Raw genomic sequence first — 54982 nt, 5'->3', positions numbered from 1 at the left:
CCGGTTCGGTCAGTGACGCCGAGCTGGGCAGCGCGCTCCTCGAGGTCGCCGCCATCTCCCGTGCCGTGGGCGGCCGTCGTGACCTGATCACCGTGGTGCCGTGCGACGCGGCGGCCCGCATCGTGCACCCGCTCTGCCAGGGCGAGGGAATCCCGCTGATGGGCGGCGGGGGGACGGATCTGCGCTCGGGCTTCGCCAAGGCGCTCCGGGCGCAGTCCCGGCCGGACGTCATCGTGGTCCTGACCGACGGGCAGACACCCTGGCCGAGCTCACGGCCGCCGTGCCGGACGGTAGTGGGTCTGTTCCCCCGGCAGCGTTCAGCCCGGTCCTGGGCCCGGCAGGACGATCCCGACTATGTACCGGGCTCTCCGCCCGACTGGGCACGCGTGGTGAACATCGGGTCCGCGTGACGTCCCGGTGAGCCCCGCCGCGCTCAGCTTCTGCCCGCCGCCTCCGCGCAGGCGGCGTGACCCCAGCCGCCCGCCACCTTGGCGATCAACTCGCCCTTGGCGTAGGAGCCGGAGCAGTGGCACCGTCCGGGGTACCTCGCCTCGATCGTGCCGGACGAGGCCTTGCCGGTCCGCGGCTTCGACGCGGCGGCCTTGCGACCGGAGCGAGCGCCGTCCGGGGCCTGGGTCACGGCATCCGGCACGGGGAGTTCGGCGCCGGTTCCGCTGCTCGGCTGCTGGCTGATCGCGGCGTCGCTGGCGGCTTTGTCGGCGATCGCGTTGAGCGGATCACCGTTCACCTGGTGCGCGGGAACGTACACGAATTCGACGTCGCGGCCGGCCAGCAGGGCGTCGATGCGCTGAATGATCTCCCGGTTCGCCACCGGCTTCCCGGCGGCCGTCTTCCAGCCGTTCTTCTTCCAGGCGACCAGCCACTTGGTTGCGGCGTCACGGGTATAGGTGGAGTCCAGCCGGACCTCCAGGGGCACGGCCGGATCCGTCGCGGTCAGCAGCTGCTCCAGTGCCGTCAGCTCACCGACGTTGTTCGTCGAGTGTCCCAGCGGCCCCGCCTGCCAGCGCTGCGGCCGTCCCTGGGCGTCCGCGACCACGAAGGCCCACGCCGCCGGGCCCGGGTTCCCCTTGGCGGCTCCGTCACATGCTCCAATAACGCGTTCCATCCCCTGATGATGTCAGGTGTTCCGCCACCCGCTGAGCACGGCGCATACGGCCGGCCGGCCGGGGCCCTCCCCGCCAGGGCCCCGCCGACCCGGCCCGTCCCGGAGGGACGACACGGCGTTCCGGATCCTCCCGCCCGTAGCCGGCTACTCGGTGCGCAGCGCCGTCGCGGTGCGGGTCCCGGCCGCCCATCCGGCGGGGAGAAGTGCGCCCGCGGTCGCGATGACCAGTCCGCCCAGGAGGAGCGGGACCAGCACGGGAAGGTGGTAGACCGCGAGGTCCTGCGCCGGGAACCTCGTACCGGCGGCGTCACCCATCACCGGCAGCACGTAGTCGTGCAGCGCGATGCCGATCGGGACCCCGGCCACACCGGCGACGAGTCCGATCCCGGCGACCGAGGTGATGACCATCGTGATCGTCTGCCTCGGCGACATGCCGAGCGCCTTGAACACCCCGAAGTCATGGACGCGTTCGCGGGTGTCGAGGACGACCGTGTTCAGTACGCCCAAGCCCGCCACCGCGACCAGCATCAGGGTGAGCATCGCGGCCAGCGTGTCCATGGCGATCACCGTGCTGCTCGTCTGTGTGGAGTTGCGTACGGCGGTGATGCCCAGCGGCTTCAGGGCGGTGTTGAGCGATCGCAGATAGCCCTGCGGGTCGGTACCCGGCGCGAGGTCGATGTGGAACTCGACCGACTCCGGGGCGACGACGGCGCCGAGTCCGGCCAGGGACGCGTTGTCGGTCAGGATGCTCATCCCTTCGTCCCGCAGGTCGAGGGCCTCGCCGACGATCCGTACCGGGGCGTTGCGGCCCTTGTCGGTCAGGGTGATGGTGTCCCCGACGTGGGTCCCGGTGGCGTTGAGGAAGCCGGACGGGACGACCGCCTGGCCGCGGCCGTCGAACCAGGATCCGGAGATCATCCGGTACGAGCCCCAGGACGAGGCGCCCTGGTACGAGATCACGGTCGTCCGGCCGGCGAGCCCCGCGACGCCGACCTTGGTCTCACCGGTGCTGAAATATCGCCGGGTCCCCGATTGCGCGCCGATCTTCGCGGCGATCGCGGCGGGATCGGCCAGGGCCGGAGGCCCGTTCCCGGCCCTGTTCGGTCCCGCGTCCCCTCCGGCGTCGTCGGGGGGCGCACCCATGGTCCGGACGAGGACGTCGCCGGCCGTTCGCTGGTTGAGGCCGCTCTCGATGCCGTTGAGCGACAGGGCGAGCCCGACGCCGAAAGTGACTCCGACCGTTCCGAAGATCACGGCCGCGGCCATCGTGCCCGACCGCCCGGGACGGGCGAAGGGGTTGGCCAGGCCCAGGCTCACCGGACGCGGCAGCGGCAGCCGGCCGAGCAGCTGCCGGACCACCCGCCCGCGCCCGGCCCGCGGGGCCCGGCCGACGGCGATCGCCTCGACCGTACGCAGCCGCCCGGCACGCTGGGCGGGGGCCAGCGCGGTGGCGACGACCGCGGCGAGGGCGACGGCGGGCACGGCGATGTCGATCCACGGGGCGACCGTCATGGTCCCGGTGCCGTAGGCGCTGCCCTCGATGCTCATGACCGGGATCGCCAGCAGATTGCCGAGGACGACGCCCAGCGCGGCACCGACCGTCGTGGGGATCAGTGCCTGGCCGATATAGGCACGCACGACCTGGCCCGGAGTGAAGCCCAGGGACTTCAGGATGCCGATCCGCCGGGTGGCGGCGCCGACCGCGCCGCTGACCACGATCCCGATGATCAGGACCGACATGAACAGACCGAGCACACCGAAGGCGACCACGAACGGCACGAACGTCGCCGACGTCCTGTCCGCGGCCAGTTTGATCGTCAGATACGACGCCGCCGCGGTCATCGATCCCGGTGGCACCGCGGCGGCGACCGCGGCACGATCGGCGCTGATCTGGGCGTCCGTGGCGGCCTTCGTGAAGCGGTAGAGCATCTGGTATTCGAGCCGGGCTCCGAGTGCGGTCAGCTGCGTGAGCTGCGCCGGCGACACCCACGCCTCGGCGCTGTCGCCCACCGAGGTGGCCAGCCCGACCACGGTCAGCGTCGGACTGCCCGGCAGCTCGGGGAAGGTCATCCGGTCGCCCACGCCGAACGGCGAGTCGAGGGTGCGCAGCACGGTCTCCCCCAGCCCGGTCGCCCATCTGCCGTCGACGAGGTCGAGGTCGTCGACCGCCCCGCCGGCGTCCGCACGACCGACGAACGTCAGCTCCGGCATCCGGCCGCCCGGCGGCATCCCGGAACCGTTCTCGCCGATGTGCGGGCGCAGCGAGAGGACGGGATACGGGCCGCCGGCGGCCGTCACGCCGGCGACGTGCGCGGTGGCCGTGACCTGTGCTGCGGTGGCCTTCGCCGCGTCGAACTGCGCGGTCAGGTGTGCGCCGTTCTGGCGGGCGAAGGCATGGTCGAACGGCGCCTGCGACGCTACGAGCAGCCCGCCGGCCAGTACCGACGCGGTGACCGCCATCATCGTGGTCAGCATCATCACCAGGGTCTGGACCCGGCGCCGTCCGACGCCGGCGCGCACCACCTTGCCCAGTGCGCTCATCGGACGGCCCCCGCGCCGCTGTTCCGGTCGAGGGCGACATGCCCGTCGACCAGATGGACGGTCCGGCCCGCGCACGATTCGGCGAGATCGAGGTCGTGGGTGACCAGCACGATGGTCTGCCCGCCCCGGTGCAGATCGATCAGCAGTTCACGGACGTCGCGCCCGGACGCCATGTCCAGCGCACCCGTCGGTTCGTCGGCGAGCAGCAGCGCCGGGCGGTTGATCAGCGCCCGCGCGACCGCGACGCGCTGGCGTTCGCCTCCGGACAGCCGGCCCGGGTAGGCCCGGGCGTGCTGGTCGATGCCGAGGGTCTCCAACAGTTCGTGCGCGCGGGTCGCCGCCTTGCCCCGGGCCGTACCCGCCAGTTGGGCCGGCAGCACGATGTTGTCCAGGACGGTGAGGTCGTCCAGCAGATTGAAGAACTGGAACACGATCCCGATGCGCTCGCGGCGGAAGCGCGCCAGCCCGCCCTCCCCGAGGTTGTCTATCCGTGTGCCGCCGACGGTCACGGTGCCCTCCGTCGGCTTGTCCAGCCCGGCCACCAGGTTCAGCAGCGTGGACTTGCCGCTGCCCGACGGCCCGGTGACGGCGACGGCCTCACCCTCTTCGACGGTGAGCGTCAGCGGGCCGAGCGCGGGCCCGTCCGCGTTGTCGTAGCGTTTGACGGCGCCACGCAGTTCGATCACGTTCCCCATGGGGGTGTCGGTCCTTCCGGTCGCAACGGCCGCGTCCTCGGGGGGGACTCCCCCGGGCGGCCCGCTGGCAGGACCGAAGCTAGGTGCGCCCGCTGCGGAGGCGCGTCGGCCGGTGCACCGACATCGGGTCGCCCACGAGGAGGACCCGGCCGCGGCGTCATCCTTGCGAAGTACTCCGCACGGCCGGAGCCCTGATCGCTGAGGCCGATGTGCCCAGGGCGGGCGGCGCCGACAATGTGCTGGTGGAAACGGATGAACGACAGGGATGGCGCCGGCAGGTGCGCGACGCGCTGCGCCCGGACGGCCAGGCTCCCCGGTTATCGAGGCGGGCTGTCGTCACCGATGCCGCGCTCGCGCTGGCCCTCACGGCGCTGGTGCTGTTCGCGGTGTCCAGGCTGCACTTCGACGCCGGCTGGCCGGCAGGGCCCGATCCGGCGCTGGACCCCGGCTCCCTGCCCGGCCGGCCCCTCCCGCCCGAACGGCCGCCCTTCCCACCCGGTGCTCCCGTGCCGGGCACCGAGTTCCACCCGGCGATACAGGCCTACGTCCTCGGGGCGCTGACAGCGCTGCCGCTGGCGGCGCGCCGGCGGTTTCCGCTCGCCGTCTTCTGGGTGGTGATGTGCGCGACGCTGGCCGGTCCTGACTACACGACCAGGTTCACCCTCGTGGTGTGCCTCATCGCCGCCTGCAGTGCCCTCGTCCACAGCCGCAACCTGACGTCCACGATGGGCAGTTTCGCGCTCGCGGCGGTGCTCGCCGCCACCTTCGACCGGACCACCGACCCCGCACTGCCGTTCTGGTCGGGCCGGCTCTTCGTCCTGCTGGTCGTCGCGCTGATCGCGAGCGTGGTCCGTTACTGGCAGCTGCGGCTCAGAGCCACCCAGCTGCGGTTCGCCGAACTGCAGGTGGCACAGGAGAAGGCGATGCGCGAGGCCATCGACGAGGAGCGCTCCCGGATCGCCCGCGAACTGCACGATGTGGTGACCCACAACGTCAGCGTGATGGTGATCCAGGCCGGGGCGGCGCGCAAGGTCATGGACACGGCGCCCGAGCAGTCGAAGGAGGCCCTGCTCGCGGTCGAGGCGAGCGGCCGGGCCGCGATGAGTGAACTGCGCCATGTCATGGGCCTCATCGCGGCCTCGGGCACCGGACACTCGGAAAGCACCGGCGACGCGCTCGAACCCCAGCCGGGACTCGACCAGTTGGACGACCTCGTCCGACGTGTCCGCGCCGCCGGGCTGCCGGTGACCGTCGCCCTGTCTCCCCCGCCGGAGCCGCTGCCACCCGGCGTCGATCTGACCGCCTACCGCGTCGTCCAGGAGGCGCTGACCAACACCATGAAGCACGCCGCCGGCTCGACGGCGTCCGTCACCATAGGCCACGACGACGCGTGGCTGGAGATCGAGGTCACCGACACCGGCGGCACGCAGGGGACGTACGCGCAGGGCGGCAACGGGCGCGGGCTGATCGGTCTGCGGGAGCGGCTCGCGGTCTATGGCGGAACGCTCGTGGCAGGGCGCAGAATCGGCGGCGGATACAAGATCGAGGCCCGAGTCCCGTGGAGAGCCGTATGAGCGCGTGGAGAGCCCTATGAGCCAGCAGCCCCTGCGTGCCGTCATCGCCGACGACCAGGCACTGGTGCGCACCGGGTTCCGGATGATCCTCGCCGCCGACGGCATCGAGGTGGTGGCCGAGGCGGCCAACGGCGCCGAAGCGATCTCGGCCGTCCGGCGCACCCGGCCCGACGTCGTGCTGATGGACATCCGGATGCCGCAGATGGACGGCCTCGAAGCCACCCGGCAGATCCTGGGCGACGGCGCGGCCGGCACCCGCATCCTCATCCTGACCACGTACGACCTCGACCACTACGTCTACGCCGCGCTCACCGCGGGCGCCAGCGGCTTCCTGCTCAAGGACGTGTCTCCCGAGCATCTGGTGGCCTCGGTACGCCTGGTGCAGTCCGGCGACGCGCTGCTCGCACCGACGATCACCCGCCGGCTGATCGAGCGTTTCGCCCACCGCGACGAGGTCAGGTCCGCCGTCCACCGCGACCTGTCAGGGCTCACACCACGCGAGCTCGAAGTGCTGCGCCTGCTCGCCACCGGCCTGAGCAACGCCGAGCTCGCCGAGCGGCTGACCCTCAGCGCGACCACGGTCAAGACGCATGTCGCGCGCATCCTGTCGAAACTCGGGCTGCGCGACCGGGTCCAGGCCGTCGTCCTCGCCTACGAGACCGGCCTGATCTCCCCGGGCGCGGCAACCCCATGAGGTTGCGTCCTGCGGAGTGATGACGGCGCGGCCGGCCTCCGCTGCAACGGAGCCCGGCAGTTCCCCTGTTGACGAGTGGCAACGGCCGGGGTCAGCCATGAAAACGACCGCTATCGGCCTTCGGCACCGACTCGGGTGCCGCACAAGGCTTTGATCCGGTGGACCCGGATTCAGCGCGGTCTCATCAACAATGTCAGCAGATCATTTTGCTTCGCGCAAGCCCTTAACCCCATGGATGCCGCGGTCGAGCAGGTCGGCCGATATGCGACACGAATGCCCATCACCCCCTGCGACCAGCCCTGTTGACGATTCGATCTACGAACCGCGGCAATGAATGGCCGAAACACCCCCCTCCTCGCCCGGGGATCAGCGTCAATTCGCGATATCCGGTGGACGGCCCTTTCCCCGGCGCCCCATTCTTCTGAGAAGCCCTACGGGCGGAAGGCTGCAACCCTCCGTCCGATGTATTCAGGGCCGACGAGTGGCAACGAGCCAGGGAGGTACCCGCCGAGTGCCCATACACAGGCACACTGACCAACCCACCTGCGAACACCACCACCAGCCCCACCGCGGATTCCGGCTGCGAGGAGCACTCGTCCTGCTGCTCGCCGTCGCCATCCTCGGCGCCGAGCTGGCACCCCGCATCCACCTCGACATCGCCTTCCCGGCACCGACCCTGCCGGCCCTGATCGCCGCCGAACTGATCCGCCGGTTCGTCGGCGCATTCCTCACCAAGGACCACTGATCACGCGAGACCACGCGAAACGCCGGCCAGGACCGATCCTCCCGGCCGGCGCCACGCACGCTGCCGGATGAGGCTCGAACCGGGCCCGGTTGCGACCTGCGCGTCCCACGGGGGCGGTCGGGGCCGGTATTGCGCCTGGGACCGAGTCAGGTGTTCGACCGACGGAGCTGGAACGGCCCGTATCGGCGGGCAGGCGCCAATGCCGGTCCGAACACGGCGAGATCCCGAGAATATCCGACGGTTCCCATAACTTCCTGATGCGTTTTGCGGGACACTCTGAGCAACCACGACGGCGGGGCGCGGACTGCCTGTGGCGAGCCAGGGACGGAAGCCGTGAACAGGGGGCGGAGTGCGGACTCCGATAAGTGATCCGCTAATGGTGGGGCCTTACCGCATTGTCGGTCGGCTCGCCTCGGGCGGTATGGGGTGGGTGTACCTCGGCAGGTCTGCGAGCGGCCGGGCGCTGGCCGTGAAGGTGGTGCGTCCCGAGTTCGCCGCCGACGCGGAATTCCGGCTCCGCTTCGCCCGGGAGGTCGAGGCGGCGCGGGCGGTCAGCGGTGCCTTCACCGCGGCCGTCGTCGACGCCGACACCCAGGGCGATCCGCCGTGGCTGGCCACGTTGTACGTCCCCGGTCCGTCACTCGCCGAGGCGGTACGGGCGGACGGGCCGCTGGCCGAGTCGGCGGTGCGGGTGATGGCTGCCGGGCTGGTCGAGGCGTTGCAGGCGATCCATGCCGCGGGCGTCGTGCACCGCGACCTCAAGCCTGCCAACGTCCTGCTGGCCGAGGACGGCCCCCGGGTCATCGACTTCGGGATCTCGCTGTTCGGCGCCGCCGCGAACACGATCACCCAGGTGGGAACGGTGATGGGCACACCGCCGTTCATGTCCCCGGAGCAGTTCAGGGGCGAGGTGGCGAAGCAGGCCAGCGACGTCTTCTCCCTCGGGGCGGTGCTGGCCTTCGCCGCGACCGGGGTCGCGCCGTTCGGCTCGGGCGTCGGCGTGATGTACCGGATCATCCATGAGCGGCCGGCGCTGGACGGTGTCCCTGAGGGGCTCCGCCCCCTGCTGGAACGCTGCCTGGCCAAGTCCCCGCAGGACCGGCCGGACCTAGCCGCGCTGCTGGACGAGGTCCTCCCCCGCGAAACGGCACCGGACGCGCCGGAGCCCGATCCCGAACCGGGCCCCGTCCCCTCGTGGCCGCCGCCCGCCGTCGCCGAGGGCATCCGGGTACGCACCGACGACCTCAACGCGCGTAACCACAGCCGGGGATCGGTGACGTCCGTACCGTCCTGCCTGCTGCTCCACGCGCAGACCCTCCTCGATGCCGGGCTGACCGACCGCATGGTGGCAGAGGCGGTGGGCCGTGGCGGATTCTGAGTCCGCGCCCACCGGCGAGATGGAGCTCGGGTCCAGCTGGCGGAGGTTGGTGCGTGCCTGGGCGGACCGGAGCCACTACCGGTCGACCGAGGACGATGCCGCGATCTCGCTGGAGTTCGACCTGGCGGGCTCGGACCACCCGGTGACCGTGCGCTTCATGGCGACCAGGGATCTGCTGGTGGCCTTCATGACGGACGGTCACATCCTCAAGCCCGACCAACTGGCTCTGGCCGCCGCGGCGTCCAATGCCTGGAACACCGAGCAGCTGATCCCCATGCTCTCGGTCTGGGACGTTCGAGGGCCGGGCCCGTGCCTCGCCGGCGTCTGCACCCTTCCCCTCACCTGCCGGATGAACCATCAGCAGTTCGGTGTGCTCGCCACCAAATGGACCGAGCACGCACGCCAGATGTTCACCCGGTGCCACCGCGTCTTCGAACTGTAGAAATCCGCGAGTAGAAGGAGCTGGGGAGCCTCTCGTGCCATCCGACACGGCGCAGCGCGGTCGTCCGATCGCCATGATCCTCACAGCGGTGCTGCTGCTCGGCCTCACGGCCGCCGTGCCGGCGGCAGCGGCACCCGCCGACCCACCGGCGTCCTGCACGACGGCCCCGGCGAAGCCCGCCGACCCGAAGGCGCACTGCCCGGCCACGTCACCGACCTGTGTGACGCCGTCCGCGGGCGGGACCGCGCCCAGGACGACGACGCCCGCCAAGCAGCCGCCCGGCGGCAAACCGACGACCGGCAAACCGGCCACCACCAAACCGGGATCCAGCTCGACAAGCCCCTGCCCGGGCGAGAAGACACCGGCCGGCGAGCACACCAACTGGCTGCTCATCGGCTCCATCACCGCCCTCCTGGGGGTGCTCCTCGCCCTGCTCGCGGTGGCCGTCCGCCGTTCGGGCACCGGCCGCCACTCCGCCCACGCCCCGGCACACCACGACGCCCCGGCATCCCGCCACGAGGCCGATCCGATGGCATCCCGCGCCCCCACCGTGCCCACGCACCTGCCGGGAGCCCGCCGGGCACCGCGGCCGGGAAACCTGCGTCGCGCCACGGTCGCCACCGACCTCCATCCGCAGGGCCACGTCGAGATCGACGAGTGTCTGTTCCGCGCGGTCTGGTCGGAGCCCGCGGAATCCGCGCCGGGGACGGGCGGGCCCGTCGACGTGGCACGCCCCGACCCCCATGACGATTCCCACGACCCGCACGTCCTGCTCGCCTTCCCGGCCGACACCCGACGGAGAGACCATGCGCGATAACACCCACCCCATGACCGTGCGCGTGAACCAGCAGGCCAGCACCCTGCCGTACCAGTACGCGGACATCGAGATCGAGAACAACGCGCAGCGCCTCCCGCTCGTCCTGTGTCTGGACACCTCGCACTCGATGCTCGGCGCGCCCATCGCCTCCCTCAACGAGGCGCTGCGTGACTGGACCCGGGAACTGCACGACGACGTCAGCCTCAGCTACAGCGTCGAGGTCGCCGTCCTGACCTTCGGCGACGCCGGGGTGAGTGCCTGGCAGGGCCCCAATCTGCTGCCGTACAACAGCCCGGTCAGTCCGTTCGTCCCCGCACACCTGTTCCAGCCGCCGCAGCTGAAGGCGGCCGGGGTCACGTTGATGGCCGAGGCGCTGGAGCTGTCGGTGCAGATCGTCGCTGCCCGCAAGGCCGAACTGCGCCAGCTCGGCCTGCAGTTCTACCGTCCGCAGATCTGTCTGGTCACCGACGGCCTGCCGACGGACGCGACCGGGCACCCCACCGATGCCTGGCGGCGCGTCGTCCCGGTCCTCACCGAGGAGCAGCGGGCGCGGCGGTTCCGGCTCTACGCGATCGGCGTCGGCGGTATCACCGACCGGGGCGAGGAGGTCCTGCGGGCCTTCGCCCCGACGTTCAACGCCCGGCTGCACGGATTCCCGTTCCGCGAGCTGCTGCAGATGATGTCGGCCAGCGCCAACGCCGAGCAGAGGGGCGCGGGGGACGAGGTCTTCGAGAAGATCTTCAGTCAGTTCAAGACCCAGCGGCCCGCCTGGGAATCCTGATCCGGACCGGAACCGACGGGACCTGAAGAGTACTGACGGGTACTGGGAGACGACACATGGACGATGACAGCAGCGGCGGCCCCGGCGCGCAGTGGCGGGTCCGCGGCGTCAGCGTCGAGGGCTACCGCCACCGGCGGACCGGCACCCCGTGCCAGGACTCCTGGCTGTACACGGTCTCCGGACCGCCGGAGGATTCGGTGACGGTACTGGCGGTCGCCGACGGAGCGGGCAGCCGCGCCCGCTCCGACGAGGGCTCGGCGCTCGCGGTGCAGCTGGCCGTCGAGTGCTTCACCCGGCGTTCCGCCGAGTTGCCCCCGACCGCCTCCGGCGTGCGCGCGGCGCTGCGCGAGGCGTTCCTGGACGTCCGCGACGAGTTCCTGCGGCGCACCGGGGACGAGTCGAACGACTTCGCCACCACGCTCACGGTGGCGGTGCTCACCCCGCGATGGATCGGCTATCTCAGCGTCGGCGACGGCTTCGTCGTCCTCAGGGCCGGGACCGTGGACGGTGTGCCGCAGTTCCATCTGCTGCCCCAGCCGGCCGCGGCCAGCGAGTACAGCAACGAGACCGTGTTCCTCACCTCGACGGACGCGGAGCGGTGGGTGCGTACCGCCTGCGTCCGCGACCCCGAGGTCGACGGTGTGCTGCTGTCGACGGACGGACTCGCGCAGATCGCCCTGACCTGGGTGGACGGGCAGCCGCACCAACCAAGGGCGTCCTTCGTCGCCGCGATGCTGCGGACGCTCGACTCCCCCGGTGACGACCCTGACGAGGACGACGAGGCGCTGGCCGTACTCCTGCGGTCGGACAAGCTGACCGCGGTCAACGCCGACGACAAGACGCTGCTGAGGGCGGTGCGCCCATGACCGGGCACAGGATTCTGCTGAACGGCCTGCCGGTGGAACTCTCCGAGCAGCCGCTCAAGAGCGGCGGCGAGGCCGCCGTGTACACCGTGGTCGGCAACGACGGGATCGTCGTCAAGCTCTACCGGGACACCCCCGGGCCCGAGCAGGAACGACGGCTGGCCCGGATGCTGACGATGACCCCGCTGGGCGGCCGGCCCACCGACCGCGCCCAGCCGTCCGAGCTGGCCTGGCCGACGGCTCCGGCGCGCAGCCCCGGCGGAGACTTCCTCGGCTACGCCATGAACCGGTTCGGCGAGCCGCAGCACATCCGCCTGGTCGGGCTGTTCACCCGCGCGCAGCGGCTGCGGCTGTTCCCCGAGCGGGTGGACTGGCGATTCCTGCTGGGCGTCAGCTGGAACCTGGCCTTCATGACCGCCCGGATGCACCACGAGGGCCTGGTCGTCGGAGACTTCTCCAGCAACAACGTCGTGGTCGACGCGAACGGCTTCGTCACGTTCCTGGACTGCGACTCCATCGCCTTCACCGATCCCGCCACCCAGGAGTACTTCCCCTGCCTGATGCAGACCGCGGACTACTGCGCCCCGGAGCGGCAGAAGGGCGGGCCGGCCACTCCGGCCAGCGACGACTTCGCGCTCGCCGTGCTCGTCTACCAGTTGCTGACGGTGGGGAACCATCCCTTCGGGGGTGTGCCGCACGACAGCGACTCGCAGTCGACCGTCAAGGACAACATCGCCGCCAGCTGCTCGTACGTGGTCCAGCCGGAGCGGATCATCGTCCCGCGCGGGGTCATCGACCCGGCCGTCCTGCCGCCGACCCTGCTGAACCTCGCCCGCGCCGCCTTCGGCCCCGGCGTGTCGAACCCGCAGGCCCGTCCCTCCGCCGAGGACTGGCTGCGGGCGCTGGACCACGAACGCGGCCGGGTCCAGAGCTGCCCCGTCCGGCCCCGCCACACCTACAGCTCGCATCTGCACGCCTGCCCCTGGTGCGAGCGCGCGGGGCGTACCGGCCAGGACGACTTCAACGTCGTTCTGCCGCCTCCACCGCCGCCGGCGATTCCCAAGGAGTCGCACGCCCTCCGCAACTCCATGATCATCGTGGCGGCGCTGATCGTCCTCCTGATCCTGCTGGGAGCGCTGGCCAACTGACCTCGTGATGTGATGTGGCACAGCAGCGAGCCCGCGGGAGCGGGCCGGGACGATCGCTGCCGTACCGATCGCAATACAAGGAGAGTCGATGGCCAGCCGGGTCCACCAACCGATGGAGAACGAGGAGTTCGACTTCATCCTCGCGAGGGCCGACGGACCGGTGCTCGCCTACTTCTGGGGGATCTGGTCGGAGGCGTGCAAGGAGATGGACCCCATCGTGCGCGAACTGGCCGGCGCGTACGGGGACCGTCTCACCACCGTGAAGACCGACATCACCCGCTGCCCCGCGGCCACCAAGCGCTACGGCGTGACCGGCGCACCCACCTTTCTCCTGCTCGTCCAAGGAGAGGTGACGGCGACCGGGACCGGACCGATGACCCGCGAGCAGCTCACGGCGTTCCTGGACGCGCACCTCTGAGCGCCCCACGGCCGGGCCGTTCTGACCGGACGGGAAGCACCGGGTCCACCGCCGGACACTCCGGCAACGAAACGGCACGCATCTTCTGACAGTGCCGGTCGACCTCACCGGCTGATGCGCCGGCTGATTCGTCAGCTGATCTCTTGCGGGAGGTCGGGAGGTTCGGCCCGTCCGCCCGGAGCGCTCAGCGCATCCGGGCGGACGGGATCCGGGGATCCGACGGTCTCCCTGGCGCCGCTCACGCGACGCCGTTGGACAACGGCCGGCTACTGCTGACGGCGCTGGCGGCGGGTTGCCACCACGAAGACACCACCGGCGACCAGGCTGGCTGCCGCGGCGATCTCCAGCCCCAGCTCGTTGCCACCCAGACCCGTTTCGGCGAGCCCGCCGGTCGTCCCACCATGGCTGCCGCCGGTCGTTCCACCGTGGCTGCCACCGGTCGTTCCACCGTGAGTGCCACCAGAGGTACCGCCCGTGGACGTGCTGCCACCGGTCGTGCTGGTGCCGCCCGAAGAGGAGGAACCGCCGGAGGACGACGAGCCGCCGGAGGACGAGGAACCACCCGAGGACGAGGTGCCGCCGGACGACGAAGTGCCACCGGACGACGAAGTGCCGCCCGAGGACGAAGTGCCGCCGGAGGACGACGAGCCACCGGACGACGAGGAACCACCCGAGGACGTGGTGCCACCGTGCGTTCCGCCGGTCGTTCCGCCATGGGTGCCGCCGGTCGTCCCACCGTGGGTACCGCCGGTGGAACCGCCCGTGGACGTGCTGCCACCGGTCGTCCCGCCGTAGGACCCACCGCTGGTGCCACCCGAACTGCTACCGCCCGAGGACGTGGAGCCGCCGGTCGTTCCACCGTGCGTCCCGCCGGTGGTCCCGCCATGGGTGCCACCCGAGGATCCGCCGCTGGACCCGCCGGACGAACCGCCGGACGAACCGCCCGTGGTGCTGCCGTAACCGCCGGTCGTCGAACCACCGGTGCTGTGGCCGCCGGAGGACCCGCCGGAACCGCCCGACGAACCGCCGCTGGAACCGCCCGAGGTGCTGCCGTAGCCGCCCGAGCTGGAGCCCCCGGTGCTGCCACCGGAATCGCTGCCGTAGCCGCCCTTCGCGTGCTCCTCCTTGTGAGTGTCACCGGCGTGACCGGTGGGCCCGCACGGACCGTGGCCGCAGTCCTTCCAGAGGTTCCAGTCGCTCCACCCGTACCAGTCGGTCCAGGAGGTGTCGCCGTGGCCGGAACGGGGGAGCACGCTGCGGTGATGGGAGGAGCCGGAGTCGGTGACCAGGGGTACGGCGATGGCCACGGTGGGGGCCATCGCCGCAGCGGCAGTGAGACCCAGGACGAGGGCACTTCGAATTTTCTGCATGCCAGACCTTTGCTGTCGTGCTGTATGGGCTTCGGCTCGGGACGGTCGCATCGACACGGGCCGTCGAGCGGGCAACGTTCCACCGGCAGGCACACTCGGACCACTCATGGGGCGAGGCACACCCTCATGCAGGGCAGATTTCACCCGGACAGGTCAGCCTTCGTGACATTCGACGAACCCACGGCCGCCCTCCGGTCACACATCCCCGGAGGGCAGAACGGCATCGACCACAGCAAGAATTTCGGCCGCATTCGGCGGCCCTGACCAGTGACGTTGCATACGGCGGCCTACCGGCGGCCGGATGGCGCCCCCAACCTCTGTGCGCGACGGGGAATCTGCGGCAGGCTGATGCCATGAACTCTGCCAGACATGCCAGGGAACAGCTGATGAGCTGGCCTGGTCTCACCGGTGGCCGGGCCAGTTGCGGCAGTGAGTACTGCGTGCGCACAGGCGCCCAGGAGATAGTCCATTTCCACAGCGCGCAGGAAGCCGAGGTGCACCTGTCCCGCACCATGGTCGCCAAACTGCTGCCGGCGCTGAGCGAGTCCACCGCGCTGCGGGTGCACCACGGTTCCGGCTGGGTGACCGTCCGGCTCGACTGCCGCACCGACATCGACCTGCTCATCACCCTGGTCAGCGCCGCGCTCCAGGCCGGTCCGGCTGTCGCGGAGGAAGAGCTCTCGGGACTCGCCGCGGATCCCTGCACCCATCAACGTCAATACGCCGCCTGACAACACCTCAGCACGCAGGATCCCCGGCGCCCCTGGGACTTGGACTCCAAGTCCCAGGGGCCCCTTTCGTTTGCCTCCATACGGGTGAAGCCCCATAACCAAATCCGCGCGGGACAGTTGATCAGGCAGACCCGGTACCAGGTCAATTTCGCACAAAAAGGACTTGTGATGATCAAGAAGTTCCTCGCCACGGCCGCGGTGGCTGTCACCGTCGTCGGCGCCACCGCCGCGATGGCCGCGCCCGCGATGGCGATCGGCGACTCGGGCGGCGCCAGCACCACCAACGGCAACGGTTCCGAGCAGTCGTACGGCAACACCTACACGAGCGGCTACATGAGCCCCTCGTTCGGCCTCATCCAGGGCTCGCTCAACAAGCCCTGCATCGGCCTGCCGGCGAAGGCCAACGTCGGTTCGCTCGTCGGCCTGGTCCCGATCAGCGTGCAGGACATCAACGTCCTGTCCTCGCCGCAGAACCAGCAGTGCACCGAGAACTCGTCGCAGATCAAGGGCGACGAGCCGCTGTCGCACATCCTGGACCAGATCCCGGTCCTGTCGGGCAACGGTGTCGCGAACCACTGACACACCCCGCTCGAACGTTCTGGCCGCCGGTGACCACCGGCGGCCAGTGCCGTTTTCCCTGCCGTTTCTCAGGGGCGTTCAGGGGGCGTTTTCAGGGGCGGGGCGCCAGGTTCCGCACCGGCCGCAGGCTGAACCGCGAGAGGAAGCGCCGCAGAAGGAGCCCCGCGATTGCGAGGGGGACCATGACGGCGGAGATGGCCAGCAGAACCACGTCCAACGAATTCCGGACGAGTGAGTTCCAGTAGCCGAGGTCCGAGGGGCGGGCGACGACGGCCGTGTCCTCCGGGTCGTACACGATCGCCATGGCCGTGCCGTCGCCCACTCGCTCCGTCTTGAAGGCGAGTGACGATTCGACGGAGTGCCCGCCGGGCGGGGTGAACCGTACCCAGCAGGTGACGGGTTACTCTGCACCGTTCTCGTCGGTGGTGCCCTGCTGGCACCTCGTCACCGTGCCCTGAGCCTCAACTCCGCGACTTTTCAGGGACGATGTCACCTTGGCGTGACCGGGGATGGTGAACACCAGGGTGATGATGAATCCGCCCAGCCCCACGACGATCATGACGACGGACATGACGGTCAGATAGCCGAAGGCCTTGGGCGGACGTGCCGACCGCGTGCTCATCGGCTCCCCGTCGTGCTTGGTATCAGGACGAACACCCCTCCAGCCGGTCCGGGGCATCAGCATCGCAGGGATGATCACTTCGGTGCCAGGCTCAGGTCGGCGTCCCGTCAGGGCCAGGCCGGCGGCGGTAGGTGCCGAACCATTGGCCGTACGCCATCTCGCGGGCGACCTTGGCGTCGTCCTCCGCGCCGCCGGTCGTCACCTGACGGGCGATGACCTGCTCCCCGCCCCAGGCGAGCACCTGTCCGGCGGTCACCGGGTCGACGTCCGCGGAGAGCCGGCCCTCGCGTTGCTCCTCCTCCAGCAGCGACGCGATGTGGTGCGCGAAGCGCTCGATCTCCTGCGCCCTGGCCTCGCGAACGACCGGATCGTACGCGGCGACCTCCGCGACGGCGGCCAGCAGTGGCGCCCGCTCCCGGCAGTACGCGAGCCGGCCCGCGTAGACGGCGGCCAGCGCCTCGGGTCCGCCGCCCGGACCGGTGGGGCGCCAGGCCGCGCCCCTGCTGAAGAGTTCGTCCTTCATCGTGGCGGTCAGCCGGATCAGGACCTCGGTCTTGTCCTGGAAGCAGAGATAGAAGGTGGAGCGCGCGATCCCCGCTTCGCTGGCGATGCGCCGAACACCCAGTTCGGTGAAGCACTCCCCCGCGTCGAGGAGGCGCTGCACCGCGGCGAACACCACGTGCTCGGTGCCGGCGCGCCGCTGGGACTGCTGCGAACGGGGACGGGTGATCGAGGCCATTCCTTCCTCCTTCCGGTCCTTCCGGTGAGGTGCGTTTCCGAATCACACTCCCTCCAGATCGGACATTTCCTAAGTTAATGGCGGTCGGACATGGTGTCCAACATCGTGTCGGACACCCCGTCCGGCGGAGGCCGCCAGCACGGCACGGCAGAACCTACACATAACGGCAACTTAGGCGCACAATGGACTCGCGGTAGATACCGCAAACGCGGTCAGACTTGCATAAGCCGAAGGAGGCGAGTCGTATGGCCGACGTGTCACACCGCCCGGGGGATATCGCAGCACATCCGGACGTATCGGAAATGCGTGATCGCTACGCCCGCGTGCTCGGAGGCCGGGGGATCGTAGGAGTCGACGGACTGCTGCTCCTGGCCGGGCTGTACGCCGCCATCTCGCCCTGGACGGTGCACTTCGCGCCCACGTCCCCGCAGTTGGCACAGAACAACCTGATCATGGGCATCGCGGTCGCCGTGTTGGCGCTGTGTCTGACCATGGCCCCGGATCGCATGCAGGGCATGAGTTTGGCGTGCGCGGCGATCGGCGTCTGGCTGATCGTCTCCCCGTGGGTGGTCATCCGTCACCCCGAGACCGGCGCGATGTGGAACAACATCATCACCGGCGCCGTCATCTGCCTGCTCGGCCTCGCGGCGGCAGGAATGATGATGAGGAACAAGAGAGAGTCCTGACGCCGGGACCACATCCGACGCGGACAAAGTACTGATGGTCGTCCTGGAGGGGCCGGCGAATGCCGGGGACGGCCATCCGTGCGCGCGGCGGAAGCCGGCCCGATCACCCTGGACACGCCCGGCCCCGGCCGGGCGTCCATTCGTGGGGACGTGGCGTCCGCGGCGGCGTCCGCTCCTGGATTGCGGGTACCAGGACAGCGTGAGTGGATGCAACCAGGAGGTGTCGCCCACCATGACCGCTTCGGATCAGGACCACGCGTCGCAGAACCGCCCGTCGCAGGACCACCCCCAGGGTCCGCACGAGATCAACCAGCACGGGGCGGAATTCAACGCCAACGCCGAGAAGCGCCGGCACGACGAGGCGCAGGCGCACGAGATTCACACCGTCGCGACGGACGCTCTCATCGCCCGCAGCCGCGCCCTGCGGGCCACCCTGCAGGACCTGCACAGGGTTCCCACGGGCGCACCGGAGGGCCTGCCCGCGTTCCGGGAGGCGTTCCGGGCGCACTACGCGGCGAAACAAGCGACGGTCCACCCGCTTCTGGAGCGGCACGACAAGGCCTCCGTGGCGGTGGTGCGCGATCGCGAGGACGGTGCTCAGCTGCTGAGCCGTCTGGACGACGTCATCGCCGGCAAGGTGGCCGTCGAGGGCATGACGCTCACCACGCAGCTCGTGCTCGGCGAGATCGACCAGTACCTCCTGCACGAGGAGCGCGACCTCGTGCCGTGGATGCAGCGCAGTCTCCACTAGGCCGGGCTCCACCAGGTCGGACGCGGCCGTCCGGGGGCCTCCAGGCTGCCGCGCGAAACAATATCGGCGCGACCATCGGCGCGACCGATGAGTTCCGCGGCGCCATGCCGTCTACCCCTTCGTTGCCACGCATACTGCGAACACGCGCCGAAGGAGTCACTCCCATGACAGCGATGCTCGACCTCGGTCCCGCGGCCCAGCGACTGGCGGACCTGCTGAGCGCCATCCCCGACGAACAGCTCACCGCGCCGACACCGTGTGCCAAGTACACCCTCGGCGACCTCCTCGACCATGTCGACGGCCTCTCCCACGCCTTCCTCATCGCCGCCCGGAAAACGCCGCTCAGCGAGGGTTCCCAACCGCCCTCCCCCGACGCCTCCCGGCTCGGCGCGGACTGGCGCACCCGCATCCCCGAGCAGCTCACCACCCTCGCCGAGGCCTGGCGCGATCCGGCCGCCTGGGAGGGGATGACGGAGGTCGGCGGTGTCACGATGCCCGCCGGCATGATCGGCAGGGTGGGCCTCAACGAACTGACCATCCACGGCTGGGACATCGCCCGCGCCACCGGGCAGCCGTTCTCCGCCGACGTCCAAACGCTCGAAGGCTGCCGCGAGTTCGTGGAGCCCCTGGCCGCCCCGGGACAGTCCCCCGCCCGCCAGGGCATCTTCGGCCCCGCCGTCGCCATCCCCTCCGACGCCCCGCTCCTCGACCGCATCGTCGCGCTCACCGGACGCGACCCGGCATGGGCCGCCGCCTGATACAGGGAAAGGCGGGAAGCCCTGGCAGTAGGCGTCAGCGGGGCGGGGATACGAGGCCGAGTTCGTACGCGATGATGACGAGGTGGACGCGGTCGCGGGCGGCGAGTTTGGTGAACAGGCGGGCGACGTGGGCCTTTGCGGTGGAGACGCTGATGACGAGTTCCTCGGCGATCTCGGTGTTGGACAGACCGCGGCCCACGAGTGTCAGGACCTCGCGCTCGCGGTTGGTGACGCCGTCCACCGGGGCGGGGTGCGGGGTGGTGGGCTCGGGGCGGCCGGCGAACTCCGCGATGAGGCGGCGGGTGACACTGGGGGCGATCAGGGCGTCACCGGCGCCGACGACTCGGATCCCGTCGAGAATGGACTCCAGCGGCATGTCCTTGACGAGGAATCCGCTCGCTCCGGCGCGCAGCGCGGCGTAGACGTACTCGTCGTCGTCGAACGTGGTGAGGACGAGGACGCGCGTCGGCAACTGCGGGTCCTCGGTGATGAGTCGCGCGGCTCCGATGCCGTCCAGCACGGGCATGCGGATGTCCATGACGGCGACGTCGGGGCGCAGTTCCGTGGCCAGGGACACCGCCTCGGCGCCGTTCGCGGCCTCCCCCACGACTTCGATGTCGGGGGTGTCGGCGATCAGGACGCGCAGGCCGGTGCGGACCAGGGGCTGGTCGTCGGTGAGGATGACGCGGATCATCGGGCGGTCACCCCGGCCATCCCGGCCCCGGCGGGCACCGGGAGCCGTGCGGCGACGCGGAAGCCGCCTTCGGGCCGCGGGCCGGCGCTGAATTCGCCGTGCAACAGGCTGACCCGCTCGCGCATACCGACGATGCCGTACCCCGCTCCCCCCTCGCCGCCGCAGCCGAGGTCGACGACCTCGATGGACAACTCCTCGTCCCGGTAGTCGACGCTCACGCTGCAGTCCCGGGTGCCGGAGTGCCGCACGACGTTGGTGACCGCCTCCTGGATGATGCGGAAGGCGGAGAGGTCGATGTCGGCGGGCACGGGTCTGCGTTCGCCGCGCCACCGGACGTCGACGCGCACACCGGCTTCCCTGGTCTTCGCGACCAGTTGTCCGACGTCGGCCAGTCCCGGCGCCGGGTCGAGGGGCGCCGAGTCCGCATCCGACTGGCGCAGCGCGCGCAGCGTCCGCCGGAGCCCGGACAGGGTCTCGCGGCTGGTGGCCTCGATGGCGTCGAGTGCTTTGCGGGTCTCGTCGGGCTGACTGTCCATGACGCGGCTGGCCACACCCGCCTGGATGGCGATGATGCCGATGCTGTGCGCGACCATGTCGTGCAGTTCGCGGGCGATCCGCAGCCGCTCGGCGGTGACCGCCTGTTGAGTGGCCCGGGAGCGCAGCGTCTCGGTGTAGGCGCGGCTCTGGTGGATCGTGTTGCCGATCAGCCAGGCGATGACCGCGGTCGACGCGACGGCGGCCTCCGCCGCGATCCCGGCGTCCCCTTCGCGTATCAGCCGGGTGACCGTGAAAGCCGTCACCAGAACGACCGGCAGCATGGCGGCGAGGATCGAGATCCGGCGCGAGCGGGTGGCCGCGATGTAGCCCACCACTCCGTCGGCCAGCAGGAAGACCACGATCGGCGCCTCCACCACACGCGATCCGAGGGCGACGACGACGCCCGCGAGCGCCAGGCCGAGTGACGCCAGCGGCGCGCGGAACAGCAGCAGGGCGCCGAAGGTGGTGACGACCGCGACGATGAGCAGCGGGCCACCCTCGATGTTGCCGTCGAGTTCGGTCAGATGACGGAACTCGTCCGGCCGTTGGAAGGAGCGCACAAGGATGAGCGTCGACCAGAAGGCGCCGACCCACACGCCCATGGGCAAGCGCTTCAGCAATGGAGGACGGTGGGTGACGGTCATGGCCCGATCGTAGGTCACCGGCCTCCACCTGCGCATTGGCCCGTGGATGTAGTCCCCGGGGCCACCTCGGCACTTGCGGAAGGTGGCCGCCGGCCCGATGCGGCACCGGTTGCCGGACCGGCACCGTTGGCATCGTGATTGAAGCCGACCGACTGACCAAGAGCTACGGCGACACCCTCGCCGTCGAAACCCTGACCTTCACCGTGCGACCTGGACAGGTGACCGGATTCCTCGGCCCGAACGGTGCGGGCAAGTCCACCACTCTGCGGATGATCCTGGGACTGAACACCCCGACCGGCGGGTCCGTCACCGTCGACGGGGTCCCGTTCGCGGACCGGCCGCGCGGACTGCGCCATGTCGGCGCGCTGCTGGACGCGCAGGACGTGCACGGCGGGCGCAGCGCCGCGGCGCATCTGTCCGCCCTGGCGCGCAGCAACCGCATCCCGCTGCACCGCGTGGACGATGTCCTGGCGGAGGTCGGGCTGGCCAAGGCGGCGCGGCGCCGCATCGGCGGGTTCTCCCTCGGGATGAAGCAGCGGCTGGGCATCGCGGGCGCTCTGCTCGGTGATCCTCCGGTGCTGCTGTTCGACGAACCGCTCAACGGCCTGGACCCGGAAGGCGTGCTGTGGGTGCGCGGCCTGTTCCGACGGCTGGCGTCCGAGGGCCGCACCGTGTTCGTCTCCAGCCACATGATGGGCGAGATGGAGCACACCGCCGATCATCTGATCGTGATCGGTCAGGGCCGGCTCATCGCCGACCAGAGCCTGGAGGACTTCTCGGCCCGCAGCACCGGCACGGGCGTGACCGTGCAGACGCCCGAACTCGACGCGCTGGCAACCGTACTGACCGCCGAGGGTGCGTCGGTGCGTCATGAGAGCGGCACGGTGGGGCGGGTGGCCGGACTGAGTGCGGCCCGGATCGGCGAACTCGCCCACCTGCACCGCATCATGCTGCACGAACTCGCGACCCAGACCTCTTCGCTGGAGACCGCGTTCATGGAACTCACCGCCGACAGCGTTGAATACCTCGCAGGAGATCCCCGATGAGCACGATGACCTCGACCGCCGTAACGCCGCCGGCGCGAATGACCGATCCCGCGGTGCGGTTCGTGGACCTGCTCGCGGCCGAGTGGATCAAAATGCGGTCGCTCCGGTCGACCTACTGGGTGCTGGTGGTCAGCGCGTTGGTCGCCATCGCGGTCAATCTCAACGCCGTCCACACCGACCTGACCTACATCGACCAGTCCGCGAGGCCGGGGATGCCCCCGTACCGGTACGACCCGCTCTTCCACGGTCTCAACAGCATCGCCGTCTACCTCATGATGCTCGCGGCGGCCAGCGTCGGCGCCATCTCGATCTTCGGCGAGTACGCCACCGGAATGGTCCGTACGACGTTCGCCGCCGTACCCGACCGGCGAGCGGTGGTGGCGGCCAAGGTGGTCGTCGTCACCGCGGTCACCCTCGTCATGGGCGTGATCATCTCGACGGCGTCCTTCTTCGGCACCAACGCCATGCTGGCCTCACGCCATGTCGGCCTCTCGATCAACGACCCCGGCTGTCTGCGCGCCGTCACGGCGTACGCGCTGATCGTCCCGGTGTCGGCCCTCATCGGCATCGCCTTCGCCGCCGTCATCCGGCACGCCACGGCCACGATCGTCGGCCTGGTGTCCCTGCTGTTCATCGCTCCCCTGATGTTCGGCGGTGACCGGTACAAGCTCCTCAAGGAGATCGGCCACTACCTGCCCATCGCCGCGGTGGACCGGCTGAAGGAGAACCCGGACAACCCGTACTTCGACCCGGGTAAGTACCCGGCAACGATCACCGGGTCCTGGATCGCCCTCGGCTGCTGGGCGTTGGTGTCGGTGGTCGTCGCCATCGTTGTCGTGCGGCGCCGGGACGTGTGAGCCCCGGGCGCATCGGGCCCGTTGTCCTCGCCGGTTCATTTACGGATCGATCCGTTTCGTTTATGCTGAGGCCATGAACCGAGGACGCCCGCGGGACGGCAAGGTCGACGCGGCGGTCAGTGACGCCGTACGGGGGATCCTGGACGAGGTCGGGTACCAGCAGTTGAGCATCGACCGCGTCGCGGCCCGGGCGGGGGTCGGCAAGGCGGGGATCTACCGGCGGTGGCGGTCCAAGGCCGAGATGGTGTTCGTGGCCGTGGTGCACGGGACGGAGATCGCCCCGCCCGCCGACCTCGGCGGTCTGCGGGCCGATCTGACCGCTCTCGTCGAGCAGATCATCGTCCTGCTGTCCGCGCCGCACGCGCGGAAGGCGCTGCCGGGGCTGATCGCCGACATCGCCGCCGACCCGGAGTTGGCGACCCGGTTCGCCGCCACGTTCATCGACCGTCAGCAGAACGTACTGGCCCGGATCCTCGAACGGGCCACCCAGCGGGGTGAGATCCGCAGCGGGTCCGATCCGGTACTGGCGCACGCGCAACTGCTCGGCACCGTCTTCGTCCATCTGTTCATGCTCGGCGGCACACCGCCGTCGGACCTGCCCCGGCGGCTGGCCGACGCGGTGGCCGCCGGGCTCGACACTCCGGAGTGACCCGATGGAACTCGACCGCCTGCTTCCGGTCCACGACTTCCGCTCCTGTTTCACCCGGCACATCGCGGCGGACCCGGCCACCGTATGGCGGGCCCTGCTCGACGTCACCGCCGAGGAACTCCCCGTCTCGCGCCGGCTGATGCTGCTGCGGACGACCGGCCGGAACCGGCTCAAAGGCCCGTTTCTCGACACGTTCCCGACGCCGACCCTCAGCACCGTGGAGGGAGCGGAGCTGGTCAAGGGCATGGTCGCCAAGTTCTGGCGGCTTCGGCCCCCGTCCGCACCGATCGAGCCGGGCGACGCCGATGCCTTCGCCCGATTCGCGGAGCCGGGGTGGGCGAAGGCGGCCATGAGTCTGCGGGTGGTGCCCGACGGTGACGCCACCGTCGTCTCCTTCGAGACCAGGGTGCGGGCCACCGACGCCCGCTCGCGACGGATCTTCCGCCCCTACTGGCTCTTCATCCGGCTGGGCGGTGCCGCGTTCATCAGGCTCGAGGTGCTGCGCGCCGTCGCGCGCCGGGCCGAGCGTACCGCCGCCGAGGCCGCCGATGCCGACGGAGCCTCCGGCTGAACGGCTCATCGGCATCGCTGACGTGACGGCTCGTTCGCGAACGCTCAGGGTGAGGTCGAAAACCCGCCGGATCGCAGCGGACTGCGACTGTTCCATGGACCCATGGCCTTTCGAACGAACACCACCGAACAGGGGTGATGGGTGTCCTGAGCATCGCGGTGCTGATCGCGCTGACCGTCCTGCTGCCGCCGCTTCCCGCTGTCCAGGTGACCCGGCCCGTCGGCACCTACCGACGGGGGCGAGGCGAGTCCTACGGGCAGGGGATCACTGCGCCAAGCGCCGGAGCTTCAGGGTGTTGTCCGTGCGGGTTGCGGGCTGCCCGTCGGGACCGGTCATCCCGCTCTCGTGGACGTCCGCGAGGAGCACCTCCCACTGCCCGGCCGGGAGATCGAGGTCCGCGAAGACCTCTTCAGATGTGGGGAAGTGCGGGGCGTGACCCTTGTCGGCCACCCAGGAAGGGGATCCGGCGTGCCCGACGACCAGCAGCACACCGCCCGGGGCGACGGCCGCCGCGGCGCTGCGCAGGATCTGCTCCCTCGGCATCGTGACGGGCGAGTGCAGGAAGTGGGCGGAGACCAGGTCGAAGGCGCCGATGGGGAACGACACCGCCAGATCGCACCGCTGCCAGTCGATCCGGTCGGCCACACCCGCGGCCGCCGCATGCTCGGCCCCTCGCTCCAGTGCCTTCCGGGAGATGTCGACGGCGGTGACCTTCCAGTTCTGCTGCGCCAGCCACAGCGCGTCGGCTCCCTCCCCGCATCCGAGGTCCAGGGCGCTTCCCGGGGTCAGTCCGGCCGTTTCGCGGACCAGGGCGGCATTGGGGTTGCCGCTCCAGATCCGGTCGCTGGAACCGTAGCGGGCGTCCCAGAACTCTTCGGCGGAGGCGTGGTCGAGGTGATCGGTCATCGGGGCATCCTTCGTCAGATCTGCGGTGTCGTTGGGGATGGTGCGTAGCTGGGCCGAATGAGTTCGGATCCGGTGGGGCCGGATCACAAGCCGTGCCGGCGGTCGCCGAGAACGCGTTCGCACACCTCGCGCTCCACCTGCGGGGAGAAGGGGGCGCGACGGGCGGCGACGGCCCGGTCGGTGTCCTCGGCCGTCAGGTCGGCGTTGATCGCCGAGCCCGCTCGCACTCCTGCGGCAGCGGATCCGATGACCTGCTCGAACAGGCCGGTGACGTTGCCGGCCACCCACACGCCGGGCACCGCGGTGGCGCCCAGAGGATCGGCGGCGATGTAGCTGCCGAGCACCTGGCCGCCCATCTCCTGCTCGGTGATCTCGAGGCCGAGGCCGGCAAGGATCGCCGAGCGGGCGGTGAGTCGCGGGGTGATCGCGAGCGCCTGGCACGCGACCTTCCGGCCGTCGGCCATCCGCACGCCGGAGAGCCGGTCGTCGCCGCCCGTCATCAGACCGGACACCTCGCCGGTGACGACCGTGATGTCGCGGGCGGCGAGCTTCTCGTACTCCTCGTCACCCGGTTCCGGCGCGGTGTGCAGGAAGAGAGTGACGTGGCTGCTCCACTGCCGCCACATCAGTGCCTGGTGGACGGCGAGGGGACCGGTCCCCAGGATGCCGATCCGCTGGTCGCGTACCTCCCATCCGTGGCAGTACGGGCAGTGCAGCACCTCACGCCCCCACCGTTCGGCCACACCGGGGACCGCGGGCAGCTCGTCGACCAGGCCCGTGGTGACCAGGAGCCGCTGCGCCAGGACCGCGGTCCCGTCGGCGAGGGCGACGCGGAAGTCCCCGCCCGGGCGGCGCTCGGCGGTCGCCGCGGTGCCCGACACGATCTCGCCGCCGTAACCGATCACCTCCTGGCGGCCGGCCGCCAGGAGTTCCCCGGGTGGTGTGCCCTCGCGCGCCAGATACCCGTGGACGCCGTCCGCCGGGGCGTTCCGGGGCTGTCCGGCGTCGATCACCAGGACCGACCGCCGTGCGCGGGCCAGGGTCAGTGCTCCGCTCAGTCCCGCGGCGCCGCCTCCGATGATCACGACGTCGTAGCGCTGTTCCTCGTCCAGGGCAGCGGTGGTCGTCGTCTGCTGTGCGTGTGTCGTCATGTCGCTCGCCTCCGTTCACCGCGATCGTCATCCCATCGGCACCCGCTTGACAAAGTTTCTTGCCGGGATGGCAAATGGATATATGGCAGACGACGACATTCCCGGTGTACTGACCGCGGTGGGACCCCGGCTGCGGGCGCTGCGGCACGACCGCGGCACCACGCTGGCGCAGCTGAGCGAGATGACCGGCATCTCGCTCAGCACCCTCTCGCGCCTGGAGTCCGGGAAGCGCAAGCCGACCCTGGAGCTCCTGCTGCCGCTGGCCAAGGCCCACGGTGTGGCGCTGGACGAACTCGTCGGCGCGCCGGACACCGGCGACCCCCGCATCCGCCCCCGCCCCTTCACCCGGCACGGCCAGACCTTCGTGCCCCTGACCCGCCACCTCGGCGGGCTGCACGCCTACAAACAGATCCTCCCGGTGGGGACCGGTGCCGACGTCCGCCCCGAGCAGGGGACGCACGAGGGCTACGAATGGCTCTACGTCCTGTCCGGCAAGCTGCGACTCGCCCTGGGCGATCACGACCTCGTCCTCACCGCCGGCGAGGCCGCCGAATTCGACACCCGCACCCCGCACGGCTTCGCCAACGCCGGAACGTACCCGGTCGAGTTCCTCAGCCTGTTCGGAGCACAGGGCGAACGCATGCACGTACGAGCCCGCCCCACCGCTACGGACGGGTGAGTGGGGCCGGCGGGCAGGCAGAACCGGCTTTCCGGGCTACCCGAACTCTGGAAATAACATTCCAGGAGGCGGTTGATGACCGAATATCCGCCTTTCTCCGTACCTCTCCTGGTTTTTTGTGTCACGGACTGGCAACTATGAGTACTGGGTGACATGTGGGGCGAGATGCTTCAATCCTCAACTTTTTGAGACCTTGGGGGCATCGTGTCGTATCAGCAACCACAGGGCTGGGGCCAACCTCAACAACCGCAGGCGCCGCAGGCACCACCGGCCAGGCGCAAGAGGAACGGCTGCCTGACCGCCTTCATCGCGGTCGCCGCGTTCTGCGTCGTGATCGGCGTGATCGCCGCAGTGGCCGGCGGGGGCAAGAAGGACAGCAACGACAAGGCCGGCACTCCGACCGCGTCCGCACCGGCCGCAGCACCCGGTTCGCAGAAGGCCGCGACGACCGGGCAGGCGACAAAGCCGCCGTCGAAAGCTCCGGCTGCCGAGACGAAGGCCGCCGCGGAGACCGTGACGTACCTGGTGGAGGGCAGCACGGCCGAGGTCACCTACGGACCGGCCGGGTCGAGCTTCTCGGGGAAGGTGCCGTTGAAGGTGACGAAGCCGCTGGGGACGCCCATGTACTACTCGATCACCGCGCAGTTGCAGGGTGGGGGCCACGTGAAGTGCTCGATCCTCGTCAACGGCAAGGTGATCTCGAAGGCCGAGGCGTCGGGTAGCTACAACATCGCCATGTGTCAGATCAGCCAGGACTTCGGGGGCGACGGCTGGGTGAACACCAACGGATGACCGGCACACCGGCAGCCCCCGGCCGTGCTGCACGGTCGGGGGCTGCCGGCGTACGGGCGGGGAGCGCCCGGCGGCCGGGACGGTCAGTTGAGGATGTCGTCGAGCTCCTGGAGGAGCCGCCGCTTCGGGCGGGCTCCGACCATCGACTTCACCGGCTGCCCGCCGTTGAAGACCATGAGCGTCGGCATCGACAGCACGCCGTACGCCGCCTGCGTCTCCGGATTCGTATCCACGTCGAGCAGCACCACCTTGAGCCGGCCCGCCTGCTCCTCGGCCACCGCCTCCAGCACCGGGGCGATCATCCGGCACGGTCCGCACCAGTCCGCGGTGAACTCCACGAGCACCGGTCCCTCGGCCGCCAGCACCTCCTCGGCGAACGTCGCATCCGTCACCGTGGCCAATCCTGTCGCCTGCGCCATCTCAGCTCCTCTTCCCCTCGTTGTCCGGGTATCCGGCCCATTCGCACCGCGGCGGTGAGCTCTCCGGCGCCTGCGCGGTGGCCTCCACCTCCGCGCGCGCCAATTGCGCCCCGACCTGCTCGCGCACCTCGCGCAGCCGCGCGATGACGTCGTCGAGCTCGGCGAGCTTGCGCCGGTAGACGTCCAGCGAAGCGGGACATGAGTCCCCCTCCGGATGTCCGGCACGCAGGCATTCGACGAAGGGGCGGGTCTCTTCCAGCCCGAAGCCGAAATCCTGCAGCGTGCGGATCTGCGCCAGAAGGCGCAGATCGTCCTCGCCGTAGGACCGGTATCCGTTCCCGGCGCGCCGCGCGGGCAGCAGCCCGAGCGACTCGTAATACCGCAGGGCGCGGGTGGTCACACCCGCCCGTTCCGCCAACTCACCGATCCGCATACGCCGACGGTAGACCTTGACCCTGACGTCAACGCCAGACCGTCGGCACGACCACTTCAGCCGGCCAGAACGGACCCGGCACAGCGCTCCCCCGCACCTCTCCGGCCCGGCGGGCAACTGCTTGACCTGCGGACTTCCGCCCCATAAATTGATTTCTTTGGCTTGGCCCGCACGGACAGGCTCCATCGCTGTCCTTGGAGGACCCCATCAACTGGTACCTGGAAGCACTCCGGAACCATCTGAATTTCCGCGGGCGCGCACGCCGCAAGGAGTTCTGGCAGTTCTACCTGGTCACCATGATCATCAGCTTCGCATTGCAGGTCGCCGAGTCGTCGCTCGGCGCCGGCCCGTACCTCTCCACGGCGTACGGCATCGCCGCCCTTCTGCCGTGCATTTCCGTGATCTGGCGCCGACTGCACGACACCGACCGGTCGGCCTGGTATCTCCTTGCGGGCGTCATTCCGCTCGTCGGCTGGATCTTCTTGCTCATCTACCTGGTGAGCGACAGCAAGCCCTACACGAACGCCTACGGCCCGTCCCCCAAGCCCGTCCCGGCGCCGGGCTACGAACGGTTCGAACCCGCGCGATAAAGGCACCCCAGAACGGGGAAATGACTCCCGTGCAACGGCGATTGCATTACCCGGCGGCGTTGAATTCGCCGCTCTCTTCATTGCTCCGAATACCAGGCACCGGCGCCCACAGTTGCGGCCAACCACCGCCCTGACATGCCCTCTTGACTGCCGCGCTTCTGTACGTTCTGCACCGAATGCGTGCACGCGCACCCCCTATCGGCGACCCACCGGTGGCCCGACTCGGTTGGTGGCAGGCCTTGTTGACTTTCCCTCAGGGGGCGGCTTCACTATTTGTTGATCCGGTCTGACAACGTTGTCAGTCGGTGGACCAACAGTTCTGGACAGTTCACAACTCTGCCTTCGGTAAGTGCGCACGTATGTCACCTAGAAGATCCCCAATCGTCTCCTGGAGCCACGTGATGACACGATATGGGCGCACTGGCGCGCCCGTCCTCCGTACCGCTGTGGCCGCGTTCTCCGCGGCCGTTCTGGTGGCGCTGCCGGTTCAGGCGCTCGGCGCCCCGGCGGCGCACGCGGCCGGACTCGTCGACGATCCCGCCTCGCTGGTGAACCCGATCATCGGAACCTCCGGAGCGGTCGACACCTTCCCGGGCGCAGACGCGCCGTTCGGGATGGTCCAGTGGAGTCCGGACACGACCCCGCACCGGCCCGACGGCGGCGGCTATGAGTACAACGACAAGAAGATCTCCGGCTACAGCCTGACGCACCTGTCCGGGCCCGGATGTCCGGCCGCCGGCGATCTGCCCATTCTTCCGTTCACCGGTGCGTTGACCGGCGACCTGGCCGCGACCTCGGTCGGCTTCGACCACGCCAAGGAGACCGCGCAGGCCGGCTACTACGCACTCACCGACGGCTCCGGCGTGAACACCGAACTGACGGCCACCGCCCGCGCCGGCATGGGCCGCTTCACCTTTCCCAGCGGCTCCGACGCCCATCTCCTGCTCAAGCTGAGCGGCGGCGCCACCAAGATCGACGGCACCCGGGCGCAGATCGTCAACGACCATGAAGTGACCGGCGCGATCGACAGCGGCCACTTCTGCGGCGCGAACAACACATACACCCTGCATTTCACGATCAGCTTCGACCGGCCGTTCAGCAGCAGCGGCACCTGGGTCGGCAGCACGGTCGACCCGAACGCCAAGGCGCTGAAGCTGGGCGCTCCCCAGCAGCAGCTGCCCGCCGCCACCACCCGGGCGGCCACGCCCGGGGCGCACTTCACCCTCCCGTCGAAGCAGCGGCCGACGACCCACGGCGGGGCCGGCGCGTCGAAGGTGAAGGCCCCCTCCAACCCGCCGGTGGTCGGCGCCAACGGCGTCTATCTCGGATTCGACACGTCGAAGTCCGCGACCGTCACCGCGAAGGTCGGCATCTCGTACACCTCGGACGCCAACGCCGCGGGCAACGTCGCGAGTGAGATCCACGGCTGGAACTTCAACACGGTCCGGCAGGCCACGCACAACGCGTGGAACCAGACCCTCGGACGGATCAGGATCGGCGGCGGCAGCACCGACCAGCAGACCCAGTTCTACACCGCGCTCTACCACTCCCTGCTGCACCCCAACGTGTTCTCGGACAGCAACGGGCAGTACATGGGGATGGACCGGCAGATCCATACGACCGCCAGAGGTCACGTCCAGTACGCCAACTACTCGGGCTGGGACACCTACCGGTCGCAGACCCAGCTGATGGCGATGGTCGCTCCGGCCGTGACCTCCGACGTGGTCACGTCGATGCTCAACGGCTACCACCAGATCGGGATCCTGCCCAAGTGGGCGCAGAACAACGGTGAGAGCTATGTGATGGTCGGCGACCCCGCCGACGGCATCATCGCCGGCGCCTACGCGTTCGGCGCCCGCGGCTTCGACACCGGGGACGCGCTGACCGCGATGACGTGGCAGGCCACGCACCCCAACGGCGACCGTCCGGGCCAGGCCGTCCGCGACGCCAAGGGCTATCTGCCGATCGACAACAGCACATGGGGCTGCTGCAACTTCTACGGGCCGGTCTCGACGCAGTTGGAGTACGACAGCGCGGACTACGCCATCGCCGCCTTCGCCAAGTCCCTCGGGAAGAAGGACCTCTACTCCACCTTCGCCGGCCGGGCGCAGGACTGGCAGAACGTCTTCAACCCGCAGACCGGCTACCTGCAGGCGAAGCTGGCCAGCGGCGAGTTCGCCGCCGGCTTCACCCCCGGCACGTCCAACGGGTTCGTCGAGGGAACCTCGGCGCAGTACACCCCGATGGTCCCGTTCAACCTCCAGGCGCTCATCCAGTCGCGCGGCGGGGCCGCCGCCTACAGCAGCTATCTGGACGGCCTGCTGTCCGCTCTCACCGAGCCGGACAGCACCCACGCGGATCTGAGCAACGAGCCCAGTGTGGAGATCCCCTGGGAGTACGCCTACCTGGGCCGGCCCTGGAAGACGCAGAAGGCGGTGCGGGACGTGCAGCAGCAGCTGTACTTCAACGCCCCCGTCGGTTCCTTCGGCAACGACGACCTGGGCGCCATGTCGTCCTGGTACGTCTGGTCCGAGCTGGGCATGTACCCGGAGACCCCCGGCACCGACACCCTGGTGCTCGGCAGCCCCGTCTTCCCGACCGCGAAGGTGACCCTGGGCAACGGTCGCACCGTGACGATCAACGCTCCCGCCGCGGCCACCGGCAGCCCGTACGTACAGGGGCTGAAGGTCAACGGCGCGGCGTGGAACAAGCCGTGGACCAGCTTCAGCAAGCTGTCCGGCGGCGCGACCCTCGACTACACCCTCGCGGCCACCCCGAACACGTCCTGGGGCTCGGCGGCCGCCGACGCACCGCCCTCCGACAGCACAGGACAGCGCGACGTCATCGCCGCGACCGGGCCGTCCGGCGCCGGGCTCGTCCTGGCACCGGGCGCGAGCGGGACCGGGACGCTGAACCTGGCCAACATCTCCGACAGCCCGGTGACCGTCGCGTGGACCGCCACGCCGCCGAGCGGTGTCACGATGGCGACCTCCAGCGGCACCCTCACCGTCCCGGCGCACTCCCCGGCCGAGCAGCAACTCCAGGTGACCGCGGGAAGTACCGAGGGCGCCTACTCGATCCCGATCAGTCTCACCGGCAGCGACGGCGGCACCCTTCCGTCGACCGCGCTGCACGTGGCGGTGGCCGCACCGGGTGCGCTGTGGCCGTACGCGACCGGGACCGGCGTGTACCCCGACGGCAAGACCTTCGGCGGCGGCTTCGACGAGCAGGGCTGGGCCTACTCGCAGAACGCGCTGGACGCGGCCGGAGTGAAGACGGGCGGCACCGTGACGGCCGACGGCATCGCCTACCCCTGGCCGGGCGGCAGCGGCAAGCCGGACAACATCGCGGCCGCGGGCCAGACCATCCCGGTCGCCGCCCCGGCGAAGGCCACCGCGATCGGCTTCCTGGGAGCCGCGATCAACGCCCCCTCGAAGGGCACCAGCGGCGCGGTGACCGTCACCTACACCGACGGCTCCACGGAGAAGGTCACGCTGGCCATGTCCGACTGGACGCTGAACGCCGGGGGGAGCACGCCGCTCCCGGGGACGACCACGGTCGTCAGGACCCCGTACCGGAACGTCGGCGACGGATCCAAGGACACGGTCGGAACGTACCTGTTCAGCAGCAAGCTCCCGCTGACCGCGGGCAAGCAGATCGCCGGCGTCACTCTGCCGGTGACGGCCGACGGCACGCTGCACCTGTTCGGGATCGGCTTCACCGGCTGACCGGACCGGAGCGAACGGCCTGAACCGGGGCGGACGGCGAGCACTCCCGCCGTCCGCCCCGGCACGTTTCCCCCTGGCCAGGCCCAAGCATATCTCACATTGATCTACCAAAACGAACACACTCATGTTAGAACTGGGGGCATGAGTACTGCGAACCGCCTCGACGTCACGCTGCGCCTGGTCCAGGGGGCCGAGCGGATGGGGGTCGCCGAGCTGGCCCGGCGGCTGGGCGTGTCGGAGATGACCGTGCGCCGGGATCTGGACGAGCTGGAACGCCAGGGGATGGTGCGCAGGGTGCACGGCGGCGCGGTCGCGGCCGGTCTCCCCGAGCAGGGTTCCGGCTTCGCGGCGCGTGAGCCCTGGCAGGCCGCCACCAAGGACCGGCTGGGTGCGGCCGTGGCCGAACTGGTGGAACCGGGGCAGACCGTACTGCTCGACGCGGGCACCACCACCGTGCACGTCGCCGGGCATCTGATCGCGCGGGCACCGTTGACGGTCGCGGTCCTCAGTCTGCAGGCGGCCGTACGGCTGGCGGACCAGCCCGGTATCCGGCTGCTCGTGCTGGGCGGGGAGTCACGTCCGGGCGAGCGGTCCCTGATCGGACCGCTGGCGTTGCGGGCCGTGGACGGACTGGCCTTCGACTGCTTCGTCATGTCGATCGGCGGCGTGCACGCCGATCACGGCTGGTCGGAGTTCTCCCTGGACGACTGCGCGGTCAAGCAGACCGCGCTGGCCCGCGCCAGCCGCACCGTCGCGGTGGCCGACGCCACCAAGCTCGGGGTGCAGGCGTTCAGCCGGGTCGCCCCGCTGAACGCCGTGGACACCTTCGTCACCGACGCGGCCGGCGACGACCCGGACACGCACCCCGGCGGACCCGCCACGCTCGCCGCACTGCGCGATGCCGGCGTCCGCACCCACCTGATCTGACCGGTCCCGATCCGCCCAGGTCCGATCCGCCCAGGTCCGATCAGACCGGGTCCGCCGCTCGCGCCCACCGCACAACGGCCGACGCACCGCCTCTGCCGCACCACACGTACCGACGAAAGGCGCCTGATGCCCGCCCCGTTCCACCCCTTGATGATCCTGGTCGCCGGCCCCTACCGGTCCGGCACGGGAGACGACCCGGTGAAGCTCGCCGCCAACGTCCACGCCATGAACCAGGCCGCCCTGACGTTGTTCCGGGCCGGGCACCTGCCCGTCACCGGTGAGGCGCTGGCCCTGCCGCTGATCGAGACCGCGGGTTCCGCCGGCATCGGCGACCCGGCGTTCGACGAGATCTTCCATCCCGTCGCGGAGCGCCTGTTGGCGAGGTGCGACGCGGTCTGGCGCATCGGCGGACCTTCCGCGGGGGCGGATCTGATGACCAGCCAGGCCGAAGCGCTGGGCAAGCAGGTCTTCCACCACCTCGACGAGATCCCCGCCGCCCGATGACGGCCGGCATCGACACACCCGACCGACGTGGCCGGACCCGGCTGGACCGGGACGGCCTCGACCTGACCGGCAATCCCCGGGTCGTCGTCCGGGACGTCACGCTGTTGTCCTGCCACTGGTACGTCCTGCGCACCACCACGTTCGACTACCGGCACTCGGACGGCCACTGGAGCACCGAACAGCGTGAGACGTACGACCGTGGCAACGGCGCCACCGTGCTGCTCCACGACCGCGACCGCGGCACCGTGCTGCTCACCCGCCAGTTCCGTTACCCCGCCTACGCGAACGGCCACCCGGACGGCATGCTCCTGGAGACCGCCGCCGGCCTGCTCGACGAGGACGGCCCCGAGACGGCGATACGGCGCGAGGCCGCGGAGGAGACAGGGCACACCATCGGTGCGGTGGAGCATGTCTTCGACGTCTACATGAGCCCTGGATCGGTCACCGAACGCCTGCATTTCTACGCGGCGCCGTACAGTTCCGCGACACGCGACACGGGTGGCGGCGGACTGGCGGAGGAAGGCGAGGACATCGAAGTCGTCGAACTCCCCTTCACCCGGGCCCTCGACCTGATCCGGTCCGGCGACATCGCCGACGCCAAAACCATCATGCTGCTTCAATGGGCCGCGCTGGACGGCCCATTCGCCCCGGGCCATCGGCAGGAAACTTAATTCCGGACCCGCCCGTCCGGCTGTCGCTCATTTCAGGGGCTTCGCGCCCTTGAGCTCGAACCAGACGGATTTGCCGCAGTCGGTGAGGTCCACACCCCAGTCGCTGGCGAGTTGGTCGACCAGGGCGAGGCCCCGGCCGAATTCGTCGTCGGGACGGGCGTTGTGCAGCCGGGGAAGCAGCCTGCTGCCGTCATCGATGTGGCAGCGCAGCGCATGGCCGCCCCGGGCGGTCAGATGGATGGGGCCCGGCGCGTAACGCACCGCATTGGTGACCAGTTCGCTGACGAGGAGTTCCGCGGTATCGGTGAAATGCTCCATCCCCCATTGCCGCAGCACCTGGCGGAGCGCCGACCGGGCCTGGCGACACGCCGTCGGCGTACGGGGCAACGGCCAGGGGCCACCCGTCAGGAGATCCTGCCGCGGCACCATCGGCAGGGACCGGTCCTGGTGCAGGGCTGGGCCTTCATAATGCCGCCCACTACCCAGCTGCCCCAGCAGATCTGCTTCGGCGGGGGCGCCCGTGGAAGGGCGAGGTCGGCGCATAAGGGCCTCCACTGGGCCCGGGACGCCCTCGCGTGGGCGGCCGGGACATGGGATGGGGCCACTTCCCAAGGGGGAGTGGGTCGTGCCGAGTACGGGATACCTATACGTACTCAAAAGATCTTGACGGTTTCACCGCACAGGGCAGCATTACCGCGAAGTAAAGCCTATGTCGACTTTACCGTGGAGTAAAGTGCCATTCATGATCGATGCGGGGAGCGCCACGCCATCACCTGAAGACCTCTCCGTAACCGGACGGCCACGCATACGCGCGGCCTCCCATTCCAGAGAAGCGCACATGCTGGACGCCGCATGCGTCATCTTCGCGGAGGCAGGCTATCTGGCCGCCACCATGGAGGCCATCGCCGCGCGCGCCCATTCCACCAAACCGACGCTGTACGCGCATTTCGGAAGCAAGGAAGACCTCTACAAGCGCTGCAGCGAACGGGCCGCGGAGACTCTTGCCCGGCAGCTCTTCGATGCCCAGGTCGCGGCGGAGCGCCTTTCGCTGGAACACCAGGTGCGCGCCGGAACCCTCGCATTCTTCGACTATGCCGCCGCGCATCCCCATGAGTTCCGCCTCCTGTTCGGCTCGGAGGCCTCTGGCACCGTCCCGGCCGCCCGGCACCGGCTGATGACCGCCGCCACCGACCGGATCGCCCACCTGATCAGGGAGTTCGCGGCATCGCACGGGCAGCCGCCGTGGGGGGCCAGCGCGACCTTGTGCGCTTCCTTCATCGTCGGTCTCGCCGTGGAGGGCGCGCGGTGCGCTCTCGGCACCGGCTCGCTCAGTCCGCGGCTGGCCGGCGAGTTCGCGACGTCGTTCACAGTGGCCGCGCTGCGGCACATCGACATCTCCCTGGCCGCGGCCGTCGACACCGAGTGACCGCCCTCGGTGCGGCCCGCCGGTGAGTGCGGGCCGCACCGGCGGGCGCCCGGGGCCCAGACCTCGGGCCGGGCCGGCCGTGATGGCGATGCCGAGGGCGAGGGGTGCGATGGACAGAGCCGCGTTCTGCGGGGACAGCCCCAGCGGTCCCCGCAGGAAGACCGACAAGGACCAGCATCTGCCCGGTGAACGAGGCGAAGAACGCCACGGCGACCAGGATCCCGCCGGTGTAGCCGCGGTTGCGCAGCAGGCCGGGGTGGACCAGCGGCGACGGCCGGCGGAGCTGGTCTGACGCGGCCGGCCGGATCCGTCCGGCGGAGAGCACCGGTACGCCCGGGAAACTCCCGTGCGCCCGCGCCGGGGGCTGCGATACCGTCGGCGCCCATGACTCCTTCTCCCCGCATCCGCCCTCCCTACGACGCCGACGAACGCACCCAACTGGTGGGCTGGCTCGACATGCAGCGCGCGATCATCCGCTGGAAATGCGAAGGCGTGTCCGAGGAGGACGCCCACCGGTCGGTCCTCCCGACCTCTCCCCACATGACGATCGCGGGCATCGTCTCCCACATGCGGTGGGTCGAGCACTGCTGGTTCGAGGTCCTGCTGCTCGGCAGGAAGGCCGAGGGTCCGCAGTTCGACGACGGGCCCGAGGATGCCGACATGATGGTCGACGACATCCCCCTCGCGCAGCTCCTGGCGGAATACGAGCGCAGTTGCGAGGTGTCCAACGAGATCATCGCGTCCCTTTCGCTGGACACGGTGGGCAAGCACCCGGACTTCGGCGCCGCCGCCGCGTCACTGCGCTGGATGCTCCTCCACATGATCGAGGAGACCGCCCGGCACGCCGGCCACATGGACACCGTCCGGGAGCTCGTCGACGGCGAGAAGGGCTACTACTGACCGGTGTGACGGCCGGAGCGGCGCACCGAAGCGCGCCAGGCAGTGCCAGACCTTCTTGAGCGCCTGGGCGTCGTAGCGGCCGGTGCGGGTCGCGTCTCCGATGATCCGGGGATCGAGCCGGCCGTCGACCGCGATGGCGGCGCCCAGATCGACGTACTCCTGGCCGCGGAAGTCCGGGTGGCGCCGCAGGTTCTCGACGGTGAGCCGGAAGCCGCCGTGCCATTCGACGGGACACGGCAGCCGCGCGGCCTCGGCCTCCACCTCCGTGCCGCGATAGCTGGGATCGAGGACCAACGCCTCCACATCGCGGTCGAGCAGGACCGGCCCGTGGATCTGCGCCTCGACATGGCCGTCCAGGGCGTCCAGCTTCCCGGCCGCGGCCAGTTCGACGAGTGCGCAGCTGGTGGCGACGCCGAAGTCGGACGGCTCGGTGGAGCTGTCCGGATAGCAGAACGTGGCCCGGGCGACGGCCTCGGCGGTCAGCCGGAAGTGCGAGGAGCCGAATCGCGGTGCCGCACCGATGTGCTCGTGACGGAAGTTGAGCGCGCCATAGACCGGGCGCTCGTGCGCGGCGGCATCGTCGTAGGCGCCGCCGAAGATCGGGCTCTCCCAGCGCCACCGGTCCCCGCCTGGGTGGGCGGTCAGGCCGCCGTTGCTGGTGCCGGTCACGAACTGCGAGGAGTAGACGCCGTCCTGCGCCAGTCGCCGCAGAATCGGCAGTCCGCCTGTCCACCGGTCGGGGTGGAGGTTCATCGTCACGCGCAGCCCGGCGTCGAGCGGTCCGCCCGTGGACCGGGCAGCGACGTGCCGCAGGGCTCTCGCCTGCGGCGACCTGGGTGTATCAGCGCTCATCCGTGAATTCTGCGCGAAAGCCGTCCGCCGGCGCATCCGGATTGAACGGCCTGTCGGCGAGCAGTCCGTAGAGGAGATCGTCCGTCCACTCGCCCTTGATCCAGGTGAACGCGGGGCGCCGCCCCTCCAGTTGGAACCCCAGCCGTTCCAGCAGCTGGGCCGAACTCACGTTGCGGGCATCGCACTCCGCCGACATCCGGCGCAGACCGCCGGCGAACCGGTCCTGCAGCACGGCGCTCACGGCTTCGGTCGCGTATCCGTGGCCCTGCCGGTCGCGGGCGAGGGTGAAGCCGAGGTCGGCCTGCATGAGGTTCTCGTTCAGGTTCACCCCGACATCGCCGATCAGACAGCCGTCCTCCTTGAGCTCGATGGCGTACTGGAACCAGCCGGGCCGGGTCGGATCGTCGCTGAACTTCGCGATGAGCGCGGCTGCCGACTCGACGGACACCGGGGCGGACCAGCCCTGATAGCGGGCCACCTCCGGGTCCGAGCGGTACGCCGAGAGCGCCCGCGCGTCGGCGGGCCGGAAGTGGCGCAGGCGGAGCCGGGGCGTGTCGAGAAGCATGCGAGGAGGATCTCATGGGGTGCCCACGAGCCAGGTGGCGAGCCGGGTACCGAGCCTGTCAGCGCTGTGGATGCAGGACCGCCTCGGCGATCTGCCGCACCCGGTCCATGGTGATGCCGGTGCGCTGTTCCACCGCCAGCGGGTGGTCCGTGGGCTCGAGTTCCACCCGCGGGCGCCGGCCGACGGGGCGCGTGTGGGCGTTCGTCTTGAGGTCGGTCGTGCTCTCCGGATACAGGCTCAGTTCCGTCGACAGCCAACCGAAGTACGGCCGTTCGGTCTCCCGGCCCGGGGTCTCCCACAGCTCGCTCGCCCGCGCGAAGCTCTCACGGCTGAGGGAGATCCACACGCCCCAGGCGAAGACGTCCGTGCGTCCGATCACGGGTATCTCGATCAGACCCCGCACGAAGAAGGCCTGGTTCCTGATCACGCACTGGTCCAACGACACGATGCTGTCGGGGTCGTTGGCGAAGGCCGGCTCCCAGATGTCCGGGGCCATGGTGGAGTAGCTCATCGGGAGCTCTTCGTGGTGCTCGCCGCAAGTGGAGCAGAGGAATCCGAGATCGACTGACATGGCGGAGACAATATCCGCTCCACGGTGTCCCGGATCCGCGCAGGGTGCCGGTACGGCCGGGCAGCCGCTCAGCACCGTCGCCGGTGGAGGGGCGTAGGTTCGCCGTAGAGCTTCGGTGCGGTGGAAGGGGCGGTGCTCGCGGATGCGCTCGATGGACGACCTTGACGATGTGAACGACGTGAACGACGGGGCGAGCACCGTACGGCCGGCCGTTCTGCTCGGCCATCTCGGTTACGGGCTCGGTGCGTCGAAGGCCGTCGTGGCGGTCCTGCCCGACGGCCGCCCTCCACAGCGGGTCGAACTGCTCACCGCCGACGCGCTCGTCGTCCGCCGCCTCACGGCCGGTCCCGTCCAGGCGGTGCCCGGTTGGCGGCGCGGCCCGTTCGCGCGGGTGGAGCTGCCGCAGGACCTGGAGCCGGGCCGCTACGCGGTCCGTGTCGTCGACGGCGACGGCCGCCGGACCGTCTCGGATCGTTTCGAGGTCGCGGAGGACCGGCTGCAGCGCGAAACGATGTCCGACGTGCTGGCGTACTTCAAGGCGATGCGATCCAGCGGCGAGATCGACCGGAAGGACCGGCACGCCGTGCTGTGGGGCGACGACACCCGCCGGGAGGTCGACGCGCGCGGCGGCTGGCTGGACGCGAGCGGCGACACCAGCAAGTTCCTCAACCACCTCACGTACACCCGCACGATGAGCCCGCAGCAGATGCCGTTGTGCGCGTGGGCCATGATGGCCGCCCGTGACGCGATCGCCGAGCGCCATTCGGCGCTGGTCCGTTCCCTCGGCGCACGGCTGCGCGACGAGGCGCTGTGGGGCGCGGACTTCCTCGTCCGCTTCCGGGCGCCGGAGGGGTACTTCTACACCGGCATCTTCGACGCGCTGACCAAGAAGCTCGACGAGCGCGTCGTGACCGCGCCGCTGGCGGAGTGCGTACGCACCGACCGCTACCAGGCCGCCTACCGGCAGGGCGGCGGCCTGGCCATCGCGGCCCTGGCGCGCGCCGCGACCCTCGACGACCACGGTGACTTCACCGGCCCCGAGTACCTCTCCGCCGCGGTCCAGGGCTTCGTCCATCTCGAAGCCCACAACCTGGAGTATCTCGACGACGGCACGGAGTCGATCGTCGACGACTACACGGCGTTGCTGGCCGCGACCGAACTCGTGGCGGCGGGCGCGGACGGGGAGAACGGAGCCCCGGAGACCGGAGCCCGGGAAGCGGCCAGCCGACGGGTGCGCTCACTCCTCACCCGGTACGTACGACCCCCCGACGGCCCCGGATGGTTCACCGGGGACGCCGCCGGACGCCCGTTCTTCCACGCCGCCGAGGCCGGACTGCCCGTGCTCGCGCTGACCCGGTTCGCCACCGTTCTGCCCGGCTCCCCCGAGGCCGGTCCGGCCCGGGCACTGGCTCTGGAAGCCATGCTCGACACGCTGCGCCGCACCCACGCGGTCCCCAACCCGTTCGGCTATCCGCGCCAGCGGGTGCAGCCCGCCGGCGAATCGGCCGAGGACGCGTTCTTCTTCCCCCATGCCAATGAGACGGGCTACTGGTGGCAGGGCGAGAACGCCACCATCGCCTCACTGGCCGCGGCCGCCTCCGCGTGTGCCGCCCTCGACGGCGTCGCCGAGGACGACCGCGCCCGGCTCGGCGCGTTCGCCGACGACCAGTTGGCGTGGATCACCGGCCGCAACCCGTTCGACGCGTCGATGATCCAGGGCCGCGGCCGTAACAACGTCGACTACGCGTCGGACTTCCCCAACATCCCCGGCGGAATCGTCAACGGCATCACCTCGGGGTGGTCCGACGAGGTGGACATCGCCTTCCTTCCATCCGACGCCCCGCCGGGGGACGCCTGGCGCTGGGCCGAGCAGTGGATCCCGCACACGGGGTGGTTCCTGCTCGCCGTCGGGTCCGCCCGCCGACGGCCGCGACGGCCGGTCTTCTGATGGTGAGCCCTCTGGTCACCGCCCCTCGGAGGTGAGGAGTCCGACGACCAGTTCACGCGGCAGCCCGTGGGTCTCGTGCAGATAGCTGTAGTCCTCCTCGCGCAGCGGCCCGTCGAACCCCTGCCGGGACAGCACCAGCCGGCCCCGCTCCAGCAGCTTCGAGAAGCGGCGCTCCTCGTCGAGCAGCACATCGCGCACGGATCCGACCTCGCCCGTCTGCCGGAAGTGGTCGAGAGTGTGCTCGAAGAGCTCCGTGGGGAGGTCGGACAACGTCCGCGAGGGGCCGTCCCGCCACAAGGTGGTCAGCACCCGGCGCGTCAGCCGGCGCAGGACGTAGCCGCGGCCGGTGTTCGACGGGAGGACGCCGTCGCCGATGACCACGATGCTGGACCGCAGGTGGTCACAGACGACACGGAGCGAGAACTCGTCCAGGTCCCACAGGCCGGAGATCGTGCTCGTCCAGGGGTCGAAGATGTCGCACTCGTAGACCGATGGCTTGTCCTGCAGCACGGTCAGGAGCCGCTCCAGACCCAGCCCGGTGTCGATGCTTGGCCGGAGCAGGGGTTGGAGGCTTCCGTCGTCGTGGCGGTGGTACCGCATCTTCACGTGGTTCCACACCTCGACCCATCGCTGATCGCTGGTCGGGGTGCCCTGCGGTGGGGTGTCGCCGGTCCATACGAAGATCTCCGAGTCGGGTCCGCACGGCCCGGTGGGGCCGTTGGACCACCAGTTGTCCTCGCGTGTCAGCTCCACCGGCACGCCCAGCTCGTTCCAGGTCCGCAGGGACTCGGTGTCGGGGCCGACCTGGCCGTCGCCGCCGAAGACGGTGACATGCAGCCGGCCGGGCTGGATGCCGAAGCCGTCGCGCAGCAGTTCGTAGCCCCAGCGCAGGCTCTGCGGGCCTCCGTAGTCCCCGAGCGACCATGAACCCAGCATCTCGAAGACGGTCAGGTGGGTACGGTCGCCGACCTCGTCCAGGTCGGTCGTGCGCAGACAGCGTTGCAGGCCGACCAGCCGCTGACCGAGCGGATGCGGGCGGCCGAGCAGGTACGGGGTGAGCGGGTGCATGCCGGAGGTGGTGAACAGCACCGGGTCTCCGGGTGGCCGGAGAAGCGAGTCACCGGTGATGCGCTGGTGTCCGCGGTCGCGGAAGAAGTCGATGAAGGTGCTGACGGTCCGGTCGGTGTTCATGGCGGCGGTTCCTTCGGGTCGTGGGGACCGGAAAAGGAACCGTGGGCACGGACTGCGAAACAGGAGTCGTACAGCGCACCGGCGGCCGTTTCCGGTCGCCAGGGATGAGGAGTGAGGTCAGGCGGCGGCAACCGACGAGCTGGTAGCTCGCGCGGTCGCGGTGGTGATGTGCCTGGTGATCTCCATACGCCAACGGTAACAGGGGTGCCCGCCGAGGTGGCCGGCATTTCCGGCGGCGGGACCGGCAGGACCGGGGTGCTGGGGCGGCACTATCGCCGGGCACTCGGCACGGGACTCAGCAGGGACCAGCTTCTGCCGTCTCCCCAGAATGACGACTCATCGACATACGGTCGCAGCAGTGCGGTGAGCTCCGCATCTCCCCGTTGGTTGAGTTCGTCCGACGCGATCTTCCGCGCCACGCCGGCGAGGAAATCGGCGAGTTGGATGCGGGCGTCCGAGCGGGAGCTGACGAGCGTCACGCTCGTCAGCCGGCCGCGCGGACCGTACCCGGGATCAGCAGGGTGCGGCCTGCTGAAGATCTCCTTGAGCTGCGCGATCCGCTCGTCCGTCAGCGTGTTGTTCCGGTCGTGAACGATGGAGACAGGCTTGTTGCCGTCGCTCCAGTGCGCAACGGTCCGGACGATCGAGGGGATCAGCGGGTCCAGCGCGGGAATCACCGTCGGGTCGTCGAGGAGCCGGGCCCGAAAGGAATCCGCGGGCGATCGGGCCGCCGCCAGCCGTTCCAGGATGTCGTCGACCGACCCGCCCGCGGCGGTCCTGCGAAGGTTGTCGATGGTGCGGAAGAACGAGTCGACCGGGGTCCGTGTGCCCCAGAGGTTCTTGGTGCGCATCAGATGGTTGGACGACTCCAGGAACTCGCGCCACAATTCCGGCCCGAAGGACCGGGGACCCTCGCGATACAGGGCGACGGCAAGGGAATGGGCTTCCTCGTCCTGGCTCAGACCCGCACTGGCCGCGTGCGTCGCTTTCCCGACGAGCAGGTCCACCACCCTTCCGACGACGAAGAACGCCTTGTCGGTCAGATGGACGTGCGCATGGCCGTGGATCGGTCCCGATGGTCCGAGCAGCCAGGTGAGAACCGGCCGGTGTTTCTCGCGGAGCAGGTGATTCGCCTTGTACTCCTGCGCGGGCGAGTGAATTCTGTTCCGTATCTCCTGAATGCTGTCCGCCGCGAGCGCGACGTCCAACCGCACGCTGGCATGGGCGAACACATCCGTGTTGCCGCCCAGGAGATTCTCGCCGTCGGAACCCGACTCGTCGCAGGCGATCTCGACGAGCCGGCCGGTCGGCGCCGCCTCGAGAGATTCCTCCCGATCGCCTGTCACTGCCTGGTCCTCCCACGGATGGACATGCCAGCCATCATCGGTGATCAGCGCGGGATCCACCACGAATTATCCGGCTGCCGTCATTCCTGAGCACCCTCCGGAGTGACGCCGGCCGGGCGGGCGGCGTCACTGCGCAGCTCCTCGGTGGCCTCGTGGTAGGCCGTGGCCGCGTGCTCGAAGTAGTCGAAGAGGATGTCGAGTTGCTCCGGGGTGTACCGGGCGAGCACCGCGCCGACCCGGCGGCGGGCGGGACCGGCCACCGCTTCGACGTCCACGCCCCCGGTGGCTCCGGCCACCGGCTCGATGATGACCTTGCGCCGGTCGGCCGGGTGCACCGCCCGGCGCACCAGGCCCCGGCGCTCCAGGCGGTCGATCAGCCGGGTGGTCGCGCCCGTGGTCAGTCCGGTGCGCTCGGCGAGTTCGCCGGAGGTGAGGCTGCCGGCCAGGTCGAGAACGCTCAGGGCGCGCAGGTCGGTGGTGTGCAGCCCGGCGGCCTCGGCACTCGCCTGCCCGTTGAGCACCACCGCGTCCACGTAGCGGCGGTAGATGCGATGAGCGTCCTCCCGGCGAACGGTTGACATCCCGGGCAGCCTCCCCTTCAATAATATCTGCACACATGCAGATACTTCAGTCGTGCAGATTCTTTGACAGTGTAACCAACCAGGAGGCCCGAGATGGACGCCCACAGCATCGCGCCCCGGCCTCGGGAACCGGCCGGTTGATCCCGGCGAGCGGCCACCCCGGTTGGCATGATGACCCGATGCAAGATCACGAGAGAACCCAGCCGCCGTGGATCGCGGACGAGCGCGCCAGCCTCACGGCCTTCCTGCAGTACCAGCGCGAGACGCTGGAGATGAAGTGCACCGGACTGACCACCGAGCAGCTACGGGAGAGGGCCGTTCCGCCCTCGGAGCTGTCGCTGCTCGGACTGGTCCGGCACCTGGTCGAGGTCGAGCGGGGCTGGTTCCGGAAAATACTGAACGACGAGAACGTCCAGCCCTACTGGCCGCGTCCGGAGCCCGGCCGGTTCAGCGAATGGGACGTCGACTCGGCCGATCCCGACGAGGCGTTCCGGGCCTGGCACGAGGAGTGCGCGCGGTCCCGCGCGATCGTGGACGCGGCCGCGTCGCTGGACGACACCGGGCACTACGGCGACGAGGTGTACTCGCTGCGCTACATCCTGACCCACATGATCGAGGAGTACGCGCGGCACAACGGTCAGGCCGATCTGCTCCGGGAGTGCATCGACGGCACCACCGGCGAGTAAGGCGAGTAAACCGACGTGACCTGCGGGTGGGCGTCTCCTACCCTCGGCAGCATGGACAGCGCCACAGGACTGTTGAACGTCATCGATGTCGAGGCGACCTGCTGGGCCGGCGAACCGCCTCCCGGGGCGGTGAGCGAGATCATCGAGATCGGGCTGACCGTCGTCGACCTCGACACGGGCGAACGGGTCGCGCGGCACCGCATCCTGGTGCGGCCCGCACGGTCCGCCGTCAGCGCCTTCTGCACCGAACTGACGGGTCTGACCCAGGCCGAGGTGGACACCGGCGTCGGCTTCTCCGAGGCCTGCCGGCTGCTGGCCGCCGAACACCGGGCCGGGAGCCGGCCGTGGGCCAGCTGGGGCGACTACGACCGGCACCAGTTCACCCGGCAGTGCCTGGCGACCGGCACGGAGTACCCCTTCGGAAGCCGGCACACCAACGCGAAGCTGGTCTTCACCGAGGCGCACGGACTGCGCAAGCGCCCCGGCATGGCGCAGGCGCTGCGGATCGCCGGGCTGCCGCTGGAGGGGCGCCACCACCGAGGTGAGGACGACGCCTGGAACATCGCCGCGCTGATCCTCGGCCTGGCCGCCAACGGTGCCTGGCCCGGCGCATCGGCCCCCTGACAGCGGGCGGTGTCGGACCGGTCCCGACGCGTTCGCCGCCGGACGCCTGGCTGCAGCGGGTCCTGACCGGAGAGTTGCTGGGCGGGCCCGGCTAGGGGCCGTGGTGCCGCAGGTGGGTGTCGCCGCCACGGTCTGGCCGATACGGCGGAATGTCCCGGCCCGGTTGGTAGTGCGCGCCCTGGTGGATGTGCCGGCCCACAACGAGCATGTCCACGACGGCCACCACTCCCACCACCGCGAACGTGACCGCCCACGCCGTATGACCCGCCACCGCGAACCCCACAGCGCCCACCACCGCCCAGGCCAGCCCGAACGCGGCCAGTCCCAGCCGCAGGCGCAGGGCACTGCGCGCGGTCAGCGGTTCACTCCCGGTACGCATGGCGACACATCTCCTCCCCTCCAGCATCCACCTTCGGAGCACCGAGTGGGGCGGGGTGCCGGACAGGATCGCGCCGTTCGCCCGGCGGGACCGTCCGCCGGGCTCCGTCAGGCGCGCGTGGCCGAGAACCTGCGGGGGCCGTCAGCCGCCGGACCCGAAGACCGTGTTGGCGCAAGTGTCCTGGTCCGCGGAGCGGGCGTCGGCCACGACGGTGGAGGGCAGCGCGGTGGGCGTTCCGGTCGGCTGCGCGGCGTCCTGGCCGAGGGTGTAGTTCTTGCCGAGGACGAGCCTGATCCCGGCGGTGGAGACCGGTGACAGGGTGGCGCCGGGGAAGAGGGCGGCGGCCTTCTGCGCGTCGGCGCGCCGGCCGGCTCCATACTCGACGACCGTCGTGTCGTACGTCTGGGAGGTGGCGGTGACCGTCCCGCTGACGCTGAAGCCGGCCTTCTCCAGGGTGGTCGCCGCCTTGCCCGCGAGACCGGTGGTCGCGGTGCCGTCGAGCACGACGAGCTTGACGCCCGCGCCCGGGGTCCCGGACGGCGATGCCGGAGCAGACGGTGTCGACGCCGCGGGCGGGGTGGTCGGCGACCCTGCGGCGTCCTGCCCGTCGATGGTCCGGTCGGCCTTGAGGGTGGCCCACAGGGTGTCGACGGCGGGGTGGACCAGCTCGACGCGCTCACCGCTGAAACGCCAGGGCGTGGTCAGGAACTTGAGGTCGCGCAGGTCGATGTTCTTCAGCGACGAGCCGAACTCCAGCAGCTTCGCCACCGAGGCGAGACCGGGGTCGACGATCAGCGACTTGGTCGCGGCGTCCGCGAGCGGCAGCAGCGTGGTGGGGTTGATGCCCTGCCCCTTGATCTTGGACACCAGCGAGCCGAGGAAGGCCTGTTGGCGCAGCATCCGGCCGATGTCGGAGCCGTCGCCGATGCCGTGCCGCAGCCGCACGTAGTCCAGCGCCTGCTGGCCCTGGACGTTCTGCTTGCCCTTGCTGAGGACCAGATCGCCCCTGGCGCCCAGCTTCGGGTTGACGTCACCTTGGTAGATGTCGTTCGGCAGACAGACCTCCACCCCGTGGACGGCCTTCGTCATCGCCGCGAAGCCCTCGAAGTTCGCCACGATGGTGTGGTCCACCCGCAGGCCGGTGAGTTTCTCGACCGTGTTCTGTGTGCAGGCCGGGTTGCCCGCGTCGGTCTCCCCCACCGAGAAGGCCTCGTTGAACATGGTGTGGGTCCGCTCGCTGGTCCAGCTCCCGTCCGGCAGCCGGCAGGCGGGGATGGTGACCAGGGTGTCGCGGGGGATGGAGATGCCGATCGCGTGCTTGTGGTCGGCGTAGACGTGCAACAGGATCGTGGTGTCCGAACGGGCCGTGCCGCTCTCTCCGCCACCGAGGCTGCTGTTGGCGCCGCCGCGTGAGTCGGAGCCGATGAGCAGCACGTTGACCGGGGTGTTCCCGGTGGCGTCGGGTACGGCGGCGGGCGGGCGCTCCGCGCTCATCGCCTCGGCGGGGAAACTCTTGATGTTGCTGTTGAGCCGGTAGTAGATCGCGCCGCCCGAGACGACCAGCAGCACCAGTGTGCCGACGGCCGTCCAGGCGACGATCTTCTTGGCCCGACGGCGGGTTCCGCGCGCTGCTGCGGCGGGCGGGCCGTCGACCGTGGCCTCGGGTATCTCCTCGGGTGCGGCCCCGTCGTGTTCGTGCGTCTCGTCCCGCGCGCCTGACATCTGCGTCCCTCTCCCCTGGTGTGCGGATCCTGAGTCGCACAGGGAAGAGCGTTGCAGACAGTTATGAGGAAAATGTTAGATCTCTCGAACAGTTCCGAACAGTGACATCCGGCGGACGCCGGGCCCGGTCGGGCCCGGCGTCGGAGCGTCGGATTCCGGGGTCGGCGCCGGCTCAGGACGGCGCCGGCCCGGCGGAGTTCAGCGGGTGCACCGCAGGCTCGTCAGGTCGACCGAGTCGGCCATCGCCTGCATGCCCTTGTCGTTGGGGTGCAGGTGGTCGCCGCCGTCGAAGACCGGAAGCAGCCGCTCCTGGTCGTACGGGCTGCGCAGGAGTTTGTCGAAGTCGGTGACGGCGTCCAGCGCACCGCCGCTCCTGATGAAGGAGTTGACGCCCTGGCGTACGGCCTCACTGGCGGGATCGAATTCCGACCACCCCTTGAAGGGCAGCACCGTCCCGCCGACGACGCAGACGCCCGCCGCGTGGGCCCGGTCGATGATCTGCCGGTAGCTGGCGATCATGTCGTCGACCGTGACGCCGCTGTGCGCCTTGATGTCGTTGATGCCCTCGAAGAGGAACACCGTGCGGATCCCGGGCTGGGAGAGCACATCGCGCTGCAACCGCGCGAGGGCGCTCTGTCCGGCGCCGTCGGCCAGCACCTTGTTGCCGGAGATCCTCTCGTTGGCGACGCCCTTGATGCCGATGCCGGTCGCGCCCTGGAGCCGCCGCGAGAGGTAGTCGGGCCACCGGCGGTCGGTGTCGGTGCTCGACTGCCAGCCGTCGGTGATCGAGTCGCCGAGCGTGACCACGGCGCCGGTGTCCGCCCCGGTCTCCACGCTGACCGCGTCGAGGTAGAACCAGGATCCGATCCGCTCGGTCCAACTGCCCGCGCCCTCCTCGCCTGCGTGGTCGCCGCCCGCCGCGTAGGACGTCTGCATGGCCATGCCGTGGCCGGTCGCCGGCCCCTCGGCCGCCACCACATGGAGGCTGACGACGAGATTGCTCTGCGCCGCCAGCGATCCGGACAGCGGATCGCTGTACACGGTGGCGCCGGGCGGCACCGTGACGGCCTGACCACCGCCGAAGGTGAGGCGGCGGTTGCTGCCGGGGAGAAGCTGGGCACCGTCCTTCTGCTGCCCGGCGTAGACGCTGTCGAACGTCACCGGGTGGTCGCCGAACGCGTTGGACAGCCGGATCCGGGGGCTGCCGCCGCCGACGCTGGTGCGCACGACGAGCCGGTAGCTGTGGTCGGCGACCGCCGTTCCCATCCGGTCGGCGCTCGCCCCCCAGGTCACCACCTGGTGGAAGGGACGCACCGCAGAAGTTGCCGACGCCGAGGACATGGCGGCCGGCGCGCACAGCGCGACGACGAGGGCGCCGACGACTCCTGCCGCACGGCCACCGTGCGGGAACCACGGACGGCGGCTCACCGGCTGAAGTCCCGCAGTGTGACGGAACCGCCCGGTTTGAGGCTGAGAGCGCGGGACACTCCCCCGTACGACACTGTGGTGCTGCGGCCGCCGACGCTGCGCAACCGCGCCTCGGTGACCTTGCCGTCCCGCCAGCGCAGGTCGATGACGAAACCGCCGCGTACCCCGACGCCGGTGACCGAGCCGGAACGCGCCCAGGCGTCGGGAAGCGCGGGGAGCAGTTCGATGTGGCCGGGGCGGGAGTAGACCAGCATCTCGATCATGGCGGCCGAGGTGCCGAAGTTGGACTCGATCTGGAAGATGCCGCGGCCCGTCGACACCTCATAGATGTCGAACAGGTTCATCGCGGTCCCGTTGGTCCCGCCGATGGAGGGCCGCAGGTTGTTCACGACCAGCTGGTACGCCTTGTCCGCGTTCTTCAGCCGGGCCCAGCACAGGCTGCGCCAGGCGTTCGCCCAGCCGAAGCTCTCCATCCCGCGCGCGGTGAGCAGCGCGGTCGCGCCGTCGACGACGGCCTTGGGGGTGGAGCCGTCGGGGCGGATCCGGTCGCCGGGGAAGAGCCCGATCAGCGGCGAGAGATGCCGGTGGGTCGTCTCTCCGAGGTTGTCGGGTGACATCCACTCCTCCAGCCAGCCCGTCTTCGGGCTCACCTGCGGCAGGTACAGCCGCTCCTGGAGGGAGGCGATGGTCCTGCTGTGGCCGCTGTCCCGGCCGAGGACGGCACACGCGGTGCGGTAGTTCTCGAAGAGCGCCCGCACCAGTTCCTGCGCGTAGGTGATGCCCTTGGCGTCGAGGGGGCCGTGCTCGGGCGACCAGTCGCTGTCGGCGATCAGGACCTCTCGGTCCTTGCCGGTGGCCGGGTCGGTGACGGTCGTGGTGAGCAGCCGCGCCTCCCAGAACTCGCAGGCGCCCTTCAGGAGCGGGTGGATCCTGGCGAGGTAGGCCGCGTCCTGGGTGTACTCGTAGTGCTCGAAGAGCGAGTTGGACAGCCACGCGTTGCCCGCCGGGTGCCACCACCAGCCGCCTCCGCCATGGATGTTGGTCGAGATGGCGACGGTCCAGCCGGCGATCTTCCCGCTGGAGTTGCGGTGGCGGTTGCGCGGGTCGTTGAAGAGGGTGCGGGTCAGCTCGGTCCAGGACGGGAGCTGCGCCAGGCAGTAGTCGGCGGAGGCGTCGAAGCTGCTGGACAGACCGGCCCGGTCGGCCATCCAGTAGTTCATCTGGATGTTGATGTCGGTGTGGTAGTCACCCATCCAGTCCGGGTCGTTGCCGTCCAGCCACAGCCCCTGGAGGTTGAGCGGCAGACTGTCACGCGATCCGGCGATCATGAGATAGCGGCCGAACTGCAGGTAGGACGCCTCGAGTTCGGGGTCGGCCTCGCCGTCCCTGGCGCGGGCGCGTACCCGCTCCCAGGTGTCGAGGCCGCGCTGCACGGAGGACGACTCGCCGAGCGAGATGCCCATGCGGTCGAACAGCGCCCGGTGGTCGGCGACATGGGAGTGCAGGAGCGAGGTGAACGGGTGGCGGGCCGCCGTGAGGACCTTGCTCCGGGCCAGCTTCTGCGGGTCCAGGGCGGGGTCGCGGTAGCCCGCGGCGGCGTCGGGCGCGTAGTTGGTGCCGCCGCTGACGACGACGGTGAGGTCCTTGCAGCCGGCGAAGGAGATCCGCGCACCGTCGGTGGTCACCGTGCCGGTGGAGCTGTACGCCGTCACCGCGGCGCCGTAGCGCAGTCCGCCGTCCGGGAAGGCGGCACCGAACGACGCGTACGTACGGGCCCCGTCCGTGGTCGTGGTCTCGTCGTGCGTGCCCGCCAGGGTGACCGTTCCGGTGTACCGGCCGCCACCGCGCTGGGAGAAGTGCAGGACGATGGCGTCGTCCGGGTGGCTGGCGAAGATCTGCCGCTCGTACGTCACTCCCGAGCGGACGTACGACGAGGAGACGATCCCCTGGCTGATGTCGAGGTCACGGCGGTAGTCGGAGACCGCCGAGAGGTCGTGGTCGGGGATGTCGACGGTCAGCCGCCCCAGGAGGGTGAAGGAGCCGAAGTTCTCCCGGGCGTAGGGGAACTGGCCGTCCGCGTCGAGCACGGCGTTGCGGCCGCCGGTCCACAGGGTGGCGTCGGTGAGGAGGAGCAGTTCGCGTGACGGGTCGTTGCCGGTGAGCGCGCCCAGCCGCCCGTTGCCGATGGGCAGCCCCTGCTCGATCATCGCGGTGTCGGAGGCGGGCGCCGGGTACCAGAACCGCGTGGTCGACGCCTCGGGAAGCAGGGGGGACTCGGACGGTCGCGCCGCCGGCGCGGTGGCCGCGAAGGCGGGCAGGCTGCCGAGTGCGGTGAAGGCACCCGCCGCGGCGGCGAGGGAGAGGATGTCCCGCCGGCTCGGCCGGCGGGGGGATGAGTCGGTGTTCTGGTCGTCCACGGTGCACTCCGTTTTGTGGCGGGACGTTGTGGGGGTGCGGACGGGGGTGCGGGGCCCGGAGGAGGTCGGACCCCGCACCCGGTCGTCACGACAGCTTCGGCACGTCGATCCGGTCGATGTCCGGGGCGTAGCCGTCGCCGCTGTCGAAGGTGACGGTGTTGCTGCCCGCCTTGAGGGTCACGGGCACACCGACGGTCTCGACGGTCCCCCAGTCACCGGTGGAGGGGAACTTCAGACCGGTGGCCCCGTTGCCGTTCGCGGAGATCTGGGCCGGGCGCGCGTCACCGCTGATGTAGGCGACGTTGATGACGTAGCGGCCGGCCTTCGGCACCACGATGTTGTTGAACTGGAGCTTGCCGCCCTGGTAGAGGTTGCCGACCTTGTGGCCGCCCGAGCAGGCCGCGCAGTCACCGATCCCGGCGTTGCCGCTGAGGGTGTTGGCCGCCGACTCGGCCTCGTAGCCGGTCATCTGCTGCGCGGGACCGTGCGGCGTGACGGTGAACAGCCGCGAGCCATGGGCCGGCAGCGCCTGCGTCACCTTGTCCTTGTACGTGCCGAGGTTCTCCTTGTTCCACAGGTCACGGACCGCTCCCTGGCCGGAGAAGCCGAGGGACGACCAGTCGGCGGTCACGGCGGCGGGCCCGTTGCCGAGGTTGAACAGGGCGACGGTGTAGCTGCCGTCGGCGTTCTTCGCGCTCCAGACCTGCTGGTCGCCGGAGGCGGTGATGGGCCGGGCGGGCGGGGTGCTGCCCTGGTTGAGCGCGATGACCTCGCGGTTGGTCAACAGCGAGACGCCGTAGTCGTCGAGGCGGGTGAGGTCGTCACCGGTGTAGAGCGGGGACTTGGCGATGGCCCACAGGGTCGCGTAGCTCTGCCGTTCGGCCTTGGTCAGGCCGTCCATCGCGCCGTTGCCCACGTCGAGGGAGTCGAGGTCGTTCCAGCCCCCGGGTCCGGCGTGCCGGGTCCAGCCGGCCACGTCGGCCCATCGGTCGTCGACCGAGTTCTCCCACGACACCAGGGTGTTGCAGTAGCACTCGACGTCGGTGTCGATCCGCCAGCCGTTGGAGTACTTCTTCCAGTCGGCGGCGTGGTTGATGTCCAGCGACCAGGACAGTTCGAAGTGGATGGGACGCCCGGCCGTGGCGATCGCCTTCTGCCAGGCGGCGGTGTCGGCGACGTTGTCGTAGTTGTCACCGCTCTTGAAGGAGCCGGGTCCTACACCGTCCAGTTTGAGGAAGTCGTAGCCCCAGTCGGCGAACATCTGGGCCTGCGAGTCGATGTACTTCTGGGCGCAGGGCCGGGAGAAGTCGAGTTTGTAGGCGCTGTCCCAGCCGTTGGTGGTGCGCAGGTCGCCGTGAACGATGTCGGCGGTGGTACAGCCCGGCGCGTTCCAGACCGGCACCTTGCCCGCGCCGTACGCCTCCTTCTCCAACCCCGCGGGCAGGTAGATACCGGCCTTGAGACCCTTGGCGTGGATGTCGTCGGCGACCGGCTTCATGCCGCGCGGGAACCGGACGGGGTCGGGTGCCTGGCGGCCGTACCCGTCGAACTCCGGCTTCCATGTGGTGTCACGCCACCAGCCGGCGTCGATGTTGACGTACTCGTACCCGTACTTCTTGAGCTTCGACGCCAGCGCGCCCGCCTGCGTGAGGACGTTCTTCTCGGTCAGGTAGCTGTAGTCGCCGTCGGGGTTGAGCCCCGGGTACTTCGAGGACTGCATGCTCCAGCTGGACCAGCCCATGAACGGCTTCTGGGCGGGCGCGGCTACGGCGGCCCGGGCGGTGGTGGGAGCGGTGGAGGTCCTGGCCGCCGCGGGAGAGGAGGCCATCGCGGCCGGGACGGTCGCCGTCAGGCCGGCGGCGAGGGCCAGGACGAGCAGGGCCCGGGTGGCACGGCGGGCCGGCGGCGCGGTGACGGACATGGGGGGTGTGGAGGGGTACGAGGATGACCGCATGGGTCGGACCTCCTGTTGTGAGGGCATGGGCGTGCGCAGGGCGTTGCGGAGCGGCATGGTGGTCGTACGTGTGCGTGGGGGGCACGCCGTGGGGGTCGGGGGACGTGCGTTACGTGTCGATGCCGATGAAGGACTGGATCGCGGTGGCCGCGGCGCCGCGCGCCCACTCCTCGAAGGGCAGTGGACGGGTCATGACGTCGCACTGGGCGGCGGTACCGAAGGCGGACGCGGTGAAGGCGACACGGATGTGCTCGGCGAACAGGTCGTACGCCGCCAGTCCCTCGCCGGAGATGATCACTCGTTCCGGTCCGAGAACGTTGACGACGGCCCCGATGGCCCGGCCGATCGCCTCCCCGGCCCGCGCGTACACCTCTCGCGCGCCGGGGTCGCCCTGGTGCGCGAGCTCCAGGGCCCGGGCGGAGTCGGTGACCGGCAGTCCGGTCACCTCACGGACCCGGCGGATGATGGCGGCGTCACCGGCGATCGCCTCCACACACCCGGTGTTTCCGCAGTGGCACAGCGGCCCGAGCGGGTCGATGGACAGATGGCCGATCTCACCGGCGACGCCGTGCGCGCCGGAGACCACCCGTCCGTGCACCACGAGTCCGCAGCCGATGCCCGCACCGACGGTCACCAGCGCGAAGTCGGACACGCCGGCCCCGGCCCCGAACCACTGCTCGGCGACGGTGAGCGCGCGGACGTCGTTGTCGACGGTGACCGGCAGGCCGGTCACCGTGCCGGCCAGTTCCGCGAGCGGCACGTCGCGCCAGTCGAGGAACGGTGAGTAGCGCACCACTCCTGCCACCCGGTCCACATCGCCGGACACCGCCAGCCCCAGCCCGCTGACCTGCACACCGAACCCTTCGGCCTCCGTGAGCAGCTCCTGGACGAGTGCGCCGATGGAGGCGAGCACGGCGCCCGGGTCGCGGGCGGTGAGCTGGACGTGCCGGGCCACCCGGATGCGGCAGCACAGATCGGTGAGCACCGCGATGATCTCGTCGCCGGTCACCTTGACGCCGATGAACAGCGCCCGGCCGCCGTCGACGCGTACGGGATTGGCGGGCCGTCCCAGCGACGCCCGCGCCTCCTCGTCCACGCCTTCGACGAGATAGCCGGCCGCCATCAGCGGCCGTACC

Annotated in this window: 59 protein-coding genes (2 of these 59 running past the window's edge); 33 read left to right on the top strand and 26 right to left on the bottom strand. The window is 70.2% G+C overall.

What is annotated here, in order from left to right:
* A protein-coding gene (locus C6N31_RS13210) for a vWA domain-containing protein (RefSeq protein WP_198357575.1) crosses the window boundary here: on the top strand, nucleotides 1–410 show its final stretch. Its footprint begins 841 nt before the window's first position; 410 of the gene's 1251 nt are visible here — the last part of the coding sequence; its start codon lies off the left edge, out of view; its stop codon occupies nucleotides 408–410.
* Nucleotides 411–433: 23 nt separating this feature from the next.
* On the opposite strand, the gene C6N31_RS13205 is transcribed toward C6N31_RS13210, so the two are convergent.
* The 3 genes from C6N31_RS13205 to C6N31_RS13195 form a co-directional block, all read right to left on the bottom strand.
* The gene (locus tag C6N31_RS13205; protein WP_138354419.1) at nucleotides 434–1126 is read right to left on the bottom strand and encodes a ribonuclease H family protein; all 693 of its coding nucleotides are present in this window, start codon (nucleotides 1124–1126) and stop codon (nucleotides 434–436) included.
* A gap of 144 nt (nucleotides 1127–1270) precedes the next feature.
* Nucleotides 1271–3667, bottom strand: coding sequence for an ABC transporter permease (locus C6N31_RS13200; protein ID WP_198357574.1), 2397 nt, complete (start codon nucleotides 3665–3667; stop codon nucleotides 1271–1273).
* The gene (locus C6N31_RS13195) at nucleotides 3664–4362 is read right to left on the bottom strand and encodes an ABC transporter ATP-binding protein (RefSeq protein WP_138354417.1); all 699 of its coding nucleotides are present in this window, start codon (nucleotides 4360–4362) and stop codon (nucleotides 3664–3666) included. Before C6N31_RS13195 ends, C6N31_RS13200 begins: the two co-directional genes overlap by 4 nt.
* Nucleotides 4363–4604: 242 nt before the next feature.
* On the opposite strand from C6N31_RS13195, the gene C6N31_RS13190 reads away from it, so the two are divergent.
* From C6N31_RS13190 to C6N31_RS13145, 10 genes are all read left to right on the top strand, one after another.
* The gene (locus C6N31_RS13190; protein WP_198357573.1) at nucleotides 4605–5936 is read left to right on the top strand and encodes a sensor histidine kinase; all 1332 of its coding nucleotides are present in this window, start codon (nucleotides 4605–4607) and stop codon (nucleotides 5934–5936) included.
* 16 nt (nucleotides 5937–5952) lie between these two features.
* Complete coding sequence (locus C6N31_RS13185) at nucleotides 5953–6630, top strand: response regulator (protein ID WP_198357572.1); 678 nt, start codon at nucleotides 5953–5955, stop codon at nucleotides 6628–6630.
* A 511-nt stretch (nucleotides 6631–7141) separates the two neighbouring features.
* Complete coding sequence (locus tag C6N31_RS13180; protein ID WP_138354414.1) at nucleotides 7142–7375, top strand: hypothetical protein; 234 nt, start codon at nucleotides 7142–7144, stop codon at nucleotides 7373–7375.
* 421 nt (nucleotides 7376–7796) lie between these two features.
* Nucleotides 7797–8753, top strand: a complete 957-nt coding sequence (locus C6N31_RS13175) for a serine/threonine-protein kinase (RefSeq protein WP_232485111.1) — start codon at nucleotides 7797–7799, stop codon at nucleotides 8751–8753.
* Nucleotides 8740–9195 (top strand): hypothetical protein, encoded by a 456-nt coding sequence (locus C6N31_RS13170; RefSeq protein ID WP_244809647.1) that lies wholly within the window; start codon nucleotides 8740–8742, stop codon nucleotides 9193–9195. Before C6N31_RS13175 ends, C6N31_RS13170 begins: the two co-directional genes overlap by 14 nt.
* A 34-nt stretch (nucleotides 9196–9229) precedes the next feature.
* Entirely contained in the window at nucleotides 9230–10012 is a 783-nt protein-coding gene (locus C6N31_RS45130) for a hypothetical protein (RefSeq protein WP_198357570.1), read from the top strand.
* Complete coding sequence (locus C6N31_RS13160; protein WP_232485110.1) at nucleotides 10002–10793, top strand: vWA domain-containing protein; 792 nt, start codon at nucleotides 10002–10004, stop codon at nucleotides 10791–10793. The genes C6N31_RS45130 and C6N31_RS13160 overlap by 11 nt, the downstream gene beginning before the upstream one ends.
* A gap of 56 nt (nucleotides 10794–10849) precedes the next feature.
* Complete coding sequence (locus C6N31_RS13155; protein ID WP_138354412.1) at nucleotides 10850–11659, top strand: PP2C family serine/threonine-protein phosphatase; 810 nt, start codon at nucleotides 10850–10852, stop codon at nucleotides 11657–11659.
* The gene (locus tag C6N31_RS13150) at nucleotides 11656–12804 is read left to right on the top strand and encodes a hypothetical protein (protein ID WP_138354411.1); all 1149 of its coding nucleotides are present in this window, start codon (nucleotides 11656–11658) and stop codon (nucleotides 12802–12804) included. Before C6N31_RS13155 ends, C6N31_RS13150 begins: the two co-directional genes overlap by 4 nt.
* An 88-nt stretch (nucleotides 12805–12892) precedes the next feature.
* Nucleotides 12893–13222 (top strand): thioredoxin family protein, encoded by a 330-nt coding sequence (locus tag C6N31_RS13145; protein WP_138354410.1) that lies wholly within the window; start codon nucleotides 12893–12895, stop codon nucleotides 13220–13222.
* Between the two features lie 266 nt (nucleotides 13223–13488).
* Here the strand turns inward: C6N31_RS13145 and C6N31_RS13140 are convergent, their stop codons facing one another.
* Nucleotides 13489–14592, bottom strand: a complete 1104-nt coding sequence (locus C6N31_RS13140) for a hypothetical protein (RefSeq protein WP_187145153.1) — start codon at nucleotides 14590–14592, stop codon at nucleotides 13489–13491.
* A gap of 386 nt (nucleotides 14593–14978) precedes the next feature.
* Here C6N31_RS13140 and C6N31_RS13135 point away from each other — a divergent pair, with 386 nt between their 5' ends.
* Together C6N31_RS13135 and C6N31_RS13130 are read left to right on the top strand one after the other, a co-directional pair.
* A complete protein-coding gene (locus C6N31_RS13135; RefSeq protein WP_164293953.1) occupies nucleotides 14979–15323 on the top strand; it encodes a luciferase domain-containing protein in 345 nt (114 codons plus the stop codon).
* Between the two features lie 168 nt (nucleotides 15324–15491).
* Nucleotides 15492–15902: a rodlin gene (locus C6N31_RS13130; protein ID WP_138354407.1), complete on the top strand. Its 411-nt coding sequence runs from the start codon at nucleotides 15492–15494 to the stop codon at nucleotides 15900–15902.
* Between the two features lie 91 nt (nucleotides 15903–15993).
* On the opposite strand, the gene C6N31_RS13125 is transcribed toward C6N31_RS13130, so the two are convergent.
* From C6N31_RS13125 to C6N31_RS13115, 3 genes are all read right to left on the bottom strand, one after another.
* Nucleotides 15994–16224 (bottom strand): hypothetical protein, encoded by a 231-nt coding sequence (locus C6N31_RS13125; RefSeq protein WP_198357569.1) that lies wholly within the window; start codon nucleotides 16222–16224, stop codon nucleotides 15994–15996.
* Nucleotides 16225–16302: 78 nt separating this feature from the next.
* A complete protein-coding gene (locus tag C6N31_RS13120) occupies nucleotides 16303–16524 on the bottom strand; it encodes a hypothetical protein (protein ID WP_198357568.1) in 222 nt (73 codons plus the stop codon).
* 91 nt (nucleotides 16525–16615) lie between these two features.
* Nucleotides 16616–17263: a TetR/AcrR family transcriptional regulator gene (locus tag C6N31_RS13115; protein ID WP_198357567.1), complete on the bottom strand. Its 648-nt coding sequence runs from the start codon at nucleotides 17261–17263 to the stop codon at nucleotides 16616–16618.
* A gap of 245 nt (nucleotides 17264–17508) precedes the next feature.
* On the opposite strand from C6N31_RS13115, the gene C6N31_RS13110 reads away from it, so the two are divergent.
* The 3 genes from C6N31_RS13110 to C6N31_RS13100 all read left to right on the top strand — a co-directional run bounded on the left by C6N31_RS13110 (nucleotide 17509) and on the right by C6N31_RS13100 (nucleotide 19458).
* The gene (locus C6N31_RS13110; protein WP_138354404.1) at nucleotides 17509–17949 is read left to right on the top strand and encodes an SPW repeat protein; all 441 of its coding nucleotides are present in this window, start codon (nucleotides 17509–17511) and stop codon (nucleotides 17947–17949) included.
* Between the two features lie 232 nt (nucleotides 17950–18181).
* Nucleotides 18182–18700, top strand: a complete 519-nt coding sequence (locus tag C6N31_RS13105) for a hypothetical protein (RefSeq protein WP_138354403.1) — start codon at nucleotides 18182–18184, stop codon at nucleotides 18698–18700.
* A 164-nt stretch (nucleotides 18701–18864) separates the two neighbouring features.
* Complete coding sequence (locus tag C6N31_RS13100; protein ID WP_138354402.1) at nucleotides 18865–19458, top strand: TIGR03086 family metal-binding protein; 594 nt, start codon at nucleotides 18865–18867, stop codon at nucleotides 19456–19458.
* Between the two features lie 34 nt (nucleotides 19459–19492).
* Here C6N31_RS13100 and C6N31_RS13095 read toward each other — a convergent pair whose 3' ends face one another.
* Nucleotides 19493–20152: a response regulator gene (locus C6N31_RS13095; RefSeq protein ID WP_138354401.1), complete on the bottom strand. Its 660-nt coding sequence runs from the start codon at nucleotides 20150–20152 to the stop codon at nucleotides 19493–19495.
* Complete coding sequence (locus C6N31_RS13090; RefSeq protein ID WP_138354400.1) at nucleotides 20149–21333, bottom strand: sensor histidine kinase; 1185 nt, start codon at nucleotides 21331–21333, stop codon at nucleotides 20149–20151. Before C6N31_RS13090 ends, C6N31_RS13095 begins: the two co-directional genes overlap by 4 nt.
* Before the next feature lie 134 nt (nucleotides 21334–21467).
* Here C6N31_RS13090 and C6N31_RS13085 point away from each other — a divergent pair, with 134 nt between their 5' ends.
* The 4 genes from C6N31_RS13085 to C6N31_RS13070 all read left to right on the top strand — a co-directional run bounded on the left by C6N31_RS13085 (nucleotide 21468) and on the right by C6N31_RS13070 (nucleotide 24456).
* Nucleotides 21468–22379 carry an ABC transporter ATP-binding protein gene (locus C6N31_RS13085; protein ID WP_198357566.1) on the top strand — a complete coding sequence of 304 codons (912 nt, stop codon included), beginning with the start codon at nucleotides 21468–21470 and terminating at the stop codon, nucleotides 22377–22379.
* Nucleotides 22376–23236 carry an ABC transporter permease gene (locus C6N31_RS13080; protein WP_198357565.1) on the top strand — a complete coding sequence of 287 codons (861 nt, stop codon included), beginning with the start codon at nucleotides 22376–22378 and terminating at the stop codon, nucleotides 23234–23236. The genes C6N31_RS13085 and C6N31_RS13080 overlap by 4 nt, the downstream gene beginning before the upstream one ends.
* Before the next feature lie 73 nt (nucleotides 23237–23309).
* Nucleotides 23310–23885, top strand: a complete 576-nt coding sequence (locus tag C6N31_RS13075) for a TetR/AcrR family transcriptional regulator (protein WP_138354397.1) — start codon at nucleotides 23310–23312, stop codon at nucleotides 23883–23885.
* A 4-nt stretch (nucleotides 23886–23889) separates the two neighbouring features.
* On the top strand, nucleotides 23890–24456 hold the full coding sequence (locus tag C6N31_RS13070) for a hypothetical protein (RefSeq protein ID WP_138354396.1): 567 nt from the start codon (nucleotides 23890–23892) through the stop codon (nucleotides 24454–24456).
* Between the two features lie 264 nt (nucleotides 24457–24720).
* On the opposite strand, the gene C6N31_RS13065 is transcribed toward C6N31_RS13070, so the two are convergent.
* Nucleotides 24721–25362, bottom strand: a complete 642-nt coding sequence (locus C6N31_RS13065) for a class I SAM-dependent methyltransferase (protein WP_198357564.1) — start codon at nucleotides 25360–25362, stop codon at nucleotides 24721–24723.
* An 83-nt stretch (nucleotides 25363–25445) separates the two neighbouring features.
* Nucleotides 25446–26513: an NAD(P)/FAD-dependent oxidoreductase gene (locus tag C6N31_RS13060; RefSeq protein ID WP_198357563.1), complete on the bottom strand. Its 1068-nt coding sequence runs from the start codon at nucleotides 26511–26513 to the stop codon at nucleotides 25446–25448.
* 82 nt (nucleotides 26514–26595) lie between these two features.
* On the opposite strand from C6N31_RS13060, the gene C6N31_RS13055 reads away from it, so the two are divergent.
* Both C6N31_RS13055 and C6N31_RS13050 read left to right on the top strand, forming a co-directional pair.
* Nucleotides 26596–27192, top strand: a complete 597-nt coding sequence (locus C6N31_RS13055) for a helix-turn-helix domain-containing protein (RefSeq protein WP_198357562.1) — start codon at nucleotides 26596–26598, stop codon at nucleotides 27190–27192.
* Nucleotides 27193–27396: 204 nt separating this feature from the next.
* Nucleotides 27397–27984, top strand: a complete 588-nt coding sequence (locus C6N31_RS13050; protein WP_164293856.1) for a hypothetical protein — start codon at nucleotides 27397–27399, stop codon at nucleotides 27982–27984.
* An 83-nt stretch (nucleotides 27985–28067) separates the two neighbouring features.
* On the opposite strand, the gene trxA is transcribed toward C6N31_RS13050, so the two are convergent.
* Entirely contained in the window at nucleotides 28068–28403 is a 336-nt protein-coding gene (gene trxA / locus C6N31_RS13045; RefSeq protein WP_138354391.1) for a thioredoxin, read from the bottom strand.
* Between the two features lies 1 nt (nucleotide 28404).
* Nucleotides 28405–28836, bottom strand: a complete 432-nt coding sequence (locus C6N31_RS13040; RefSeq protein WP_138354390.1) for a MerR family transcriptional regulator — start codon at nucleotides 28834–28836, stop codon at nucleotides 28405–28407.
* A 194-nt stretch (nucleotides 28837–29030) separates the two neighbouring features.
* On the opposite strand from C6N31_RS13040, the gene C6N31_RS13035 reads away from it, so the two are divergent.
* The 5 genes from C6N31_RS13035 to C6N31_RS13015 all read left to right on the top strand — a co-directional run bounded on the left by C6N31_RS13035 (nucleotide 29031) and on the right by C6N31_RS13015 (nucleotide 35256).
* Nucleotides 29031–29426 (top strand): DUF805 domain-containing protein, encoded by a 396-nt coding sequence (locus C6N31_RS13035; protein ID WP_232485109.1) that lies wholly within the window; start codon nucleotides 29031–29033, stop codon nucleotides 29424–29426.
* A 401-nt stretch (nucleotides 29427–29827) separates the two neighbouring features.
* On the top strand, nucleotides 29828–33154 hold the full coding sequence (locus C6N31_RS13030; protein ID WP_198357561.1) for a GH92 family glycosyl hydrolase: 3327 nt from the start codon (nucleotides 29828–29830) through the stop codon (nucleotides 33152–33154).
* 141 nt (nucleotides 33155–33295) lie between these two features.
* Nucleotides 33296–34081: a DeoR/GlpR family DNA-binding transcription regulator gene (locus C6N31_RS13025; protein ID WP_138354388.1), complete on the top strand. Its 786-nt coding sequence runs from the start codon at nucleotides 33296–33298 to the stop codon at nucleotides 34079–34081.
* Between the two features lie 126 nt (nucleotides 34082–34207).
* Nucleotides 34208–34585, top strand: coding sequence for a DUF4406 domain-containing protein (locus tag C6N31_RS13020; RefSeq protein WP_232485108.1), 378 nt, complete (start codon nucleotides 34208–34210; stop codon nucleotides 34583–34585).
* Nucleotides 34582–35256 (top strand): NUDIX domain-containing protein, encoded by a 675-nt coding sequence (locus C6N31_RS13015; protein WP_198357560.1) that lies wholly within the window; start codon nucleotides 34582–34584, stop codon nucleotides 35254–35256. The genes C6N31_RS13020 and C6N31_RS13015 overlap by 4 nt, the downstream gene beginning before the upstream one ends.
* Nucleotides 35257–35283: 27 nt before the next feature.
* Here the strand turns inward: C6N31_RS13015 and C6N31_RS13010 are convergent, their stop codons facing one another.
* The gene (locus C6N31_RS13010) at nucleotides 35284–35685 is read right to left on the bottom strand and encodes an ATP-binding protein (RefSeq protein ID WP_138354386.1); all 402 of its coding nucleotides are present in this window, start codon (nucleotides 35683–35685) and stop codon (nucleotides 35284–35286) included.
* Nucleotides 35686–35998: 313 nt separating this feature from the next.
* Here C6N31_RS13010 and C6N31_RS13005 point away from each other — a divergent pair, with 313 nt between their 5' ends.
* The 3 genes from C6N31_RS13005 (at nucleotide 35999) to C6N31_RS12995 (ending at nucleotide 37582) form a co-directional block, all read left to right on the top strand.
* On the top strand, nucleotides 35999–36682 hold the full coding sequence (locus C6N31_RS13005; protein WP_187145151.1) for a TetR/AcrR family transcriptional regulator: 684 nt from the start codon (nucleotides 35999–36001) through the stop codon (nucleotides 36680–36682).
* Nucleotides 36683–36791: 109 nt separating this feature from the next.
* Nucleotides 36792–36974, top strand: coding sequence for a hypothetical protein (locus tag C6N31_RS13000; RefSeq protein WP_198357559.1), 183 nt, complete (start codon nucleotides 36792–36794; stop codon nucleotides 36972–36974).
* 92 nt (nucleotides 36975–37066) lie between these two features.
* Entirely contained in the window at nucleotides 37067–37582 is a 516-nt protein-coding gene (locus C6N31_RS12995) for a DinB family protein (protein WP_138354384.1), read from the top strand.
* Here C6N31_RS12995 and C6N31_RS12990 read toward each other — a convergent pair.
* From C6N31_RS12990 to C6N31_RS12980, 3 genes are read right to left on the bottom strand one after another with little or no spacing between them, the layout of a single operon-like run.
* Nucleotides 37478–38434, bottom strand: a complete 957-nt coding sequence (locus C6N31_RS12990) for a DUF3626 domain-containing protein (protein ID WP_198357558.1) — start codon at nucleotides 38432–38434, stop codon at nucleotides 37478–37480. The genes C6N31_RS12995 and C6N31_RS12990 overlap by 105 nt on opposite strands.
* Nucleotides 38424–38999, bottom strand: a complete 576-nt coding sequence (locus C6N31_RS12985; RefSeq protein WP_198357557.1) for a GNAT family N-acetyltransferase — start codon at nucleotides 38997–38999, stop codon at nucleotides 38424–38426. The genes C6N31_RS12990 and C6N31_RS12985 overlap by 11 nt, the downstream gene beginning before the upstream one ends.
* A gap of 58 nt (nucleotides 39000–39057) precedes the next feature.
* Entirely contained in the window at nucleotides 39058–39510 is a 453-nt protein-coding gene (locus C6N31_RS12980) for a DUF2199 domain-containing protein (protein ID WP_438817417.1), read from the bottom strand.
* Between the two features lie 211 nt (nucleotides 39511–39721).
* On the opposite strand from C6N31_RS12980, the gene C6N31_RS12975 reads away from it, so the two are divergent.
* Complete coding sequence (locus C6N31_RS12975; protein ID WP_198357555.1) at nucleotides 39722–41518, top strand: glycoside hydrolase family 9 protein; 1797 nt, start codon at nucleotides 39722–39724, stop codon at nucleotides 41516–41518.
* 15 nt (nucleotides 41519–41533) lie between these two features.
* Here C6N31_RS12975 and C6N31_RS12970 read toward each other — a convergent pair whose 3' ends face one another.
* The 3 genes from C6N31_RS12970 to C6N31_RS12960 all read right to left on the bottom strand — a co-directional run bounded on the left by C6N31_RS12970 (nucleotide 41534) and on the right by C6N31_RS12960 (nucleotide 44636).
* Nucleotides 41534–42709: an alanine--tRNA ligase-related protein gene (locus C6N31_RS12970; RefSeq protein ID WP_198357554.1), complete on the bottom strand. Its 1176-nt coding sequence runs from the start codon at nucleotides 42707–42709 to the stop codon at nucleotides 41534–41536.
* A gap of 269 nt (nucleotides 42710–42978) precedes the next feature.
* Nucleotides 42979–44055, bottom strand: a complete 1077-nt coding sequence (locus C6N31_RS12965; RefSeq protein ID WP_198357553.1) for a DUF3800 domain-containing protein — start codon at nucleotides 44053–44055, stop codon at nucleotides 42979–42981.
* A gap of 80 nt (nucleotides 44056–44135) precedes the next feature.
* Nucleotides 44136–44636 carry a MarR family winged helix-turn-helix transcriptional regulator gene (locus tag C6N31_RS12960; RefSeq protein ID WP_198357552.1) on the bottom strand — a complete coding sequence of 167 codons (501 nt, stop codon included), beginning with the start codon at nucleotides 44634–44636 and terminating at the stop codon, nucleotides 44136–44138.
* A 179-nt stretch (nucleotides 44637–44815) separates the two neighbouring features.
* Between C6N31_RS12960 and C6N31_RS12955 the strand changes: the two genes are divergently transcribed.
* Together C6N31_RS12955 and C6N31_RS12950 are read left to right on the top strand one after the other, a co-directional pair.
* A complete protein-coding gene (locus C6N31_RS12955; protein WP_138354378.1) occupies nucleotides 44816–45322 on the top strand; it encodes a DinB family protein in 507 nt (168 codons plus the stop codon).
* A gap of 51 nt (nucleotides 45323–45373) precedes the next feature.
* Entirely contained in the window at nucleotides 45374–45946 is a 573-nt protein-coding gene (locus C6N31_RS12950) for a 3'-5' exonuclease (RefSeq protein ID WP_138354377.1), read from the top strand.
* Between the two features lie 91 nt (nucleotides 45947–46037).
* Here the strand turns inward: C6N31_RS12950 and C6N31_RS12945 are convergent, their stop codons facing one another.
* The 6 genes from C6N31_RS12945 to C6N31_RS12920 all read right to left on the bottom strand — a co-directional run.
* Complete coding sequence (locus tag C6N31_RS12945; RefSeq protein WP_138354376.1) at nucleotides 46038–46325, bottom strand: DUF6343 family protein; 288 nt, start codon at nucleotides 46323–46325, stop codon at nucleotides 46038–46040.
* A 141-nt stretch (nucleotides 46326–46466) separates the two neighbouring features.
* Nucleotides 46467–48047 (bottom strand): LCP family protein, encoded by a 1581-nt coding sequence (locus C6N31_RS12940; protein WP_198357551.1) that lies wholly within the window; start codon nucleotides 48045–48047, stop codon nucleotides 46467–46469.
* A gap of 198 nt (nucleotides 48048–48245) precedes the next feature.
* Nucleotides 48246–49388, bottom strand: a complete 1143-nt coding sequence (locus C6N31_RS12935; RefSeq protein WP_198357592.1) for an SGNH/GDSL hydrolase family protein — start codon at nucleotides 49386–49388, stop codon at nucleotides 48246–48248.
* Nucleotides 49389–49471: 83 nt separating this feature from the next.
* The gene (locus C6N31_RS12930) at nucleotides 49472–51892 is read right to left on the bottom strand and encodes a glycosyl hydrolase family 95 catalytic domain-containing protein (RefSeq protein ID WP_198357550.1); all 2421 of its coding nucleotides are present in this window, start codon (nucleotides 51890–51892) and stop codon (nucleotides 49472–49474) included.
* Between the two features lie 85 nt (nucleotides 51893–51977).
* On the bottom strand, nucleotides 51978–53846 hold the full coding sequence (locus C6N31_RS12925; RefSeq protein ID WP_438817413.1) for an alpha-galactosidase D: 1869 nt from the start codon (nucleotides 53844–53846) through the stop codon (nucleotides 51978–51980).
* A 109-nt stretch (nucleotides 53847–53955) separates the two neighbouring features.
* Nucleotides 53956–54982, bottom strand: partial view of an ROK family transcriptional regulator gene (locus C6N31_RS12920; protein ID WP_138354372.1) — the 3' portion only. It continues 146 nt past the right edge of the window; the window shows 1027 of its 1173 coding nt (coding positions 147–1173); the start codon falls outside the window, past its right edge; its stop codon occupies nucleotides 53956–53958.

The organism is Streptomyces fildesensis (assembly GCF_016107395.1).
GTDB lineage: Bacteria > Actinomycetota > Actinomycetes > Streptomycetales > Streptomycetaceae > Actinacidiphila > Actinacidiphila fildesensis.
The sequence above is the reverse complement of the archived record's forward strand: the minus strand, read 5'-3'. Positions and strand labels throughout refer to the sequence as shown.

Bases quoted from the DNA above. Each gene is read 5' to 3' on its own strand.
- C6N31_RS13205 (WP_138354419.1), bottom strand. From the start codon at position 1,126: ATGGAACGCGTTATTGGAGCATGTGACGGAGCCGCCAAGGGGAACCCG.
- C6N31_RS13200 (WP_198357574.1), bottom strand. From the start codon at position 3,667: ATGAGCGCACTGGGCAAGGTGGTGCGCGCCGGCGTCGGACGGCGCCGG.
- C6N31_RS13195 (WP_138354417.1), bottom strand. From the start codon at position 4,362: ATGGGGAACGTGATCGAACTGCGTGGCGCCGTCAAACGCTACGACAAC.
- C6N31_RS13185 (WP_198357572.1), top strand. From the start codon at position 5,953: ATGAGCCAGCAGCCCCTGCGTGCCGTCATCGCCGACGACCAGGCACTG.
- C6N31_RS13175 (WP_232485111.1), top strand. From the start codon at position 7,797: ATGGGGTGGGTGTACCTCGGCAGGTCTGCGAGCGGCCGGGCGCTGGCC.
- C6N31_RS13160 (WP_232485110.1), top strand. From the start codon at position 10,002: ATGCGCGATAACACCCACCCCATGACCGTGCGCGTGAACCAGCAGGCC.
- C6N31_RS13155 (WP_138354412.1), top strand. From the start codon at position 10,850: ATGGACGATGACAGCAGCGGCGGCCCCGGCGCGCAGTGGCGGGTCCGC.
- C6N31_RS13150 (WP_138354411.1), top strand. From the start codon at position 11,656: ATGACCGGGCACAGGATTCTGCTGAACGGCCTGCCGGTGGAACTCTCC.
- C6N31_RS13145 (WP_138354410.1), top strand. From the start codon at position 12,893: ATGGCCAGCCGGGTCCACCAACCGATGGAGAACGAGGAGTTCGACTTC.
- C6N31_RS13140 (WP_187145153.1), bottom strand. From the start codon at position 14,592: ATGCAGAAAATTCGAAGTGCCCTCGTCCTGGGTCTCACTGCCGCTGCG.
- C6N31_RS13135 (WP_164293953.1), top strand. From the start codon at position 14,979: ATGAGCTGGCCTGGTCTCACCGGTGGCCGGGCCAGTTGCGGCAGTGAG.
- C6N31_RS13130 (WP_138354407.1), top strand. From the start codon at position 15,492: ATGATCAAGAAGTTCCTCGCCACGGCCGCGGTGGCTGTCACCGTCGTC.
- C6N31_RS13120 (WP_198357568.1), bottom strand. From the start codon at position 16,524: ATGAGCACGCGGTCGGCACGTCCGCCCAAGGCCTTCGGCTATCTGACC.
- C6N31_RS13115 (WP_198357567.1), bottom strand. From the start codon at position 17,263: ATGGCCTCGATCACCCGTCCCCGTTCGCAGCAGTCCCAGCGGCGCGCC.
- C6N31_RS13110 (WP_138354404.1), top strand. From the start codon at position 17,509: ATGGCCGACGTGTCACACCGCCCGGGGGATATCGCAGCACATCCGGAC.
- C6N31_RS13105 (WP_138354403.1), top strand. From the start codon at position 18,182: ATGACCGCTTCGGATCAGGACCACGCGTCGCAGAACCGCCCGTCGCAG.
- C6N31_RS13100 (WP_138354402.1), top strand. From the start codon at position 18,865: ATGACAGCGATGCTCGACCTCGGTCCCGCGGCCCAGCGACTGGCGGAC.
- C6N31_RS13095 (WP_138354401.1), bottom strand. From the start codon at position 20,152: ATGATCCGCGTCATCCTCACCGACGACCAGCCCCTGGTCCGCACCGGC.
- C6N31_RS13090 (WP_138354400.1), bottom strand. From the start codon at position 21,333: ATGACCGTCACCCACCGTCCTCCATTGCTGAAGCGCTTGCCCATGGGC.
- C6N31_RS13080 (WP_198357565.1), top strand. From the start codon at position 22,376: ATGAGCACGATGACCTCGACCGCCGTAACGCCGCCGGCGCGAATGACC.
- C6N31_RS13075 (WP_138354397.1), top strand. From the start codon at position 23,310: ATGAACCGAGGACGCCCGCGGGACGGCAAGGTCGACGCGGCGGTCAGT.
- C6N31_RS13070 (WP_138354396.1), top strand. From the start codon at position 23,890: ATGGAACTCGACCGCCTGCTTCCGGTCCACGACTTCCGCTCCTGTTTC.
- C6N31_RS13065 (WP_198357564.1), bottom strand. From the start codon at position 25,362: ATGACCGATCACCTCGACCACGCCTCCGCCGAAGAGTTCTGGGACGCC.
- C6N31_RS13060 (WP_198357563.1), bottom strand. From the start codon at position 26,513: ATGACGACACACGCACAGCAGACGACGACCACCGCTGCCCTGGACGAG.
- C6N31_RS13055 (WP_198357562.1), top strand. From the start codon at position 26,596: ATGGCAGACGACGACATTCCCGGTGTACTGACCGCGGTGGGACCCCGG.
- trxA (WP_138354391.1), bottom strand. From the start codon at position 28,403: ATGGCGCAGGCGACAGGATTGGCCACGGTGACGGATGCGACGTTCGCC.
- C6N31_RS13040 (WP_138354390.1), bottom strand. From the start codon at position 28,836: ATGCGGATCGGTGAGTTGGCGGAACGGGCGGGTGTGACCACCCGCGCC.
- C6N31_RS13030 (WP_198357561.1), top strand. From the start codon at position 29,828: ATGACACGATATGGGCGCACTGGCGCGCCCGTCCTCCGTACCGCTGTG.
- C6N31_RS13025 (WP_138354388.1), top strand. From the start codon at position 33,296: ATGAGTACTGCGAACCGCCTCGACGTCACGCTGCGCCTGGTCCAGGGG.
- C6N31_RS13020 (WP_232485108.1), top strand. From the start codon at position 34,208: ATGCCCGCCCCGTTCCACCCCTTGATGATCCTGGTCGCCGGCCCCTAC.
- C6N31_RS13015 (WP_198357560.1), top strand. From the start codon at position 34,582: ATGACGGCCGGCATCGACACACCCGACCGACGTGGCCGGACCCGGCTG.
- C6N31_RS13010 (WP_138354386.1), bottom strand. From the start codon at position 35,685: ATGGTGCCGCGGCAGGATCTCCTGACGGGTGGCCCCTGGCCGTTGCCC.
- C6N31_RS13005 (WP_187145151.1), top strand. From the start codon at position 35,999: ATGATCGATGCGGGGAGCGCCACGCCATCACCTGAAGACCTCTCCGTA.
- C6N31_RS13000 (WP_198357559.1), top strand. From the start codon at position 36,792: ATGGACAGAGCCGCGTTCTGCGGGGACAGCCCCAGCGGTCCCCGCAGG.
- C6N31_RS12995 (WP_138354384.1), top strand. From the start codon at position 37,067: ATGACTCCTTCTCCCCGCATCCGCCCTCCCTACGACGCCGACGAACGC.
- C6N31_RS12990 (WP_198357558.1), bottom strand. From the start codon at position 38,434: ATGAGCGCTGATACACCCAGGTCGCCGCAGGCGAGAGCCCTGCGGCAC.
- C6N31_RS12985 (WP_198357557.1), bottom strand. From the start codon at position 38,999: ATGCTTCTCGACACGCCCCGGCTCCGCCTGCGCCACTTCCGGCCCGCC.
- C6N31_RS12980 (WP_438817417.1), bottom strand. From the start codon at position 39,510: ATGAGCTACTCCACCATGGCCCCGGACATCTGGGAGCCGGCCTTCGCC.
- C6N31_RS12975 (WP_198357555.1), top strand. From the start codon at position 39,722: ATGGACGACCTTGACGATGTGAACGACGTGAACGACGGGGCGAGCACC.
- C6N31_RS12970 (WP_198357554.1), bottom strand. From the start codon at position 42,709: ATGAACACCGACCGGACCGTCAGCACCTTCATCGACTTCTTCCGCGAC.
- C6N31_RS12960 (WP_198357552.1), bottom strand. From the start codon at position 44,636: ATGTCAACCGTTCGCCGGGAGGACGCTCATCGCATCTACCGCCGCTAC.
- C6N31_RS12955 (WP_138354378.1), top strand. From the start codon at position 44,816: ATGCAAGATCACGAGAGAACCCAGCCGCCGTGGATCGCGGACGAGCGC.
- C6N31_RS12950 (WP_138354377.1), top strand. From the start codon at position 45,374: ATGGACAGCGCCACAGGACTGTTGAACGTCATCGATGTCGAGGCGACC.
- C6N31_RS12945 (WP_138354376.1), bottom strand. From the start codon at position 46,325: ATGCGTACCGGGAGTGAACCGCTGACCGCGCGCAGTGCCCTGCGCCTG.
- C6N31_RS12940 (WP_198357551.1), bottom strand. From the start codon at position 48,047: ATGTCAGGCGCGCGGGACGAGACGCACGAACACGACGGGGCCGCACCC.
- C6N31_RS12935 (WP_198357592.1), bottom strand. From the start codon at position 49,388: ATGTCCTCGGCGTCGGCAACTTCTGCGGTGCGTCCCTTCCACCAGGTG.
- C6N31_RS12925 (WP_438817413.1), bottom strand. From the start codon at position 53,846: ATGCGGTCATCCTCGTACCCCTCCACACCCCCCATGTCCGTCACCGCG.